The sequence below is a fragment of the Streptomyces bauhiniae genome (assembly GCF_004784475.1).
Classification (GTDB): domain Bacteria; phylum Actinomycetota; class Actinomycetes; order Streptomycetales; family Streptomycetaceae; genus Streptomyces; species Streptomyces seoulensis.
This window is the reverse complement of record NZ_SRRT01000004.1, coordinates 56,232-113,027: the sequence shown is the minus strand read 5'-3', so window position 1 is coordinate 113,027 and position 56,796 is coordinate 56,232. Positions and strand designations below refer to the sequence as shown.

Annotated in this window: 46 protein-coding genes and 2 pseudogenes (2 of these 48 running past the window's edge); 24 read left to right on the top strand and 24 right to left on the bottom strand. The window is 71.8% G+C overall.

Annotated features, from left to right (window positions below; translation table 11 throughout):
* From E5083_RS14480 to E5083_RS14465, 4 genes are all read left to right on the top strand, one after another.
* Positions 1-578: the 3' portion of a carbohydrate ABC transporter permease gene (locus E5083_RS14480; RefSeq protein ID WP_135786518.1), read on the top strand. The gene continues 262 nt to the left of window position 1, outside the view; the window shows 578 of its 840 coding nt (coding positions 263-840); its start codon lies beyond the left edge, outside the window; its stop codon occupies positions 576-578.
* A gap of 29 nt (positions 579-607) precedes the next feature.
* A complete protein-coding gene (locus E5083_RS14475) occupies positions 608-1,972 on the top strand; it encodes a GH1 family beta-glucosidase (RefSeq protein ID WP_135786096.1) in 1,365 nt (454 codons plus the stop codon).
* A gap of 118 nt (positions 1,973-2,090) precedes the next feature.
* The gene (locus E5083_RS14470) at positions 2,091-3,971 is read left to right on the top strand and encodes a discoidin domain-containing protein (protein ID WP_135786095.1); all 1,881 of its coding nucleotides are present in this window, start codon (positions 2,091-2,093) and stop codon (positions 3,969-3,971) included.
* A gap of 63 nt (positions 3,972-4,034) precedes the next feature.
* Positions 4,035-4,799 (top strand): SAM-dependent methyltransferase, encoded by a 765-nt coding sequence (locus tag E5083_RS14465; RefSeq protein WP_135786094.1) that lies wholly within the window; start codon positions 4,035-4,037, stop codon positions 4,797-4,799.
* 3 nt (positions 4,800-4,802) lie between these two features.
* On the opposite strand, the gene E5083_RS14460 is transcribed toward E5083_RS14465, so the two are convergent.
* On the bottom strand, positions 4,803-5,585 hold the full coding sequence (locus E5083_RS14460) for a CDP-alcohol phosphatidyltransferase family protein (RefSeq protein WP_135786093.1): 783 nt from the start codon (positions 5,583-5,585) through the stop codon (positions 4,803-4,805).
* A gap of 107 nt (positions 5,586-5,692) precedes the next feature.
* Between E5083_RS14460 and E5083_RS14455 the strand changes: the two genes are divergently transcribed.
* From E5083_RS14455 to E5083_RS31695, 5 genes and pseudogenes are all read left to right on the top strand, one after another.
* Positions 5,693-6,676, top strand: a complete 984-nt coding sequence (locus tag E5083_RS14455; protein WP_135786092.1) for a zinc-dependent alcohol dehydrogenase — start codon at positions 5,693-5,695, stop codon at positions 6,674-6,676.
* Between the two features lie 115 nt (positions 6,677-6,791).
* Positions 6,792-7,190, top strand: coding sequence for a 6-pyruvoyl trahydropterin synthase family protein (locus E5083_RS14450; RefSeq protein WP_135786091.1), 399 nt, complete (start codon positions 6,792-6,794; stop codon positions 7,188-7,190).
* Positions 7,187-8,392 (top strand): glycosyltransferase family 4 protein, encoded by a 1,206-nt coding sequence (locus tag E5083_RS14445; RefSeq protein ID WP_135786090.1) that lies wholly within the window; start codon positions 7,187-7,189, stop codon positions 8,390-8,392. Before E5083_RS14450 ends, E5083_RS14445 begins: the two co-directional genes overlap by 4 nt.
* On the top strand, positions 8,389-9,363 hold the full coding sequence (locus E5083_RS14440) for a class I SAM-dependent methyltransferase (RefSeq protein WP_135786089.1): 975 nt from the start codon (positions 8,389-8,391) through the stop codon (positions 9,361-9,363). Before E5083_RS14445 ends, E5083_RS14440 begins: the two co-directional genes overlap by 4 nt.
* Positions 9,363-10,277: pseudogene (locus E5083_RS31695) on the top strand (lysylphosphatidylglycerol synthase transmembrane domain-containing protein); the annotation flags it as partial. The gene E5083_RS14440 and the pseudogene E5083_RS31695, both read left to right, overlap by 1 nt.
* A 104-nt stretch (positions 10,278-10,381) precedes the next feature.
* Here E5083_RS31695 and E5083_RS14430 read toward each other — a convergent pair.
* Positions 10,382-11,158 (bottom strand): creatininase family protein, encoded by a 777-nt coding sequence (locus E5083_RS14430; RefSeq protein WP_135786087.1) that lies wholly within the window; start codon positions 11,156-11,158, stop codon positions 10,382-10,384.
* A 39-nt stretch (positions 11,159-11,197) separates the two neighbouring features.
* On the opposite strand from E5083_RS14430, the gene ribA reads away from it, so the two are divergent.
* Positions 11,198-11,857 (top strand): GTP cyclohydrolase II, encoded by a 660-nt coding sequence (gene ribA / locus E5083_RS14425; protein WP_135786086.1) that lies wholly within the window; start codon positions 11,198-11,200, stop codon positions 11,855-11,857.
* 88 nt (positions 11,858-11,945) lie between these two features.
* Here ribA and E5083_RS14420 read toward each other — a convergent pair whose 3' ends face one another.
* Both E5083_RS14420 and E5083_RS14415 read right to left on the bottom strand, forming a co-directional pair.
* Positions 11,946-12,830, bottom strand: coding sequence for a 3-hydroxyacyl-CoA dehydrogenase NAD-binding domain-containing protein (locus E5083_RS14420; protein ID WP_135786085.1), 885 nt, complete (start codon positions 12,828-12,830; stop codon positions 11,946-11,948).
* 74 nt (positions 12,831-12,904) lie between these two features.
* Positions 12,905-14,137, bottom strand: coding sequence for a serine hydrolase domain-containing protein (locus E5083_RS14415; RefSeq protein WP_135786084.1), 1,233 nt, complete (start codon positions 14,135-14,137; stop codon positions 12,905-12,907).
* 217 nt (positions 14,138-14,354) lie between these two features.
* On the opposite strand from E5083_RS14415, the gene E5083_RS14410 reads away from it, so the two are divergent.
* The gene (locus tag E5083_RS14410; RefSeq protein WP_135786083.1) at positions 14,355-14,792 is read left to right on the top strand and encodes a PPOX class F420-dependent oxidoreductase; all 438 of its coding nucleotides are present in this window, start codon (positions 14,355-14,357) and stop codon (positions 14,790-14,792) included.
* On the opposite strand, the gene E5083_RS14405 is transcribed toward E5083_RS14410, so the two are convergent.
* The 8 genes from E5083_RS14405 to tkt all read right to left on the bottom strand — a co-directional run bounded on the left by E5083_RS14405 (position 14,789) and on the right by tkt (position 24,534).
* Positions 14,789-15,439, bottom strand: coding sequence for a TetR/AcrR family transcriptional regulator (locus tag E5083_RS14405; protein ID WP_135786082.1), 651 nt, complete (start codon positions 15,437-15,439; stop codon positions 14,789-14,791). The genes E5083_RS14410 and E5083_RS14405 overlap by 4 nt on opposite strands.
* Before the next feature lie 81 nt (positions 15,440-15,520).
* On the bottom strand, positions 15,521-16,114 hold the full coding sequence (locus tag E5083_RS14400; protein ID WP_135786081.1) for a histidine phosphatase family protein: 594 nt from the start codon (positions 16,112-16,114) through the stop codon (positions 15,521-15,523).
* Positions 16,115-16,120: 6 nt separating this feature from the next.
* Complete coding sequence (gene gnd / locus E5083_RS14395; RefSeq protein ID WP_135786080.1) at positions 16,121-16,999, bottom strand: phosphogluconate dehydrogenase (NAD(+)-dependent, decarboxylating); 879 nt, start codon at positions 16,997-16,999, stop codon at positions 16,121-16,123.
* 1 nt (position 17,000) lies between these two features.
* Positions 17,001-18,656: a glucose-6-phosphate isomerase gene (gene pgi / locus E5083_RS14390; RefSeq protein ID WP_135786079.1), complete on the bottom strand. Its 1,656-nt coding sequence runs from the start codon at positions 18,654-18,656 to the stop codon at positions 17,001-17,003.
* Entirely contained in the window at positions 18,656-19,579 is a 924-nt protein-coding gene (gene opcA, locus E5083_RS14385; protein ID WP_135786078.1) for a glucose-6-phosphate dehydrogenase assembly protein OpcA, read from the bottom strand. The genes pgi and opcA overlap by 1 nt, the downstream gene beginning before the upstream one ends.
* Positions 19,576-21,282, bottom strand: a complete 1,707-nt coding sequence (gene zwf, locus E5083_RS14380; RefSeq protein ID WP_208754051.1) for a glucose-6-phosphate dehydrogenase — start codon at positions 21,280-21,282, stop codon at positions 19,576-19,578. Before zwf ends, opcA begins: the two co-directional genes overlap by 4 nt.
* Positions 21,282-22,424, bottom strand: a complete 1,143-nt coding sequence (gene tal, locus E5083_RS14375) for a transaldolase (RefSeq protein WP_135786077.1) — start codon at positions 22,422-22,424, stop codon at positions 21,282-21,284. The genes zwf and tal overlap by 1 nt, the downstream gene beginning before the upstream one ends.
* Positions 22,425-22,458: 34 nt before the next feature.
* The gene (gene tkt / locus E5083_RS14370; protein ID WP_135786076.1) at positions 22,459-24,534 is read right to left on the bottom strand and encodes a transketolase; all 2,076 of its coding nucleotides are present in this window, start codon (positions 24,532-24,534) and stop codon (positions 22,459-22,461) included.
* Positions 24,535-24,678: 144 nt separating this feature from the next.
* On the opposite strand from tkt, the gene E5083_RS14365 reads away from it, so the two are divergent.
* Entirely contained in the window at positions 24,679-25,584 is a 906-nt protein-coding gene (locus E5083_RS14365) for a helix-turn-helix domain-containing protein (RefSeq protein ID WP_135786075.1), read from the top strand.
* 81 nt (positions 25,585-25,665) lie between these two features.
* On the opposite strand, the gene E5083_RS14360 is transcribed toward E5083_RS14365, so the two are convergent.
* From E5083_RS14360 to E5083_RS14345, 4 genes are all read right to left on the bottom strand, one after another.
* Complete coding sequence (locus E5083_RS14360; protein WP_135786074.1) at positions 25,666-27,078, bottom strand: glycoside hydrolase family 16 protein; 1,413 nt, start codon at positions 27,076-27,078, stop codon at positions 25,666-25,668.
* Between the two features lie 182 nt (positions 27,079-27,260).
* The gene (locus tag E5083_RS14355) at positions 27,261-27,863 is read right to left on the bottom strand and encodes a hypothetical protein (protein ID WP_135786073.1); all 603 of its coding nucleotides are present in this window, start codon (positions 27,861-27,863) and stop codon (positions 27,261-27,263) included.
* The gene (locus E5083_RS14350) at positions 27,860-28,207 is read right to left on the bottom strand and encodes a hypothetical protein (RefSeq protein ID WP_135786072.1); all 348 of its coding nucleotides are present in this window, start codon (positions 28,205-28,207) and stop codon (positions 27,860-27,862) included. Before E5083_RS14350 ends, E5083_RS14355 begins: the two co-directional genes overlap by 4 nt.
* Entirely contained in the window at positions 28,204-33,315 is a 5,112-nt protein-coding gene (locus tag E5083_RS14345; protein ID WP_167513544.1) for a wHTH domain-containing protein, read from the bottom strand. Before E5083_RS14345 ends, E5083_RS14350 begins: the two co-directional genes overlap by 4 nt.
* Positions 33,316-33,406: 91 nt before the next feature.
* Here E5083_RS14345 and E5083_RS14340 point away from each other — a divergent pair, with 91 nt between their 5' ends.
* A complete protein-coding gene (locus E5083_RS14340) occupies positions 33,407-34,744 on the top strand; it encodes a 6-phospho-beta-glucosidase (protein WP_135786070.1) in 1,338 nt (445 codons plus the stop codon).
* 54 nt (positions 34,745-34,798) lie between these two features.
* On the opposite strand, the gene E5083_RS14335 is transcribed toward E5083_RS14340, so the two are convergent.
* On the bottom strand, positions 34,799-36,484 hold the full coding sequence (locus E5083_RS14335; protein ID WP_135786069.1) for a carbohydrate binding domain-containing protein: 1,686 nt from the start codon (positions 36,482-36,484) through the stop codon (positions 34,799-34,801).
* Positions 36,485-36,664: 180 nt separating this feature from the next.
* Entirely contained in the window at positions 36,665-37,810 is a 1,146-nt protein-coding gene (locus E5083_RS14330) for an ATP-grasp domain-containing protein (protein ID WP_135786068.1), read from the bottom strand.
* 269 nt (positions 37,811-38,079) lie between these two features.
* Here E5083_RS14330 and E5083_RS14325 point away from each other — a divergent pair, with 269 nt between their 5' ends.
* Positions 38,080-38,757 (top strand): 4'-phosphopantetheinyl transferase family protein, encoded by a 678-nt coding sequence (locus E5083_RS14325; RefSeq protein ID WP_135786067.1) that lies wholly within the window; start codon positions 38,080-38,082, stop codon positions 38,755-38,757.
* 4 nt (positions 38,758-38,761) lie between these two features.
* Here the strand turns inward: E5083_RS14325 and E5083_RS14320 are convergent, their stop codons facing one another.
* The 3 genes from E5083_RS14320 to E5083_RS14310 form a co-directional block, all read right to left on the bottom strand.
* Positions 38,762-38,980, bottom strand: a complete 219-nt coding sequence (locus tag E5083_RS14320; protein ID WP_135786066.1) for a hypothetical protein — start codon at positions 38,978-38,980, stop codon at positions 38,762-38,764.
* Between the two features lie 148 nt (positions 38,981-39,128).
* Entirely contained in the window at positions 39,129-39,677 is a 549-nt protein-coding gene (locus tag E5083_RS14315) for a toxin-antitoxin system, toxin component (protein ID WP_135786516.1), read from the bottom strand.
* A gap of 32 nt (positions 39,678-39,709) precedes the next feature.
* Positions 39,710-40,366: a helix-turn-helix domain-containing protein gene (locus tag E5083_RS14310; protein WP_135786065.1), complete on the bottom strand. Its 657-nt coding sequence runs from the start codon at positions 40,364-40,366 to the stop codon at positions 39,710-39,712.
* Positions 40,367-40,608: 242 nt separating this feature from the next.
* On the opposite strand from E5083_RS14310, the gene E5083_RS14305 reads away from it, so the two are divergent.
* The 8 genes from E5083_RS14305 (at position 40,609) to E5083_RS14270 (ending at position 50,267) form a co-directional block, all read left to right on the top strand.
* Positions 40,609-41,241 carry an MmyB family transcriptional regulator gene (locus tag E5083_RS14305; protein ID WP_135786064.1) on the top strand — a complete coding sequence of 211 codons (633 nt, stop codon included), beginning with the start codon at positions 40,609-40,611 and terminating at the stop codon, positions 41,239-41,241.
* 107 nt (positions 41,242-41,348) lie between these two features.
* Complete coding sequence (locus tag E5083_RS14300) at positions 41,349-42,347, top strand: LacI family DNA-binding transcriptional regulator (protein ID WP_208754050.1); 999 nt, start codon at positions 41,349-41,351, stop codon at positions 42,345-42,347.
* A 120-nt stretch (positions 42,348-42,467) separates the two neighbouring features.
* Positions 42,468-43,820, top strand: coding sequence for an ABC transporter substrate-binding protein (locus tag E5083_RS14295; RefSeq protein WP_135786063.1), 1,353 nt, complete (start codon positions 42,468-42,470; stop codon positions 43,818-43,820).
* Between the two features lie 5 nt (positions 43,821-43,825).
* Positions 43,826-44,776 (top strand): carbohydrate ABC transporter permease, encoded by a 951-nt coding sequence (locus E5083_RS14290; protein WP_135786062.1) that lies wholly within the window; start codon positions 43,826-43,828, stop codon positions 44,774-44,776.
* A gap of 22 nt (positions 44,777-44,798) precedes the next feature.
* Positions 44,799-45,674, top strand: coding sequence for a carbohydrate ABC transporter permease (locus tag E5083_RS14285; RefSeq protein WP_135786061.1), 876 nt, complete (start codon positions 44,799-44,801; stop codon positions 45,672-45,674).
* Positions 45,675-45,714: 40 nt separating this feature from the next.
* A complete protein-coding gene (locus E5083_RS14280) occupies positions 45,715-47,322 on the top strand; it encodes a glycoside hydrolase family 13 protein (RefSeq protein WP_135786060.1) in 1,608 nt (535 codons plus the stop codon).
* A gap of 56 nt (positions 47,323-47,378) precedes the next feature.
* Complete coding sequence (locus tag E5083_RS14275; RefSeq protein ID WP_135786059.1) at positions 47,379-49,559, top strand: discoidin domain-containing protein; 2,181 nt, start codon at positions 47,379-47,381, stop codon at positions 49,557-49,559.
* Between the two features lie 48 nt (positions 49,560-49,607).
* Positions 49,608-50,267: an LURP-one-related/scramblase family protein gene (locus E5083_RS14270; protein ID WP_135786058.1), complete on the top strand. Its 660-nt coding sequence runs from the start codon at positions 49,608-49,610 to the stop codon at positions 50,265-50,267.
* Between the two features lie 61 nt (positions 50,268-50,328).
* Here the strand turns inward: E5083_RS14270 and E5083_RS14265 are convergent, their stop codons facing one another.
* Both E5083_RS14265 and E5083_RS14260 read right to left on the bottom strand, forming a co-directional pair.
* Complete coding sequence (locus tag E5083_RS14265; protein WP_135786057.1) at positions 50,329-51,297, bottom strand: DMT family protein; 969 nt, start codon at positions 51,295-51,297, stop codon at positions 50,329-50,331.
* Positions 51,294-52,094, bottom strand: a complete 801-nt coding sequence (locus tag E5083_RS14260) for a phosphatase PAP2 family protein (protein WP_135786056.1) — start codon at positions 52,092-52,094, stop codon at positions 51,294-51,296. The genes E5083_RS14265 and E5083_RS14260 overlap by 4 nt, the downstream gene beginning before the upstream one ends.
* Before the next feature lie 187 nt (positions 52,095-52,281).
* Between E5083_RS14260 and E5083_RS14255 the strand changes: the two genes are divergently transcribed.
* Complete coding sequence (locus tag E5083_RS14255) at positions 52,282-52,911, top strand: TetR/AcrR family transcriptional regulator (RefSeq protein WP_135786055.1); 630 nt, start codon at positions 52,282-52,284, stop codon at positions 52,909-52,911.
* A 158-nt stretch (positions 52,912-53,069) separates the two neighbouring features.
* Here the strand turns inward: E5083_RS14255 and E5083_RS14250 are convergent, their stop codons facing one another.
* A complete protein-coding gene (locus E5083_RS14250) occupies positions 53,070-54,044 on the bottom strand; it encodes a DUF2510 domain-containing protein (protein ID WP_135786054.1) in 975 nt (324 codons plus the stop codon).
* A 296-nt stretch (positions 54,045-54,340) separates the two neighbouring features.
* Between E5083_RS14250 and E5083_RS14245 the strand changes: the two are divergent.
* A pseudogene (locus E5083_RS14245) lies at positions 54,341-56,796 on the top strand (ATP-binding protein); it runs 224 nt beyond the window's last position.

Below are 56,796 nucleotides of genomic sequence, written 5' to 3'. Positions count from 1 at the left end.
TCTTCGCGGCCTACGCGGTCAGCCGGTACGACTTCCGGGGCAAGCGCGTCTTCACGGTCACCGTGCTGTCCACCCAGATGTTCCCCGGCATCCTCTTCCTGCTCCCGCTGTTCCTGATCTACATCAACATCGGCAACGCCACCGGGATCGCCCTGTTCGGCTCGCGCGCCGGGCTGATCCTCACCTACCTGACCTTCTCGCTGCCGTTCTCCATCTGGATGCTGATCGGGTACTTCGACTCGGTGCCGCGCGACCTCGACGAGGCGGCGCTGGTGGACGGCTGCGGGCCGCTCGGCGCGCTGTTCCGGGTGGTCGTGCCGGCCGCGGTGCCCGGCATCGTCGCCGTCGCCGTGTACGCCTTCATGACCGCGTGGGGAGAAGTCCTCTTCGCGTCCGTGATGACCAACGACACCACCCGCACCCTCGCCGTCGGGCTCCAGGGCTACTCCACCCTCTACGACGTCTACTGGAACCAGATCATGGCCGCCTCGCTCGTGGTGAGCGTCCCCGTGGTCGCCGGGTTCCTGCTGCTCCAGCGTTATCTCGTCACCGGACTGACGGCGGGCGCCGTCAAGTGACCGACTCCCCGCACCTCGAAGGGACTTCCATGTCCGAGCCCATCGACCTCGCCGCCTTTCCGGACAACTTCCGCTGGGGCACGGCCACTTCGGCGTACCAGATCGAGGGCGCCGTCACCGAGGACGGCCGCTCACCGTCGATCTGGGACACCTTCTCGCACACCCCCGGCAAGATCGACGGCGACGACAACGGGGACACCGCCTGCGACCACTACCACCGCTGGCGCGACGACCTCGCCCTGATGCGCCAACTGGGCGTGGACATGTACCGGTTGTCCGTCGCCTGGCCGCGGGTGATGCCCGGCGGCGACGGCCCGGTCAACCCCAAGGGGCTGGCTTTCTACGACGAGTTGACCGACGCCCTGCTGGAGGCGGGCATCACCCCCTCCGTCACCCTCTACCACTGGGACCTGCCGCAGGTGCTCCAGGACCGGGGCGGCTGGCCGGAGCGGGACACCGCCGAGCACTTCGCCGCGTACGCCTCGGCCGTGGCCGAACGCCTCGGTGACCGGGTCACCCACTGGGCCACCCTCAACGAGCCGCTCTGCTCGGCCTGGATCGGCCACCTCGAAGGCAAGATGGCCCCCGGCTGGACCGACCTCACCGCGGCCGTCCGCGCCTCCTACCACCTGCTTCTCGGACACGGCCTCGCCACGCAGGCGGTCCGCGCCGCCGCGCCCGGCGCCGAGATCGGCATCGTCACCAACCTCTCCACCGTGCACGCCGCCACCGACAGCCCCGAGGACGTGGCCGCCGCGCACCGCCAGGACGGCCACGTCAACCGCTGGTGGCTCGACCCGGTGCACGGCCGGGGCTTCCCCGCCGACATGGTCGAGGTGTACGGGGTGGAACTCCCGGAGAAGCCGGGTGACTTGGAGACCATCGCCACTCCGCTGGACTGGCTGGGCCTGAACTACTACATGCCGGCCCACGTCGCCGACGACCCCAACGGGCCTGCCCCATACGCCCGTTCCGTACGCCGTGAGGGCGTACCGCGTACCGGGATGGACTGGGAGATCGACGCGAGCGGGATCGAGACGCTGCTGCTGCGCCTCACCGAGGAGTACGGCGCGCGCAAGATCTACGTCACCGAGAACGGCTCGTCCTTCCCCGACCGGGTCGGCCCGGACGGCACCGTGGACGACCCCGAGCGCCGGGCGTACCTGGAGAGCCATCTCGCCGCCTGCGCCTCCGCCGTCGCCAAGGGCGCCCCGCTCGCGGGCTACTTCGCCTGGTCCCTGATGGACAACTTCGAGTGGGCGTACGGCTACGACAAGCGCTTCGGCCTCTTCCACGTGGACTACGCGACGCAGGCCCGCACGATCAAGGCCAGCGGGCGCCGGTACGCGGAGATCATCGACACCCACCGCAAGCTCGGGCGCCGCGCCGCCTGAGCCATCCGGGGCGGGCGCGCTGACCTCGCGCCCGCCCCCCACCTTCCATGTGACACGCACCAGGCACCGAACTGTTCCGGCCCCCGCACCGCCGACAGATCCTCCCGAGGAGAGCCGCATGCCGTCACGCACCCCCCGCACCCTGCTCACCGCACTCGCCGCCGTCGCCCTGCTCACCGGGACCACGGCCCTGACCGCCCCCGCCACCGCCGCGCCGGCCGCCGCGGCCGCCACCTGGGACACCGACCGCGCCGCCACCGCCTACGCCGCCGACCCCGCCGCCGTCACCGCCTCCGGCAGCGAGAACGCCGGGACCGCCGCCGCGCTCGCCTTTGACGGCAACGGCGCCACCCGCTGGTCCAGCAACTTCGCCGACGACGCCTGGATTCGCGTCGACCTCGGCAGCACGATCCGCGTCGACCGCGTGGTCCTCGACTGGGAGGCCGCGTACGGCAAGAGATACGTGCTGGAGGTCTCCCGCAACGGCACCGACTGGACGCCGTTCTACACCGAGACCTCGGGCACCGGCGGCTCCGTCACCGCGCACACCTACCCGCAGGAGGTGACCGGCCGCTACGTCCGCCTGCGCGGCCTCGAACGGGCCACGCCGTACGGGTACTCGCTCTACTCCTTCAAGGTCTACGGCGGTGAGCCCGCGGCCGCCTCCACCACCCGAACCAACCTCGCGCTGAACCACCCCGCGTACTCCAACCTCTACCAACACGCGGGCAACTCACCGGCGTTCGTCACCGACGGCGGCTGGCCGGCCAACCTCAAGGGTGACAGCACCCGTTGGTCCAGCGACTGGAATGCCGACCGGTGGGTGTCGGTCGACCTGGGCGCGAAGTCCACGATCTCCTCCGTCGACCTGTACTGGGAGTCGGCGTACGCCGTCGACTACCTGCTCCAGGTCTCCGACGACAACCGCACCTGGCGCACCGTGTACCAGCCGTCCGCCGCCGAGGTCTCCGCCCGCCGAGCCAACGTCCAGGCACCCGGCGACGCGGCCGGACTCCACGACACGGTCAACCTCCCCACCCCCGCCACCGGGCGCTACGTCCGCATGCTCGGCAAGGAGCGCCGCTCCTTCTACAACCCGGCGCCCTACACCGCGCAATTCGGCTACTCCCTCTACGAGTTCCAGGTCTGGGGCACGGGCGGCAGCGCCTCGGCCGCTTACCCGGCGCTGCCCGGTGAGCAGTCCGGCACCTACCAGACCACGTTCTTCGACGACTTCACCGGTACGGCCCTCGACCGCTCCAAGTGGCGTGTGGTGCGCACCGGTTCCGAGATGGGGTCGGTCAACGGGGAATCCCAGGCGTACGTCGACTCCGCCGACAACATCCGTACGGAGAATGGCGAGTTGATCCTCCGGGCCAAGTACTGCAAGGGCTGCACCAAGGCGGGCGGCGGGACCTACGACTTCACCTCCGGCCGGATCGACACCAACACCAAGTTCGACTTCAGCTACGGCAAGGTCAGCGCCCGCATGAAACTGCCGGTCGGCGACGGGTTCTGGCCCGCGTTCTGGCTGCTGGGCAGCAATGTGGACGACCCGTCCGTCTCCTGGCCCGCGTCCGGCGAGACCGACATCATGGAGAACATCGGCTACGGCGACTGGACCAGCTCCGCGCTGCACGGCCCCGGTTACTCGGCCGACGGCAATATCGGCGCCCGCCAGACCTACCCGAACGGCGGCCGCGCCGACCAGTGGCACACGTACGCCGTGGAGTGGACGCCGACCGCGATGCGGTTCTACGTCGACGACCGGCTCGTCCAGGAGACGACCCGCAACAAGCTGGAATCGACGCGCGGGCAGTGGGTGTTCGACCACAACCAGTACGTCATCCTCAACCTCGCCCTCGGTGGCGCCTACCCGGCCGGCTGGAACCAGGTCACCTCGCCGTACTGGGGGCTGCCGCAGTCCAGCGTGGACCGGATCGCCGGCGGGGGAGTGCAGGCGGAGGTGGACTGGGTGCGCGTGGAACAGAAGCGGTAGCCGCTCGGCGGATACTCTTTCGGCGCAGGCCAGTTACGTGTCCCCGCGCCGGAGGAGTGTCCCGTGCAGATCGACACCAGCAAGCCCCATCCCGCCCGCGTCTACGACTGGCTGCTGGGCGGGAAGGACAACTACCCGGTCGACCAGCAGGTGGGCGAGACGCTGCCCGAGCAGTCCCGGCGCAGCGCCGCCCGCAACCGGGAGTTCATGCACCGCGCCTCCGCGTGGCTGGCGGCGCGGGGCATCGACCAGTTCCTCGACATCGGCACCGGCATCCCCACCGAGCCGAACCTGCACCAGATCGTCCAGGCGATCCGCCCCGAGTCCCGCGTCGTCTACGTCGACAACGACCCCATCGTGCTGCGCCACGCGGAGGCGCTCCTGGTCAGCACCCCGGAGGGCGCCACCGACTACATCCACGCCGACGTACGCCACCCGGAAGCGATCCTCGCCCACGCCCGGGAACGCCTCGACTTCGACCGCCCCGTAGCCCTCTCCCTCATCGCCCTCATGCACTTCCTCCCCGACACCGAGCACCCCCACGCCCTGACCCGCACCCTCCTCTCCGCCCTCCCCTCCGGCAGCTACCTCGTCCTCTCGCACGGCACCGCCGACCAGCACCCGGAGCTGAGGCAACAGGTCGAGGATGCCTACAAGAAGGGCACCATCCCCCTCCGCATGCGCACCCGAGCAGAGGTGGAACCGTTCTTCGAGGGCCTCGAACTGGTCGATCCCGGGCTGGTCTTCGCCACGGAGTGGTACCAGGAGGGTCCTGCGCCGGTGCAGGAGCGGAGCGGGTTCTATGTGGGGGTGGCGCGGGTGCCTTGAGGGTCAGCGCACCGCCAGCTCAAGCTCCAGCAGTGTCGGCTGGGCGGACGCTGTCTCCTGGGGACGGGCTTCCGTGGCCCGGGCGTGCCGCCACAGCCACGCCACGTCGCGGCCGAAGGACCACGTCAGGGAACCCAGGGCCAGGAGGACCACCGTGAGTTCCGCCGCGTGGGGGAGCAGGGACGAGCCGGCTATGAGGAGGGCTATGCCCTGGACCGCGGCGACGGTTTTGCGGGCGAAGGACGGGGGGAGGGGGGCGTTGAGCCAGGGGGCGAAATGGGCGGCGGCGACGAAGGCGTAGCGCATCGCGCCGATGAGGAGGACCCAGGGGCCCAGGCGGGTGGCGACGTAGACGCTGAGGACCAGGATGAGGAAGGCGTCCACCTCCATGTCGAAGCGGGCGCCGAGCGCGCTGGAGGTGCCGGTGCGGCGGGCGACCTTGCCGTCGACGCCGTCCAGGAGGAGGGCGACGGCCGTGAGGCCGACCAGGAGGGTGACCGGGGGCGCGCTCTGGAAGGAGTCCGCGACCAGCGCGGTGACCCCGCCGACCAGGGTGGCCCGGCCGAGGGTGACCCGGTTCGCCGGGCCGAAGGAACGCAGCGCGGAGCGGTGCAGGGCGCGCGAGAGCACCGCCCAGGTGGCGAACGCGAAGGCGAGCCCCGACAGCCAGCCGGCCACCCCCAAGCCGATGGCCGTGCCGAGCAGGGCCAGCAGCAGGATCTGTACGCCCGCTCCCACGGCCGTCTCCTGCTGAAGCCTCGCGTCATACGTGTTGTTCAGGGCCACCGCGCATCCTCCGGCCGAGTGACAGAGTCGATCAAGGCCGCGTACTGTGCGCGGCCTGTGCCCTTCTCGGTACGTGAGCAAGTTCCCGATCGTTCAGGAGGATGCCGATGAACCCCGCCGCCCGCGCGTTCTGGCTCAGCTCACCCGGCCACGGCGAGCTGCGCGACGTCACCCTCCCGGAGCCCGGCGCGGACGAGGTCCTGGTGCGTGCCCTGTACTCCGGGGTCAGCCGCGGCACCGAGACCCTGGTGTTCCGCGGCGGCGTCCCGGAGAGCCAACACGACGTGATGCGGGCGCCGTTCCAGGAGGGCGACTTCCCGGCCCCGGTGAAGTACGGCTATCTGAGCGTCGGCGTGGTCGAGCGGGGACCCGATGAGCTGATCGGCCGTACGGTCTTCTGCCTCCACCCGCACCAGAGCCGTTACGTCGTTCCGGTGAGCGCCGTGACCGTCGTACCCGAACAGGTGCCCGCCGCGCGGGCCGTGCTCGCCGGGACCGTGGAGACCGCCGTGAACGCCCTGTGGGACGCGGCGCCGCAGCTCGGGGACCGGATCAGCGTGGTCGGCGGCGGCATGATCGGCTGCTCGGTCGCCGCCCTGCTCGCCCGCTTCCCCGGCATCCGGCTCCAGCTCGTCGACGCCGACCCGGACCGCGCCGAGACCGCCAAGGCCCTCGGCGTCGACTTCGCCACCCCCGAAGAGGCCGCCGCTGAGCGTGACCTCGTCATCCACGCCAGCGCCACCGAGCAGGGCCTCACCCGCGCCCTGGAACTCCTCGCCCCCGAGGGCACCGTCGTGGAGCTGAGCTGGTACGGCGACCGGCGCGTCACCCTGCCGCTGGGCGAAGCCTTCCACTCCCGCCGACTCACCCTCCGCGCCAGCCAGGTCGGCACCGTCTCCCCGGCCGCCCGCCCCGGCCGGGGCTACGCCGAGCGGATGGCCCTCGCCCTGGAGCTGCTCGCCGACCCGGCGCTGGACGCGCTCATCACCGGCGAGAGCGCCTTCGAGGAACTCCCGGAGCTGATGCCCCGCCTGACGAGCGGCGAGATCCCCGCACTGTGCCACCGCATCCGCTACCCCGACCCGGCCTGACCTGAGAAAAGAGTGAGAGAGGGCTGAACACGGGGAAGTCAGGAGCCGTACTAGTCGGCAACCCCGGACGGGAACCTCCGGGGGACCAGACGCGCCGCACCTGGAGGGTCGTCCGTTGTTCAGCATCACCGTCCGCGATCACATCATGATCGCCCACAGCTTCCGCGGCGACGTGTTCGGACCCGCGCAGCGCCTGCACGGCGCCACGTTCCTGGTGGACGCCACCTTCCGCCGTGAGCAGTTGGACGAGGACAACATCGTGGTCGACATCGGCCTCGCCACGCGCGAACTCGGCGCCATCACAGCCGAGTTGAACTACCGCAACCTGGACGAGAACCCCGAGTTCGCCGGGATCAACACCTCCACCGAGTTCCTGGCCAAGGTCGTCGCCGACCGGCTCGCCGAGCGCATCGCCAAGGGTGCGCTCGGCGAGGGCGCGAAGGGCCTGTCCGCGCTCTCGGTGACCCTGCACGAGTCCCACATCGCCTGGGCGAGTTACGAGCGTGACCTGTGAGCGACCTGACCGTGGACCGGGCCCGTCTCGCCTACGTGCCCGCACAGCCCCTCGGCAAGAACACCACGAACACCAAGCACACCGAGAACTTCGGGATCATCCCCATGTCGCTGCGCACCGTGCACTTCGTCATGCCGGGCGGCGTCGACGACCCGGCCGCGCCCAGCGGCGGCAACGCCTACGACCGCCGGGTCTGCCTCGACCTCCCCGGCTTCGGCTGGCAGGTCGTCCGGCACGCCGCCCCCGGCGCCTGGCCGGACCCCGACACCGACGCCCGCGAGTCGCTCGCCCGCACCCTCGCCGGAATGCCCGACGACACCGTGGTCCTGCTGGACGGCCTGGTCGCCTGCGGAGTGCCCGAGATCGTCGTCCCCGAGGCCGAACGGCTGCGGATCGCGGTCCTCGTCCACCTGCCGCTCGGTGACGAGACCGGCCTGGACCCGGCCGTCGCCGCCGACCTGGACGCCCGCGAACGCGCCGTGCTGCGCGCCGTGCCCGCCACCATCGCCACCAGCGACTGGGCCGTACGCCGTCTCGTCTCGCACCACGGCCTCGCCCCCGACCGCGTCCACCTCGCCGCCCCCGGCGCCGACATCGCGCCCCTCGCGCCCGGCACCGACGGCATCTCCCACCTGGTGTGCGTCGCCGCCGTCACCCCGCGCAAGGGCCAGCACCGCCTGGTCGAGGCCCTCGCGGCCGTACGGGACCTGCCCTGGACCTGCTCGCTGGTCGGCGGCCTCGGCACCGACCCCGAGTACGTGGCCACCCTGCGCGCCCAGATCGAGCGGTACGGCCTCGCCGACCGGCTGCGTCTGACCGGCCCCCGTACCGGCGCCGACCTCGACGCCAGCTACGCCGCCGCCGACCTCCTGGTGCTCACCTCCTACGCCGAGACCTACGGCATGGCGGTCACCGAGGCCCTCGCGCGCGGCATCCCGGTCATCGCCACCGACGTGGGCGGCCTGCCCGAAGCGGTCGGCCGCGCCCCCGACGGCGGCGTGCCCGGCATCCTCGTCCCGCCGGAGGACTCCGCCGCCATCGCCGCCGAACTGCGCGGCTGGTTCGGCGAGCCCGACGTCCGCCGCCGCCTCAAGGCCGCCGCGCGCGGCCGGCGCAGCGCGCTCGGCGGCTGGGCCGCCACCGCCCGCAGCCTCGCCGGGGTCCTCGGCAGGCTCCCCGGCGCCCCCAGGAGGGCCGCATGACCGACACCGCCGCCGCACAGGAGGAGCACCGGGTGAACGACGGCACCGAGCCCACCGGCACCTCCGACGTCATCGCCGGCGCCGGCCCCGTCGGCCGCCCCGGCGAGCGGGCCACCGTACGGTTGCGTGAGGGGGAGGCCGAGGAGGCGCCCCGGTACGCGCCCGAGTGGCTCCAGCTCCGGGAACCGGCCGACGCCGACGCACGGGCCCTGGGGCTGCTGGAGCCGCTGGGCAAGCGGCTGGCCGAACTCCCGTCGCAGGAGGGCGGGTTGGTCATCCACGACCTGGGCTGCGGCACCGGCTCGATGGGCCGCTGGCTGGCCGCCCGGCTGGACGGGCCCCAGCACTGGGTGCTGCACGACCGGGACCCGTACCTGCTGCACTTCGCGGCCGTCGCCTCCCCGCGCGTCGCCGCCGACGGCAGCCGGGTCACCGTCGAGACCCGGCGCGGCGACGTCGCCCGGCTCACCCCGGACGCGCTGTCCGGCGCCTCGCTGGTGACGGCGTCCGCGCTGCTGGACGTGCTCACCCGGCCCGAGATCGAGACGCTGGCCGCCGCCTGCGCGGGCGCGGGCAGCCCCGCCCTGCTCACCCTCTCCGTCGCCGGACGCGTCGAGTTCGCGTCCCCCGATCCGCTCGACGCCGACCTGGCCGAGGCGTTCAACGCCCACCAGCGCCGGGGCGGCCTGCTCGGCCCGGACGCGGTCACGGCGGCCGGCGAGGCGTTCGCCGGGCACGGCGCGTCGGTACGGGTGCACCCGAGCCCCTGGCGGCTCGGCCCGGAGCACGCGGCGCTCACCGCGCAGTGGCTGCGCGGCTGGGTCGGCGCGGCCGTCGAGGAACGGCCCGCCCTGCGGGCCCGCGCCGAGGACTACCTGCGCGACCGGCTGGCCGCGTGCGAGGCGGGCGAGCTGGAGGTCGTGGTGCACCACAGCGACCTGCTGGCGCTGCCCCGGCCGGTGGAGGCGTGATGAACGGGCGGACGGGCGAGGCGGTCGCGGAGGCCCGCGACACCGGCCTCCCGGAGCCGGCCCGGCCGCCCGGCACCGCCGAGGGAAACGTCACTGCGCGCCGCCGATGGCGCACCCACGCCGGCACGGTCGCCGGCGTCGCCATCCTCGGTGTGCTGCTGTGGCGGCTCGGCACCGGGCCGCTGGTCGACGGGCTGCGCCGGATCGACACGGCCACCGTGCTCGCCGCCCTCGGGATCGGCGCCGTCACCACCGTGTTCAGCGCCTGGCGCTGGCAGTTGACCGCACGCGGCCTCGGCATCCGGCTGCCGCTCGGGCCCGCCGTCGCCGACTACTACCGGGCGCTGTTCCTCAACGCGGCACTCCCCGGCGGCGTCCTCGGCGACGTGCACCGGGCGGTACGACACGGACAGAGCGCCGGGGACATCCGGCGCGCCGTCAAGGCGGTGGTGCTGGAGCGGGTCGCCGGACAACTGGCGCTCGCCGTCTGCGGTGCCGCGCTGCTGCTGACCCTGCCGTCCCCGGTCCGCGACGACCTGCGGACCGTCGCGGTGCCGGTGGCGCTGGCCACAGCGGGCGCGCTCGCGGTCGTCGTCGCCGTCCGCATGAACCGGGCGCCCGGCCGGCGCACCGGCTCCCTGCCGGGGAGCGGGCTGCTGCGGGACGCCCGGCAGGGACTGCTGTCGCGGGAGAGCGGGCCGGGGGTCGCGCTGTCCTCCGTGGCCGTCCTCGCCGGGCACCTCGGCATGTTCGTCGTCGCGGCCCGGATCGCGGGCAGCGGGGCGTCCGTCGCGGTGCTGCTGCCGCTCGCGGTGCTCGCTCTCGTCGCCATGGGACTGCCGCTCAACGTGGGCGGCTTCGGCCCCCGCGAGGGCGTCACCGCCTGGGCGTTCGCCGCCGCCGGACTCGGCGCGAGCAGCGGCGTCGCCGTCGCCGTGGTGTACGGCGTGCTGAGCTTCGTCGCCGCGCTGCCCGGCGCCGTCGTCCTCGTCGCCCGCTGGGCCGGCGCCCTGCGCGGCTACCCGCGCGGCGCGGTGGGCTCCTCGGGCGAGGTCAGCAGCCGGAAGTACGGCTCGAAGTTCTCCACCAGCCCGGCCAGCAGGCCCTTCCCCTTCTCCACCGAGGCCAGGGACGGGCGGCCGATGACGCCCGATTCGGTATAGGCGGACATTCCCGTGGTGAGCAGATGACGGCGATCGTCGGCGGTGAAATCGGCCGACTCGTGGCCAGGGCGGAGGAATTCGGGATGAGCGTGCAGCAGGATGGACGCCTCGATCTCCCCGGCGTGCATGTCGGTGAGCAGCGAGGTCTCCACGCCCGCCCGCTGCCGCGCCTCTTCCCAGTCCTCGGCCGCCGGGTACAGCGCCATCCGCTCACCGCGTGCCGACGCCTCCTGCACGACGTTGCCCAGCACATAGTTCCCGCCGTGCCCGTTGACCACCACGAGCGACTCCACGCCCGAACGGCGCAGGGAGTCCGCGATGTCACGTACGACCGCGTGCAGGGTAACGGAGGAGATACTGACCGTCCCCGGCCAGGCCGCGTGTTCGTGCGAGCACGCGAGGGTCACCGGGGGAAGGAGGTGCACCGGGTACGCGGCGGCGATCTCCCGCGCCACGGCGCAGGCCACCAGCGTGTCGGTCGCCAACGGGAGGTAAGGACCGTGCTGTTCGTAGCTCCCCACGGGAAGGACGGCGACCTGACGTGACACACCCGCCCCCCGCGCCCGTACGTCCTCGGTGGTGTCCGCGGGCATCACCCCGTAGGCCGCCGGTCGCGTGCCCGAACCACTCATGTTTCCCACGGCCTTTCGTCTCTGCTTAGGAATCAGATCATGACAGAAAACATCGGCGCCTTCGGCGGGAAGAACCCGCGTCGTTCGGGCACGGAACGCGTCGTGAACACCCCGCTGCCCACCGCGTACGGGCAGTTCCAGGCGATCGGCTACCTGGACCACGACCGGGGCGACGAGCAGGTCGCCCTGGTGCACGGTGACATCGGGACCGAGAACGTGCTGGTGCGGCTGCACTCGGAGTGCCTGACCGGGGACGCCTTCGGCTCCCAGCACTGCGAGTGCGGCGAGCAGCTGTCGGCCGCGATGCGCGCGGTGGTCGCCGAAGGCGCCGGTGTCGTCCTGTACTTGAGGGGTCACGAGGGCCGGGGTATCGGTCTGCTGGCCAAGCTGCGGGCGATGGCGCTCCAGGCGGAGGGCCTGGACACGGTCGAGGCGAACCTGGCGCTCGGCCTGCCGGTGGACGCCCGTGACTACCGGGTGGCGGCGGAGATGCTGCACGACCTGAAGGTGCGCTCGGTCCGGCTGATGTCCAACAACCCGCGCAAGCGGGAGGCGTTGACCAAGCACGGCATCGAGGTCGCCGAGCAGGTGCCGCTGCTGATCGAGCCGAGCGAGAACAACATCACGTATCTGCGCACCAAGCGCGAACGCCTGGACCACCATCTGCCCCACCTGGACGCGGTGGCCCACGGCTCCTGAGCCCCACCTTCCCCCATGCGAGACGTCCGGCCGGAGTTTCCGGCCGGACGTCTCGTTTCTACGGAACTTCTTTTTCGAGTACGGCAGTTCAGTGGTCCCGCACCGCAGGCGGCACCGGCCAGCCCAGTGGCTCCAGCACCGCCCGCGTCCGTTCGTCGCGCAGCTCGGCCAGCCGGTCGTAGGCGGCCACACCGGTGCCGTACGCCTCCTCCACCTCGTCCAGCACCTCGCCGATCCGGGCCTGGTCCGGTGTGCCCGTCTCGAAGGTCAGCTGCGAGCCGACGTGCGTCACCAGGTGCCGCATCCCCGCCGGGCCGCCGCCGAGCATCCCGCTCTCGAACGGGCCGACGGTGGCCCAGCGCAGGCCGAGCGAGGCGCGGACCAGGTCGTCCAGGTCGGCCACGTCGATCACGCCCTCCTGGACCAGATGGATGGCCTGGTCGGTGAAGACCTTCTGGAGCCGGTTGCCGACGTAGCCGGGGATCTCCTTCTTCAGCCGGATCGGCAGCTTGCCCAGGCCCCGGTAGACCTCCATCGCCCGCTCGACCGTCCGCGCCGAGGTGTCGGGGCCCGGGACCACCTCCACCAGGGGCATCAGCTCGGGCGGGTTGAAGGGGTGGCCGACCACGATCCGGTCGGCCGCCGGGTTGCCCGCGGCGATCAGAGAGGGCAGCAGGGAGGACGAGGAGGAGGCGAGGACCACGTCGTCGCGGGTGTGCTCGGCCAGCGTGGCGAACACCGTCTCCTTGACCGGCATCCGCTCCGGCCCGGCCTCCTGCACGAAGTCCGCGCCGGAAGCGGCCGCCGCCAGGTCGTCGGTCGCGGTCACCCGCAGCCCGGACAGGTCCCGCAGCACGATCTCCGGCAGGTCCGGGCGCGGGTCGCTCAGCCGCACCTCCCAGCCGGCCGCCCCGAACAGCCGGGCCCAGGACACGCCGATCACTCCGGCACCGACGATCGTCACGACAGCCACGCGGCATCACTCCAGGCAGGCGGGGGCGGGCACTACCCCAGTCATGCCCGGTTCCCCGCGCGCCCGGCGCCCCCTCACCCCACCGGCGCAACGACCGCCTCGTGCACCAGCCGGCGCAGGTCGGGGAAGATCTTCAGGGTGCGGGGGCGTACCTGGGTCATGAACTGCACGGTCAGGTCCAGCGCCGCGGCCACCCAGAATGCGGTGGTCGCCACCCCGGTCCAGCCGAAGGTGCCGGGTGCGGAGGGGGCCAGGGTGCGGGCGGGGTCGGTGACGACCGAGACGTTGAAGCCGAAGCCGAGCCCGTCGTTGGCGCGCTCCTGGTGGGCGGGGGCGCCGAACGCGCGCAGGACGGCGTCGCCGGGGAGCTGGTTGCGGGTCATCAGGGCGAGCGTGGCGGGGGAGAGCAGCCGGACGCCGTCGAGTTCGCCGCCCCGGCGCAGCAGCTCCATGAAGCGGTGGTAGTCGCCCGCGCTGGAGACCAGTCCGCCGCTCGCCGACAGGAACCGGGGCCGCCCCCGCACCGGCAGCCCCGGTACCGGGGTGATGCCGCCGTCCTCGGTCTCGCCGTACAACTCGGCCAGCCGGGGCTCCTGTTCGGGGGTGAGGTGGAAGCCGGTGTCGGTCATGCCGAGCGGGCCCAGAATCCGCTCGGCGAAGAACGCGTCCAGCGGGCGGCCCGAGACGACCTCGATGAGGCGGCCCAGCACATTGGTGGCGACCGAGTAGTTCCACTGGGTGCCCGGCTCGAACTGGAGGGGCAGGGACGCGTACACCGCGATGGTCTCGGCGAGATCCGCGCCGGAGGGCACGGAGGACTCCAGCCCGGCCGCGCGGTAGAGGGCGTCCACCGGGTGATCGTGGTAGAAGGCGAAGGTCAGGCCCGCCGTGTGGGTGAGCAGATGCCGGACGCGGATCGGTCCGGCGGCCGGGCGGGTGCGTACGTCGTCCCCCGAACCGCTCACGTACACACGGGGGTTGGCGAACTCGGGGAGGTACCGGTCGATCGGGTCGTCCAGGGCGAGCAGGCCCTCCTCGACCAGCATCAGCACCGCGACCGCCGTCACCGGCTTGGTCATGGAGTAGATCCGCCACAGAGTGTCGGTCTCCACCGGGAGCCCAGCAGCCAGGTCGCGGTGGCCGTAGGCGGTCAGATGGGCGACCCGGCCGCCACGGGCCACCGACACCAGGAAGCCGGGCAGCCGGCCCTCGTCCACGAGACCGGCCGCGTGCTGGTCGAGACGGTCCAGCGCCTTCGCGTCCAGCCCCACGTCCTGCGGGGCGACTTCCTGTCGTAGCTGTGCCATGGCTCTCCTCCGGTCCTGCCGGACCCCTGTGCCGCTGGGCCGGCCTCAGCGCTCATCGTGGCGCATGATCACCGTCAAGTACCCCGTCCACAGCCGATCTTGTGAGCGACGCGACTCGGCGTGATCTCACACAGGGTGCTCGTCCGGGTGCATTAAGTGGTGGACCCCTGCCGACCTGGCGGGAATGCCGACCAAGCCCCCGCCCGTTGACGTGGATATGACTCAGGACACGACGCAGGACGCACTGCTGGCGCTGCTCTCCGAGGGGCACGGCGGGGTGCTCGTCACGCTCAAGCGCGACGGCCGCCCCCAGATGTCCAACGTCGCCCACGCCTACGACCCGGACGAGCGGATCGTCCGGATCTCGGTCACCGACGACCGCGCCAAGACCCGCAACCTGCGCCGGGACCCGCGCGCCTCGTACTACGTCACCAGCGCCGACCGCTGGGCGTACACCGTCGCCGAGGGCACGGCCGAGCTGAGCCCGGTCGCCGCCGACCCGCACGACGAGACGGTGGAGGAGCTGGTGCGGCTCTACCGCGAGGTGCTGGGCGAACACGACGACTGGGACGACTACCGCGCGTCCATGGTCCGCGACAAGCGCCTGGTGGTCCGCCTGCACGTGGACCGGGCGTACGGCGTGCCGAAGCGCTAGCGCGTCAGGTACGCCAGCACCATGTCGGCGAGCATCGTGCGGTAGTGCTCGCGGCGGGCGGGGGCGGCGAGGTCGCGGTCGAAGAGGGCGCCGAAGGTGTGGCGGCCGGCGACCCGGTAGAAGCAGAACGCGCTGATCATCGCGTGCAGGTCGACCGCGTCCACGTCGGCCTTGAACACCCCCTGCTCCCGTCCGGCGTCCAGGACACGGCGGAGGGTGTCCAGGCCGGGGGAGTCGATGCGGCCGGACCGGCGGGCGGTGGCGAGGTGTCCGCCGCCGTGGATGTTCTCGATGCCGACCAGGCGGACCAGGTCCGGGTGGCGCTCGTGGTGGTCGAAGGTGACCTCGGCCAGGCGGCGGACGGCGGCGGCCGGGTCCAGGTGCTCCAGGTCCAGCAGTTCCTCTACCTCGTGCAGCGCGCCGTAGGCCCGCTCCAGCACGGCCGCGAAGAGCTGCTTCTTGCCGCCGAAGTAGTAGTAGATCATCCGCTTGGTGGTGCGGGTGCGGGCCGCTATCTCCTCCACCCGGGCGCCGTCGTACCCGGCGCGGGCGAACTCGCGGGTCGCCGCGTCGAGGATGTCGGACCGGGTACGGGCGGCGTCCGGTAACCGCCGCGCGGGGTCCACCGGTTCGTCGACGCTGCTCATCCGGTGATTGTAGGAGCCCGGCCCGCCGGGCATGCGAACGGCCCGGAGCAGCCGGCAGGTCGCTCCGGGCCGTGACGCCGCTCAGGGCAGCCGGTTCCACTCCGCGATCACGGGGCGGCCGTGCTCGGTGGAGAGGCGGCTGACCGTGCCGGTGGCCAGCTGGAACAGCCGTCCCTCGCCGGCCGGCAGGCCCAGCCTGCGGGCGGTCAGCACCCGCAGCACATGGCCGTGCGCGACGAGCAGCACATCACCGTTGTCCGCGTCCAGCGCCTTCTCCACGCGGGCCAGCACCCGGTCGACGCGCGCCCCGATCTGCTCGGGCGACTCGCCGGGATGCCCCTCGGGGCCGGGCACCGCGCCGTCGGTCCACAGGTCCCAGCCGGGCCGGGTGCGGTGGATGTCGACGGTGGTGATGCCCTCGTAGCCGCCGTAGTCCCACTCGCGCAGGTCCGGCTCCGGCTCGGCGTCGGTCACGCCCGCCAGTTCGGCGGTGCGCCGGGCCCGGCCCAGCGGGCTGGTCAGGGTGAGGGCGAAGTTCCGGCCGGCGAGGAGCGGGGTCAGCGAACGCGCCTGCTCCTCGCCGTGCTCGGTGAGGGGCAGATCGGTCCAGCTGGTGTGCTGGCCCGACCTGCTCCACTCCGTCTCGCCGTGGCGGACCAGCAGGAGGTCCCCCACGGCGGGTCAGCCCTTCTTCTCGACGGCATGGCCGCCGAACTGGTTGCGCAGCGCGGCGATCATCTTCATCTGCGGCGAGTCGTCCTGACGGGAGGCGAAGCGCGCGAACAGCGAGGCGGTGATGGCCGGGAGCGGCACCGCGTTGTCGATGGCGGCCTCGACGGTCCACCGGCCCTCGCCGGAGTCCTCGGCGTAGCCGCGCAAGCCGTCCAGGTGCTCGTCGTCGTCCAGGGCGTTGACCGCGAGGTCGAGCAGCCAGGAACGGATGACCGTGCCCTCCTGCCAGGAGCGGAAGATCTCGCGGACGTTGTCCACCGAGTTCGCCTTCTCCAGCAGCTCCCAGCCCTCGGCGTACGCCTGCATCATGGCGTACTCGATGCCGTTGTGGACCATCTTGGAGAAGTGCCCGGCGCCGACGCGGCCCGCGTGGACGTAGCCGTAGGGGCCGTCGGGCTTGAGGGCGTCGAAGATGGGCTGGAGGCGGTCGACGTTCTCCTTGTCGCCGCCGACCATCAGGGCGTAGCCGTTCTCCAGGCCCCAGACACCGCCGGAGACGCCCGCGTCCACGAAGCCGATGCCCTTGATGGCCAGCTCGGCGGCGTGCTTCTCGTCGTCCGTCCAGCGGGAGTTGCCGCCGTCCACGACGACGTCGCCGGGGGAGAGGAGGTCCTTCAGCTCGTCGATGACGACCTGGGTGGCGGTGCCGGCCGGGACCATGACCCAGATGGTGCGCGGCGCGTCCAGCTTCTCGACCAGTTCGGCGAGGTCCTTGGCGTCGGTCAGTTCCGGGTTGCGGTCGTAGCCGATGACCTGGTGGCCCGCGCGGCGGATGCGCTCGCGCATGTTGCCGCCCATCTTGCCGAGGCCGATGAGTCCGAGCTGCATGTCAGTTCACTTCCTTGAGGGAGCGGTAGGCGGCGACGAGGGCCGTGGTGGAGGGGTCGAGGCCGGGCACCTGGGCGCCTTCGGTGAGCGCGGGTTCGATGCGCTTGGCCAGGACCTTGCCCAGCTCGACGCCCCACTGGTCGAAGGAGTCGATGTTCCAGACCGCGCCCTGGACGAACACCTTGTGCTCGTAGAGGGCGATGAGCTGGCCGAGCACGGAGGGAGTGAGCTCGGGGGCCAGGATCGTGGTGGTGGGGTGGTTGCCGCGGAAGGTGCGGTGGGCCACCTGCGCCTCGGCGACGCCCTCCTCGCGGACCTCTTCCTCGGTCTTGCCGAAGGCGAGGGCCTGGGTCTGGGCGAAGAAGTTGGCCATCAACAGGTCGTGCTGGGCCTTGAGTTCCTCGCTCAGCTCGTCCACCGGACGCGCGAACCCGATGAAGTCCGCCGGGATCAGCTTCGTCCCCTGATGGATCAACTGGTAGTACGCGTGCTGCCCGTTGGTACCCGGCGTACCCCACACCACCGGCCCCGTCTGCCACTCCACCGGAGTGCCGTCCTTCTGCACGGACTTGCCGTTGGACTCCATGTCCAACTGCTGCAAGTACGCCGTGAACTTGGACAGATAGTGGCTGTACGGCAGCACCGCATGCGACTGCGCGTCGAAGAAGTTCCCGTACCAGATCCCCAGCAGGCCCAGCAGCAGCGGCGCGTTCTCCTCCGCCGGAGCGGTACGGAAGTGCTCGTCCACGGTGTGGAAACCGTCCAGCAGCTCCCGGAACCTGTCCGGACCGATCGCGATCATCAGCGACAGGCCGATCGCCGAGTCGAAGGAGTACCGGCCGCCGACCCAGTCCCAGAACTCGAACATGTTGTCCGCGTCGATACCGAACCCGGTGACCTTCTCCGCGTTCGTCGACAACGCCACGAAATGCTTCGCCACAGCCTTGTCGTCACCGAGCGCGTCCAGCAGCCAGGTACGGGCCGACGTCGCGTTGGTGATCGTCTCGATCGTCGTGAACGTCTTCGACGCCACGATGAACAGCGTCTCCGCCGGGTCCAGATCACGGACCGCCTCGTGGAGGTCCGCGCCGTCCACGTTCGACACGAACCGCACCGTCAGGCCACGGTCGGTGAACGGGCGCAGCGCCTCGAACGCCATCGCCGGACCCAGGTCCGAGCCACCGATACCGACGTTGACGATGTTCCGGATGCGCTTGCCGGTGTGACCCGTCCACTCACCCGAGCGGACCCGGTCGGCGAAACCGGCCATCTTGTCCAGCACCGCGTGCACGGCCGGGACCACGTTCTCCCCGTCGACCTCGACCACCGCGTCCCGAGGGGCACGCAGCGCGGTGTGCAGCACCGCACGGTCCTCGGTCGTGTTGATCCGCTCACCCCGGAACATCGCGTCCCGCTGCCCGAACACATCGGTGGCGACGGCGAGTTCCTGGAGCAGGGCCAGGGTCTCGTCGGAGACCTGGTGCTTGCTGTAGTCGATGTGCAGGTCGCCCACCCGGACGACATAGCGCTCGGCCCGGCCGGGGTCGGCCGCGAACAGCTCGCGCAGGTGCGGCTGACCGCCGGCGCGGTGGTCGGCCAGGGCCGTCCACTCGGGGCGCCGGGTGAGCTTGGGGGTGTCTGACGATACGTCGGACATCAGGCGTTCTCCTTGGGTGCCTCGCCGGTCAGGGCGATGGCGTACATCTCGTCCGCGTCGAGGCGGCGCAGCTCCTCGGCGATCAGCTCCGAGGTCGGGCGGACCTTCAGGGCCAGGGTGCGCGACGGCTGGCCCGGCAGGGTCAGCGTGGCGAGGGGGCCCTCGGGGCGGTCGATGACGATCTCGCCCTCGTCGGTGCCGAGGCGCACGGCGGTGACCACCGGGCCCTCGGAGACGACGCGGTCCACCTTGACGTGCAGCCGGGCCTCCAGCCAGCGCGCGAGCAGCTCGGCGCTGGGGTTGTCCGCCTCCGCCTCCACGGCGGCCGAGGTCACCTTGACCCGCGCCTGGTCCAGCGCGGCCGCGAGCATCGAGCGCCACGGGGTGAGCCGGGTCCAGGCCAGGTCGGTGTCGCCCGGCGCGTAGGTGCGGGCACGGGTGTCCAGCACCTCCAGCGGGTTGTCCACCGCGTACAGGTCGGTGATCCGGCGCTGGGCGAGCGCGCCCAGGGAGTCCTTGGCGGGGGCCTCGGGGGCGTCCACCGGCCACCAGACGACCACGGGGGCGTCGGGCAGCAGCAGCGGCAGCACCACGGAACCCGCGTGGTCGGACACCTCGCCGTAGGTGCGCAGCACGACCGTCTCACCCGCGCCGGCCTCGGAGCCGACCCGGACCTCGGCGTCGAGCCGGGAGGTGGTGCGGTCGCGCAGGCGGGCGTGGCGCTTGATGACGACCAGGGTGCGCGAGGGGTGCTCGTGCGAGGCTTCCTCGGCCGCCTTGATGGCGTCGTAGGCGTTCTCCTCGTCCGTGACGATGACCATCGTCAGGACCATGCCCACAGCCGGGGTGCCGATGGCGCGGCGGCCCTCCACCAACGCCTTGTTGATCTTGCTTGCCGTGGTGTCGGTCAGGTCGATCTTCATGGCCTGCGCCAGCTCCGTCCGTCTCGTGCGAGCATCTCGTCCGCTTCCTCGGGTCCCCAGCTTCCGGACGCGTACTGCGCCGGAGTGCCGTGCTCGTTCCAGTAGCGCTCGATCGGGTCGAGGATCTTCCAGGACTCTTCCACTTCCTGGGTGCGCGGGAACAGGTTGGCGTCGCCGAGCAGCACATCGAGGATGAGCCGCTCGTACGCCTCGGGGCTGGACTCGGTGAAGGACTCGCCGTAGGCGAAGTCCATCGACACGTCCCGGATCTCCATGGAGGTGCCGGGCACCTTGGAGCCGAAGCGGACGGTCATGCCCTCGTCCGGCTGGACGCGGATGACGATCGCGTTCTGGCCCAGCTCCTCCGTGGCGGTGGAGTCGAAGGGAGAGTGCGGGGCGCGCTTGAACACGACCGCGATCTCGGTGACCCGGCGGCCCAGCCGCTTGCCGGTGCGCAGGTAGAACGGCACACCCGCCCAGCGGCGGTTGTCGATCTCCAGCTTCAGGGCCGCGTACGTGTCGGTCTTCGACTTGGGGTCGATGCCGTCCTCGTCGAGGTAGCCGACGACCTTCTCGCCGCCCTGCCAGCCGGTGGCGTACTGGCCGCGCACGGTGTGCTCGCCCAGCTCGTCCGGGAGGCGGACCGACTTCAGGACCTTCAGCTTCTCGGTGAGCAGCGAGTCCGCGTCGAACGCGATCGGCTCCTCCATGGCGGTGAGCGCCATGAGCTGGAGCAGGTGGTTCTGGATCACGTCGCGGGCGGCGCCGATGCCGTCGTAGTAGCCCGCGCGGCCGCCGATGCCGATGTCCTCGGCCATCGTGATCTGCACGTGGTCCACGTAGGAGCGGTTCCAGATGGGCTCGTACATCTGGTTGGCGAAGCGGAGCGCCATGATGTTCTGGACGGTCTCCTTGCCCAGGTAGTGGTCGATCCGGAACACCTGGTCCGGCTCGAACACCTCGTGCACGACCTTGTTCAGCTCGTGCGCGCTCTCCAGGTCGTGGCCGAACGGCTTCTCGATGACCGCGCGGCGCCAGGAGCCCTCGGGGGCGTCCGCCAGACCGTGCTTCTTGAGCTGCCGGACGACCTTCGGGAAGAACTTCGGCGGCACCGAGAGGTAGTACGCGAAGTTGCCGCCGGTGCCGCGGGAGGCGTCCAGCTCGTCGACGGCCTCCTTGAGCTGGTCGAAGGCGGTGTCGTCGTCGAAGTCGCCGGGGATGAAGCGCATGCCCTCGGCGAGCTGCTGCCAGACCTCCTCGCGGAACGGCGTACGGGCGTGCTCCTTGACCGCGTCGTGGACGACCTGCGCGAAGTCCTGGTCCTCCCAGTCGCGGCGGGCGAAGCCCACCAGGGAGAAGCCCGGCGGCAGCAGACCGCGGTTGGCGAGGTCGTAGACGGCCGGCATCAGCTTCTTGCGGGAGAGGTCACCCGTGACGCCGAAGATGACCAGGCCGGACGGGCCCGCGATACGGGGCAGCCGGCGGTCCTGGGGGTCGCGCAGCGGGTTGTCCCACTCGGCGGCCGGCGTGACCGGGACCTGGATGTCCTCGGCCTCGCGGACCGCGGCGGGCTTCGCCTTGGTCCGCGTCCTGCGCGCCTTGGGCTCCGCCTCGGCGGCGGCCGGCTTCGGCTCCGCCTCGGGCTCGGCCTTCGGCTCGGCCTTGGTGGCCGCCGCCTTCGGCTCGCCTGACTTGCTCGTCATTACGCGTCCACTCCCTTGCTCGTCAGGGACTCGGTCACGGCGCCCAGCAGCTCCAGCCAGGCCGCCTCGAACTTGGCGACGGCCTCGTCCTCGAGCTGCTGGACGACCTCGTCGTAGGAGATGCCCAGCTTCTCCACGGCGGCGAGGTCGGCGCGGGCCTGCTCGTAGCGGCCGGTCACCGTGTCGCCGGTGATGTCACCGTGGTCGGCGGTGGCCTTGAGCGTGCCCTCGGGCATGGTGTTGACGGTGCCGGGGGCGACCAGCTCGTCCACGTACAGGGTGTCCTTGTACGCCGGGTCCTTCACCCCGGTGGAGGCCCACAGCGGGCGCTGCTTGTTGGCGGCGGCGGAGGTGAGCGCCTGCCAGCGGGCGGAGGAGAAGACATCCTCGTACGCCTCGTAGGCCAGACGGGCGTTGGCGAGGGCCGCGCGGCCCTTCAGGCCGAGGGCCTCGTCGGTGCCGATCGCGGTCAGGCGCTTGTCGATCTCGGAGTCCACGCGGGACACGAAGAAGGACGCCACCGAGTGGATCGTGGCGAGGTCCAGACCGCGCTCCCTGGCCTTCTCCAGGCCCGCCAGGTAGGCGTCCATGACGGCGCGGTAGCGCTCCAGGGAGAAGATCAGGGTCACGTTGACGCTGATGCCCAGGCCGATGACCTCGGTGATCGCCGGGAGGCCCGCCTCGGTGGCCGGGATCTTGATCATCACGTTGGGGCGGTCGACCAGCCAGAACAGCTGCTTGGCCTCGGCGACCGTGGCGAGGGTGTTGTGGGCCAGACGGGGGTCGACCTCGATGGAGACCCGGCCGTCCCGGCCCTCGGTGGCGTCGTACACCCCGCGCAGCACGTCGGCCGCGTCCCGCACGTCGGCGGTCGTCATCATGCGTACGGCCTCGTCGACCGTGACACCGCGCTCGGCGAGGTCGGTGAGCTGCTCCTCGTAACCCTCGCCGGAGCCGATGGCGGCCTGGAAGATCGACGGGTTGGTGGTGACGCCGACGACGCCGCCGTCCGTCACGAGGGCGGCCAGGTCGCCCGAGGTGATCCGCTTGCGCGACAGGTCGTCCAGCCACACCGACACGCCCTCGTCGGCGAGACGCTTGAGGGCTCCGGGGGTGCTGATTGCTTCGGTCACAGTGCTCATCTTTCTTCGTCGCGTAATTCTGTGTCGCGGGGGATCAGGCGCGCGCGGCGGCCAGCGAGGCGCGGGCGGCGGCGGCGACGTTCTCGGGGGTGAAGCCGTACTCGGCGAACAGGGCGTTCGCGTCGGCGGAGGCGCCGAAGTGCTCCAGGGAGACGATGCGGCCGGCGTCACCCACATAGCGGTACCAGGTCAGGCCGATGCCCGCCTCGACGGAGACGCGGGCCTTCACGGCGGCCGGCAGGACGCTCTCGCGGTAGGCGGCCGGCTGCTGGTCGAACCACTCCACGCACGGCATGGACACCACGCGCGTACCGGTGCCCTCGGCCTCCAGGGCGTCCCGGGCGGCCATGGCGAGCTGGACCTCGGAGCCGGTCGCCATGATGATCACCTCCGGGACCTCGGTCGAGGAGTCGGCGAGCACGTAGCCGCCCTTGGCCGCGTCCTCGTTCGGAGCGTACGTCGGTACGCCCTGACGGGTGAGGGCGAGACCGTGCGGGGCCGGCTCGGTGGCGTGCCGCTTCAGGATCTCGGCCCAGGCGATCGCGGTCTCGTTGGCGTCCGCCGGGCGGACCACGTTCAGGCCCGGGATCGCGCGCAGCGAGGCCAGGTGCTCGACCGGCTGGTGGGTCGGGCCGTCCTCGCCGAGGCCGATGGAGTCGTGGGTCCACACATAGGTGACCGGCAGCTGCATCAGGGCCGACATACGGACGGCGTTGCGCATGTAGTCGGAGAACACCAGGAAGGTGCCGCCGTAGATGCGGGTGTTGCCGTGCAGCGCGATGCCGTTCATCTCCGCGGCCATGGAGAACTCACGGATACCGAAGTGGACGGTACGGCCGTACGGGTTCGCCTCGGGCAGCGGGTTGCCCTTGGGCAGGAAGGAGCTGGTCTTGTCGATCGTGGTGTTGTTGGAGCCGGCGAGGTCGGCCGAGCCGCCCCACAGCTCCGGCAGCACCGGGCCGAGCGCCTGGAGGACCTTGCCGGACGCGGCACGGGTGGCGACGGACTTGCCCTCCTCGAACACCGGGAGCGCGTTCTGCCAGCCCTCGGGCAGCTCGCCCTTGGAGACGCGGTCGAACAGCTCGGCGCGCTCGGGCTGGGCGGTGCGCCACTCGGCGATCCGCTTGTCCCAGGCGGCGTGCGCCTCGGCACCCCGGTCCAGGGCGCGGCGGGCGTGGCGCAGCACCTCGTCGGAGACCTCGAAGGTCTGCTCCGGGTCGAAGCCGAGGACGCGCTTGGTGGCCGCGATCTCCTCGTCGCCCAGGGCCGAGCCGTGGGACGCCTCGGTGTTCTGCGCGGTCGGGGCGGGCCAGGCGATGATCGTGCGCATGGCGATGATGGAGGGGCGGCCGGTCTCGGCCTTGGCGGCCTCCAGCGCGGCGTGCAGCGCGGGGACGTCCACGTCGCCGTCGGCGGTGGGCTCGATGCGCTGGGTGTGCCAGCCGTACGCCTCGTACCGCTTGAGGACGTCCTCGGACAGGGCGGTCGCGGTGTCGCCCTCGATGGAGATGTGGTTGTCGTCGTAGAGGAAGACGAGGTTGCCGAGCTTCTGGTGGCCGGCCAGCGAGGACGCCTCGGCGGAGACGCCCTCCTCCAGGTCGCCGTCGGAGACGATCGCCCAGATGGTGTGGTCGAAGGGGGAGGTGCCCTCGGGGGCCTCCGGGTCGAAGAGACCACGCTCGTAGCGGGCGGCCATCGCCATGCCCACCGCGTTGGCGGCACCCTGGCCGAGCGGGCCGGTGGTGGTCTCCACACCGGCGGTGTGCCCGTACTCGGGGTGGCCGGGGGTCTTGGAGCCCTGGGTGCGGAACGCCTTGAGGTCGTCCAGCTCCAGCTCGTACCCGGCGAGGAAGAGCTGGGTGTAGAGGGTCAGCGAGGTGTGACCGGGGGAGAGGACGAAGCGGTCACGGCCGGTCCACTCCGGGTCGGCCGGGTCGTGCTTCATCACCTTCTGAAAGATCGTGTACGCGGCAGGCGCGAGGCTCATCGCGGTGCCGGGGTGGCCGTTGCCGACCTTCTGCACCGCATCGGCCGCGAGAAGCCGGGCCGTGTCGACGGCGCGGCGGTCGAGATCGGTCCACTCGAAGCTCTCGGGTGTCTGCGTGCTCATCTTCAAGAAGTCCTCTTCAGAAGCAGGGATGCTGATCAAACGCGTTCAAACTTAAAAGTCTGACTTTTTCGCGGAAAGGTCGGGGTGTGTCAGCCTGTGGTGAATCTGGGACACCGATCGCTTGATAGGAACGGCAAATCGAACATGGCGGACAGATCGCCTCTAGGTGTGGGTCGCGGCACGGACGGTGACGGGATCAGGACCTTCCCCTTCCCGACCGAGCTGGCCGTGGGCGGTGTCGGCATGCAGGTCGGCGCCATGGGTGAGGACCGCACCTGGCATGCGGATGCCCCGCTGGACCGGGTCCACCGCATCGACTTCCACGTGGTGATGCTGTTCACCGAGGGCCCGGTCCGGCACATGATCGACTTCGCCGAGTACGAGGCCGGCGCGGGCGACGTGCTCTGGATTCGTCCCGGCCAGGTGCACCGGTTCTCCCGCACCGACCGGTACCGGGGCACCGTGCTGACCATGCAGCCCGGCTTCCTGCCCCGCTCCACCGTCGAGGCGACCGGCCTCTACCGCTACGACCTGCCCCCGCTGCTGCACCCCGGCCCCGCCCAGCGCACCGCGCTACGGGACTCCCTCGCCCAGCTCGGCCGGGAGTACGAGGACACCGCGACCCTGCCGCTCAGCCTGCACACGGCCGTCCTGCGGCACAGCCTCACCGCGTTCCTGCTCCGCCTCGCCCACCTCGCGGCCAGCTCCGCCGAGGCCAACCGGAGCCAGGCGGACACCACCTTCACCCTGTTCCGGGACGCGGTGGAGCGCGGCTTCCACTCCAACCACAGCGTCAACGCCTACGCCGACGCGCTCGGTTACTCCCGCCGCACCCTCGTCCGCGCGGTCCGCGCCGCCACCGGACAGACCCCCAAGGGCTTCATCGACAAACGCGTCATCCTGGAGGCCAAGCGCCTCCTCGCCCACACCGACATGCCCATCGGCCGGGTCGGCGCGGCGATCGGCTTCCCGGACGCGGCCAACTTCTCCAAGTTCTTCCATCTGCACACCGGGGTCACGCCCGTCGGGTTCCGGGCCGAGCTGAGCTGAGCCTCCGGGCACTGTGCCCCGAGATGGACGACGGCGGCGCCGGACCTCATGGCCCGGCGCCGCCGCTGTCGTCGGTTTTCGTCAGTGCGCGAAGCTGAACCAGTTCACGTTCACGAAGTCGGCCGGCTGGCCGCTGCTGAAGGTGAGGTAGACGTCGTGGGTGCCGGTGACGGAGCTGATGTTGGCCGGGATGGTCTGCCAGTTCTGCCAGCCGCCGGTGCCGGAGAGGGCGAAGCTGCCGATGGGGGAGTTGGAGCGGCTGTCGAGCCGTACCTCGACCAGGCCGCCCACCCCGGACGCCGCCCCACTGGCCACCCGGGCCTTGAACTGCTTGGCGGGCGTCGAGCCGAAGTTGACGCCCTTGTACTGCGCCCAGTCCCCGCCTGAGACGTAGCTGAGGTTCTGGCCGCCGCCGGTGTCCGTGGTGGTCTCGGTGTTCAGGCCGGACTGGCTGTCGAAGGACTCGGCCTGGATGGTGCCGTAGGCATCGCGGTTGCCGGTGGGCGGGGGAGTGGTGCCGCCGCCGCTGCCGGACTGGAGCACCTGGACGTAGTCCACGGTCATCGGGTGGCCCGGCTCGGTGTCGGCGTAGGGTCCGCCGCCGAAGGCGCCCGGGAAGCCGCCGCCCATCGCCACGTTGAGGATGAGGAAGTAGCCGTGCTTCGTGGCGTTGTTCCAGGTCGTCGCGTCGAACTGGTTCGCCCGCACGGTGTGCAGGTTGACCCCGTCGACGTAGAAGCGGATCTCCTCGACGGAGGTCGAGCGGTCCCACTCCATCGCGTAGGTGTGGAACGCGGACTGGCAGGTACTGCCGGGGCAGGCCACGGAATTGCCCACGCCCGTGGTCTCGTTGCACGGGCCGCCCGGGTTGGTGCCGCAGTGGAACGTCGACCAGACGGTGTTCAGACCCTGGACGTTCTCCATGATGTCCAGCTCGCCGACGCCCGGCCAGTTCTGGTAGTTGCCCCGGTACGGCGCCCCCAGCGCCCAGAACGCCGGCCAGTAGCCCTTGGCCGCCGCGCCGGTGACGTTCGGCATCTGGATGCGCGCCTCCACCCGCAGCTTGCCGCCGGCCGGGGGCTGGAAGTCGGTGCGGTTGGTCTCGATCCGGCCCGAGGTCCAGCGGCCGGAGGAGTCGCGGCGCGGGGTGATCTGGAGGTTGCCGTTGCCGTCGAGCGCGACGTTGCTGGTGCTGTTCGTCATCGTCTCGACCTCGCCGGTGCCCCAGTTCGCGGCACCGCCCGGATACGAAGTACCGGTGTCGTACTGCCAGTTGGCGGTGTTGACACCGGAGCCCGCCGAGCCGTTGAAGTCGTCAAGGAACACCTGGGTCCAGCCGGACGGCGGCGCCGGGGCCGACGCGTCGGCGGGCGCGACACCGGCCACCGCGGCCGCTGCGGCGAGCCCCAGCGTGCCGAGGGCGGCGACCAGCGCCCGCCGGACAGAACGCCGGCGTCTGCCGCCGGCCGGGGAGGTACCGGAGGTTTCACTCATGGGGGTGCCTTCCGGGGTACGGGATGAGGTGCGGGGCCCCCGCGAGGCTGTTGAGAGCGCTCTCAGGGTGCGCACAATGTGCTCCCCGCGCCTGCGGGCGTCAAGGGTTGAAGCAGGGAAAGTCCGTACCAAGGACGGGAGTTCATTGCCCGAAGGCGTGCGTACCGGTGCGGATCGCGTGCTCAGCAGGACTTGGCCGGGGTGATCTTCCGGACCTCCGCCCCGCGTACGACGACCTGGCGTTCGGTGCCGCCCGTGGTGCGGATCAGCGTGACCTTGTCCCGCTGGTACGACACCAGCTCACCGCAGAGCGGGCCGGCCGGGGTGGTCACCTTGACCAGATCGGCCGCCGGTTCCTCCGTCCTGGTCCAGGAGACGAACAGGGCGCCGACGACCAGGGCCACCCCGAGGGCCAGCGCGACCGCGCTGACGTACACGGCCCGCCGTACCCGGCCGATCTCCTTCAGCGTCCACTCGCGCAGCGCCTGCCCGCCCAGCCTGACCCGCTCGCCGGGCCGGCCGAAGGACGCGCGCACCGCGAACAGCGAACCGGCCAGAAGCAGCAGAAAGGCCCCGACCAGCAGCCATACGGCCACCGTCCGCCAGGGTGCCTCCAGCGCGGACAGATCGTCGCGGCCCTTCAGCGCGGTGACGACCGTGACCAGGGCGGTCAGGCCGAGGAGGCCGTTGCGCCAGCCCTCGGCCTGCTTGCGGAGCACGTCGAGCTGGCTGAACTCCAGCTCGCGGGCCAGCTCCGCCCACCTGCGGTCCGTGCCCGCGCTCATGTCCCGCTCCCCGAGGCGGGCTTGATCCGCCAGTACGCTCCGCAGCCCACGAAGAGGGCACCCTCCGGCAGCTCCGGGTGGCCGAACCCGCACTCGCAGTACAGCACTTCGTCCGCGACCACCGCCGATCGCTTCTCCGGGGTCAGCGGCTTGTCCCGCTTCCACGGCATGCCCTTCGAGCCGACGACACCGAGGGGGAACTCCGTCCTGCTGGTGCCTTGGCAGCGGGGGCAGGGGCCGGTCACGACAACCGTGCTCGACACCGAGGTGAGTCGGAACTCGCTCTCCTCCCTTACGCCGAGGTCGAGTTGGGCGTAGGTCAGGTCGAGGTCGTGCGCGGTCATGGGGCGGGCTCCTCCTCCGGCCGGGGTGCGTCGCCGTCCTTCGGGACGCGCAGGCCGAACATCGGTGCGTACAGGGCGAGTCGGTCCATGACCCAGGTGGTGTCGGTGTCGAGTTCGCGTGCCAGGGCGGCGATCCGCTCCGGTGGCACGGTGCCGGAGACGGCGGGGGCGCGGCCGTTGAGTCCCTCGCTCAGCAGGATCAGGTCCTGCCAGCGGGGGAGTTCGTCGGGGGCCTCGGGGGCGTCGACCACGATGCCGAGCGGTTCGTAGCGGCGGAGGCGGTCGTAGACCTCGCGGACCCGGCGGCCGGCGCGGGCGGCCACGGCGACGATCTCGAAGGGGGTGAGGGTGGGGGACTGGCGGGGCTCCTGGCCGGTCATGCCTTCGGAGAGGGCGAGGATCTCGTACCGGTCCGGCTTGACGTGGTGGACGAGCTGTCGCTCCTCGTCGGTCAACTCCGGTACTGGGGAGCCGAGTACGCGGTAGGGAGCGAGGCGGTCCAGTGCGTCGCCGATGGTCAGGAGGGAGCGGAGCGCGTACTGGGCGATGCGGAGCGGGGACAGCGTGTTCCAGTCGGCCCGGATGGTGTCGGCACTGTCGAGCTGGACGATGTCGGTGAGCAGTTCGGCGTCGGCTTCGGCGGGGGTGAGTGCCAGTGCCTCCGGGGGCAGGGCGGGCGGCTGCTTGCCGAGGCGGGGCGCGTGCCTGGCGAGCCGCTCGTGACTGTCCCGGAGTGACTCCCCAAGGGCACCCGCCGTGTAGACCAGCATCGCCGCCGTCCACGGCACGGTCGGGTCCAGGCTGCCGATGAGCACGGCCATCCGGTCACGTGGGGAGAGATCCACCCAGTACCGCAGCGGCTCCAGGTCCTCGGGCACCTCCATGCCGAACATGGCCAGCCGTCGCACCCGCTCGACGAAGCGGTGCCACGGCTCGAAGTCCTGCTCGGAACCGAGGCCGCGGAAGGCGCCGCCGGGCGCGTAGCACAGCGCCAGCAGGTCCAGCGGTACCGAACGGGTGGGCAGAGTGGCCCCGTTGTCCCCGTCGACGGTGAGTAGCTTCAGGTCGGCACGGGCGAGCGCGGGCAACGCGTCGATCTGCTCAGGGAGTTCGGGCAGCAGCCCGGCGGACGGTCCGGCGAGCCCGCCCACCGAACGCAGCACCTCCTCGACCGTGGTCTCCCGGCTCGCCGCCAGCGCCAGCAGGGACTGGAGGCTCGGGTCGGGCATGCCGTTCTCCGGCTCCCAGAAGGTGCGGAAGAGTCCCCACTGCCTGTCGCTGGGCGCGGCCGGGAGCAACTGGTCCTCGGTGGGCAGCCGGTACCCGTACCGCTCCCACGGCCGCAACTGCTCCAGCACCTCGGCGCTGGTCGTACCGAGCCGGTCGGCGAGGCGGGCGATGTGCACGGGGAGCACCTCGGCGGGCAGCGCCCGGTCGGAGTAGATGTGCCGGTTCTCCGTCCAGCCCCCCAGCAGCTCTGCCTCCCGGACCGTGGCCCGGTGGTGCAGCAGCGAGACGGGAATCCCGGGAACGACGAGACCGAGGGGCCGGTAGCGGGAGGCCCGCTTCAGCAGGGTGTCGATGCGCGCCTCCCTGGCCGCGGAGAGGGAGAGCAGAGCCCCGAGCGCGGGTTGCCGCTCGGCCCGGCCGGGCTCGGCCCAGGCGTTCATCCAGTCGATCAGATCGAGGTCCACCGGCTCGGGGACGAAGTCCAGCGCGGTGGTGCCGTCGGGCGGAACCGCCGGTACGCCCACCTCCGGCGTCAGCAGCGCGAACCGGCGCAGGCCGCGCAGCACATGGGCCACGGTCTGCTTGGTACGCAGAGCGTGCACCACGAGACTGCGGGCCGAGCCGGCCGCGTCGTCCAGCAGCGCGTTGTCGCCGGGACGGGGTACGGGGTGCCCGCCCAGGTCCTTGGGCACGGGGGAGTCGTCCCCCTCCGGATCAGCGGCCGGTACCGCTCCTTGGTCACGCAGTACCGCCCGGCGCCATGCCTTGGCGAACTGGTTCGTGCTGCTCGTGCCGTCCTGGACGCGACGCGGCAGCAGCGCCCGGTCGCCCGGGAACCATCCCACCGCGTCGAGCGCCACCGGAGGCCGCTGATACTCGGCCTCCCGGAACACGGGCAGCGTCAGCCCCCTGCCCGCCAGCCGCTCCGCGACCGCCCTCGCCAGCCCCACGTCCTGGTTCTCCAACTGCCACAGCCACTCCAGGTCGAGCCCCTCCCACCCCGGCAGATCGTCGGCGGCCGCGCGGACCTGTTCGCCGGCCCACTCGCGGTCCCACTCCAGCAGGCTGTTGCGGTTGACGCTGAGCTTGGGGACGTGGGGGCCGGACAGGTTGACGACGTACCCGAAGGGCGTGGCGGAGGTGACGATGCCGTCCGAGAGCACCGCGCCGTTGCCCGACACCCACCAGACCGGCCCGCGCGCGTTCAGCGGCTCGGCCGGGGCGGGCTCGTCCTCCGGGGCGGGGTGGTGGAGCCGGTCGGGCTCACGGACGAGCGGTTCGCGGCCGTCCTCCTCCAGCGTCAACCGGTACTCGCTGAGCCGTACCTGATGGTTCATCACCTTAAGGACGGAGAGCGGCTCGTCGTCCGGCTCGGGCTCGCTGAGCATCAGCCGGACGCGGGTGCCGCCCTCGCGCATGGGGTCGGGGTCGTTGTCGCTGTAGGGGCGGATGCGGAACAGGCCGCTGCTGCTGGAGATGTCGACCACCAGCGCCTGCCCGGCCGTGGTGCCGTTCGCGCGGACCTCGCGGGTCACCAGGGACACCTCGTCGGCGATCATGAAGTAGCTGAGCACCCCGATCCCGAACCGGCTGTACGGGTGGAGCCGCAGCTCCGGGTCCTCCGCCAGCCAGCGGGCCTGCTCCTGGCGGAAGGCGCGGGTCTGGGAGAAGCGGCGCCCGGCCCGGCTGAAGGTGTGCTCCAGCACCGACCGGCTCATCCCGACGCCGTTGTCCCGGCACTCGATGAAGGCGCGGCCGGGCCGTCCGTCCGCCGTGGTCTCCCGGCCCTGGGTGATCCGGATCTCGCCCCGCCACGGATGCGGTTCACGGTCGCGGCGGCCGAGGTACTCCCACCGCATCGCCCGGTACCGGCAGGCGTCGGCGGCGTTCTGGTACAGCTCCCGCACCGCCAGCGAGCGGTCCCCGTACAACTGGTGGCCCATGAGGAGTTCGCGGATCTCGTCCTGGGCCAGGGTGAAGCGGAGCAGCGGGACGCTGTAGACGCGGTCCTCGGAGTTCTGCTGACGTGCGGCCTGGAGATCGCGGGCGGTGACCCGGCCGGGCAGCCCGGCCAGCAGGTCACCGGGCTGCCGGTGCCGTGCGGAGGCCAGGGCCCGCAGCACTTCGTCGGCGCGGTGTGTGACGTCCACCAGGCTTTCGTGCAGAGCGGGGTGGCGGCACACCATGTTGAGGTGCAGCCCGTCGTCCTCACGGGTCCACTCCAGCTCCTGCTGGAGGTCGTGCACCACATCTCCGGGCACGATGGGGTCCGCGACGCCCACATGGTCGGGGAGCACATCGGGGAACAGCCGTACATCGGCGGCCAGCAGTCCGGCGAGGCGCAACTGCCCGAGCAGGCCCCACCAGTGGACGGTACCGGGGCCCTCGCTCGTGGTCAGGGCGGACGGCGAGCTGCCCAGCAGATCGTTGTACGGAGCGGAGTCCAGCGGGTCGTGGGCGAGGAAGCGCACCGCGGCCACCAACTGCCACCGGAGCTGCTCGGCCTTGTGCGCAAGCTCGGGGCCCAGCAGGGCCCTGGCCAGGTGCTCGGCGAGTTCCACCCCGCCCGGATCGGGCTTCTCGACCATCTGCTCGGCCACCCAGCGGTGCGCCAGCCAGGCGGCGAGCGCCCGGTACTCCGCGTCCTCGCCGCGCCGCTGGTGCCCGCGCGCCTTGCGCAGGAGCTGCGGGTGGCTCTCGTGGATGTTGCGCAGCTCGGCGCGCATCATCGGGGTCGGCCCGTCGGTGTCCCGGGGGTCCTGGTCCAGGTCCCAGGGGTCTGTTTCCGCGAGGCGGCTCAGCTTGTGCGCCCACATCGCCTCCCGCAGGAACGGCAGCCCCGCCAGCAGCCCCTTCTCCAGCGGCGACCGGTCCTGGCCGGGCGGGAGGAGCGCGGGCACGACCCGGCGCAGTACGCGCTCGGGGAGCCCGGAGTCCTGCCACGGGTCGGTGAATCGGGCGCGGTCCCTGAGCACGGATGCGGCACACCGGTGCGCGAACTCGGCGATCCGGTCGCGCATCGCGGAGTCCGGCCCCTCCTCGCCCACCAGCGCGGTCCAGATGCCCGCCTTCCGTACGGCCTCGGACCAGCGCAGCGGGATGTCCGTGCCGTCGCACAGCTCGGGGAAACCCCCGAGGCCCTCGTCGTGCGGGGCCGGACTGCTCACCGGCGTCTGCTGGTGGCCGCCGTGCCGGTGGGCCAGGGCGGTGGTGCGGGCCCGGGCGCGGTGGAACACCGCCTCCACGGTGCGTTCCGGGGTGAGCGGGTCCAGCGCCTCGGCCAGCGCCCGCGTGAAGTGGCTGCCCTCCGGGCCGTAGTGGCACCGCTGGCCCTTGGCGCAGCCGACGAGCAGCGCCAGCCGCCGGGAGGGGGCGTGCACGGTGGCCGCGCCGAAGCCGTCCCCGTCCTCCTCGGGCTGGCCGTCCCGGCAGGCGTCCACGACGAGGACGACGGACTCGGCCCGGCACCCGGTCAGATAGCGCGACACGTCCAGCCGCAGCAGCGAATCGCGCTGGCCTTCGGTCCATCGGCCACCCGGCTCGGGCGCGCGGGCACTGGCCGGCACCAGATAGTCCCGGCCGTCCAGATGAACGCCGTGGCCGGTGAAGTACACCAGCAGCAGATCGCAGTCCCGCCGGGCGGCCGCCTCCAGCGCGGAGGTGATGGCGCCCTTGTCCACCGGGCGTTCCCCGCCGGGGCGGAGCGTCGTCACGCCGTACCCGGAGGCGGTCAACTGCTCGGTCAGGGTGTCGAGATCCTTCGTCACCACGTCCGTGAGGGAGGCGAACCTCCGCTGGGCTTCCGGCGTTTCACCGACGCCGATGAGCAGCGCATGTCGTCTGACCGTCATCAGCGGGAGGTTAGCGTTCTTCGCCACGGTGGGGGAGTGTTTGCGTGGATCACGGCAACCGATCGGCCCTGCGGCCCCGCGTGCCATGATCGGAGCAGGCGTGCCGAAAGGGTGAGACATGAGGCTGACGATTCTGGGGGGCGGCGGGTTCCGGGTGCCGCTCGTGTACGGCGCGCTGCTGGGCGACCGGGGCGAGGGGCGGGTGACCGAGGTCGTCCTGCACGATGTGGACGCCGGGCGGCTGGACGCCGTGACGCGGGTGCTGGCCGAGCAGGCGGACGGGGTGCCGGACGCGCCCGCCGTCCGGGCGACCACCGAGCTGGACGACGCGCTGCGCGGGGCCGGGTTCGTGTTCTCCGCGATCCGGGTCGGCGGGCTGCGCGGGCGGGCCGAGGACGAGCGGGTGGCGCTGGCCGAAGGGGTGCTCGGGCAGGAGACCGTGGGCGCGGGGGGCATCGCGTACGGGCTGCGGACCGTGCCCGTCGCCGCCGACATCGCCCGGCGGGTGGCCCGGCTGGCGCCCGGTGCCTGGGTCATCAACTTCACCAACCCGGCCGGACTGGTCACCGAGGCCATGTCCCGGTACCTCGGCGACCGGGTCATCGGCATCTGCGACTCCCCGGTGGGCCTCGGCCGCCGCGTCGCCCGCGCCCTCGGCGCCGACCCGAACGAGGCGTTCGTCGACTACGTCGGCCTCAACCACCTCGGCTGGGTACGCGGTCTGCGCGTCGCCGGCCGTGACGAACTCCCGCGCCTGCTGGCCGACTTGGACCGCCTCGGCTCCTTCGAGGAGGGGCGGCTGTTCGGCCCGGAGTGGCTGCGCTCCCTCGGCGCGATCCCCAACGAGTACCTGCACTACTACTACTTCAACCGCGAGACCGTACGCGCCTACCAGGAGGCCGAGCAGACCCGCGGCGCCTTCCTGCGCGACCAGCAGTCCCGGTTCTACACCGACGCGCTGCGCCCCGGCGGGTCGGCGCTGCGGGCCTGGGAGGACACTCGCGCCGAGCGCGAGGCGACGTACATGGCGGAGAACCGGGAGAGCGCCGGGGCCGGCGAGCGCGAGGAGGAGGATCTGTCGGGCGGCTACGAGCAGGTGGCGCTCGCGCTGATGCGGGCCATCGCCCGCGACGAGCGCACCACGCTGATCCTCAACGTCCGCAACCGTTCCACGCTCGCCGCGCTGGACGCCGATGCGGTGATCGAGGTGCCCTGCCTGGTCGGCGCGGACGGCGCGCATCCGCTGGCCACGGACCCGCTGCCGGGACACGCCACCGGTCTGGTCTGCTCGGTCAAGGCGGTGGAGCGGGAGGTGTTGTCCGCCGCCGAGTCGGGTTCGCGGGAAACAGCCGTGAAGGCGTTCGCGCTGCATCCGCTTGTTGACTCGGTCAACGTGGCCCGCAGGCTGGTCGACGGTTACACCGCCGCACACCCGGAGCTGGCGTATCTGAAGTGAACACAGGTGAGGGGCCGCTCCGCCGAGCGGCCCTTCACGCTGGTCGTACGAGGCTCAGCCGGTGAAGCCGGCCGTGATCGAGGTGAACTGCCAGGTGCTCTGGTTGATCCCGGAGCAGTTGCTCACCACGCCCCCGCCGGCACAGGGCCGGTCCCGGTTGACCGCCCAGTAGGCGAGCCGGGCGATGTGATGCGAGTTGCTCCAGTCGCGGATCTTCGTCCAGATTTCAGGAGTCGTGTTCTCCTGCTGGTCGGAGAGACCGTTCATGCCGGAGATGCCGATGTGCGCGTACGCGGTCGCGTCGTCCCACCCGAAGGTCGACTTCAGCTTGGCCTTCAGGCCCTCGGCCGCGTTCACCGTGTTGCCGTACATGTCCGAGCCGCCGCCGAAGTCGAACGGCATGATCGTGAACACGTCGATGTCGGCGCCGATCGACTTGGCCTGCTCGATGAGCCGGTTGCCGTAGTAGGTCGGGCCGGTGGTCGTGGTGCCGAAGGTGACGATGGTCTTCAGACCGGGGTTGTTCGCCTTGACCGTCTTCAGCGCGGTGAGGATCTTCGCCTGCACGGCCTCGTTCTCGAACTCGTCCGTGTTCTCGATGTCCATGTCGATCGATTTCAGCGAGTAGGCGTCGATCACCTTCTGGATCGCCCCCGCCAGCGCGCTCGCCGAGGAGCAGTTGGCGCCGAGCTTGCTGCCCTGCCAGCCGCCGAACGACGGCACGATGTCACCGCCCGCCGACCGGATCTGGTTGATCGCGGTCTGGTCCACCCCGCCGGTCAGCGGCCTGCTGCCGTCCCAGGAGGGGTTGCAGCCGCCGGAGTCCAGCACGAACGCCATGGTGAACCACTTCACCCCGGTCGCGTTCATCACCGTCGCCGGGTTCGGCGGGTCGCCCCACCCCTCGTACAGATACGGCGCCGCCTGCTTGAAGCCGGTGCCGCCGCCCGAGCCCGCGTTCGTGGTCACCGAGACCGAGTTGGAGGCGCCGGAGGTGTTCCCCGCCGCGTCCCGCGCCTTCACGGTGAAGGTGTACGCGGTGCTCGGCGAGAGCCCGCTGACCGTGGCCGAGGTGCCGGAGACGCTGAGCACCTGGTTGGAGCCGCTGTAGATGTCGTACGCGGTGACACCCACGTTGTCGGTGGCCGCGTTCCACTTCAGCGAGACGCTGTTGGCGGTCTTGCCGGTCGAGGTCAGTCCGCCCGGCGTGCTCGGCGCCTGGGTGTCACCACTGCCCCCGCCGCCCGGCCCGTCCAGGCTGATGTCGTCCGCCTGGTAGGAGCCCTGCGCGTACCAGCCGTGCACGTACACGGTCGCGCTGGTCTGCGAGGCGCCGGTGGTGAAGGAGACGGTGAGCTGGCTGTACGCCGAGGGGGAGGAGGTCCAGGTCGAGGCGCCGCCGTCCACCCCGAGGTAGACGTACGAGCCGCGGACCCAGCCGCTGAGGGTGTACGCGGTGTTCGGCTTCACCGCGACGGTCTGCGCGCACTGCGCGGTGTCGCTCGAACTGACCGCGCCCTGAAGGGCCTTGGAGCCGCCGTGCACGGGGGAGGAGACGACCGAGCCGAGGTTGCCGGCACAGGTCCACGGTGACAGGCCGCCCGACTCGAAGCCGGGGTTGGTGAGCACGTTGGCCGCCTCGGCGGTGCCCGGCAGGGCGACGGCCCCGCCGAGGGCCAGGGCGGCGGTGCCGACCAGGGCGAGAAGCCGGCGTCTGGGACGCCCGAGAAGGTGTCGCACGCGATCTCCCTGATGGTATGGGGACGTTCGGGAGTGCACCGGGGTGCGGGAAGTGCGGAACGAGCCTGCGGAGAGTGCGGGGAGTGCGCCCCCCAAAGTGGTATGGACCAATCCAACTGTCAAGGGACAGCACGGGATTGGTCCATACCGGGATGGTGACGGGGAACAACGGACGGGGCGCTACAGCGGAAGCGCGGCTCCGGCTCCCGCCGCCGCGGCGGCCGGTGCGGCGAGCGGGGCGGCGGGCGCGGGCAGGCACACCGCAGCCCCCTCGGAGTCCTCGGGCTCCTGCTCGGTGAGGGTCGACGGGCCCAGCGGACGCGGCCCGGAGACCACTGCGTAGTCCTGCCCCAGGAACGGCGGCTCCACCCTGCCGGGGTCCTCACCCAACGCCAACTGCACGGCGGCCCAAGGGGCGTTGACCCCGCACAGCGAGAGCTGGTGCAGCCCGCCCGCCGCGCGGGTGTTGACGTCCAGCAGCACCGGCCGGTCGCCCAGCATGCGGAACTGGATGTTGGACAGGTAGTGCAGCCCGAAACCCTCCGCGATCAGCCGGGCCGGCTCCAGCCAGCGCTCGTCCAGGGTGAAGCCACGCCGCCGGCCGTTCTTGGTGCGGCCCACCATCAGCCGGACCCGGTTGTCCGGACCGGTCAGGCAGTCCACCGACACCTCCGGCTGCTCCAGCCTCGGCATCACCATCAGGTCCACCGGCTCCTCGGCCTCCCGCAGCGCCGACACGGCCAGGTCGAGCTGCACGTACGGGCTCGGGAAGCCGCTGAGCTGCGCCAGTGAGAAGGGCGAGCGGGTGATCATCCGGAAGCCGACCCCGCCCGCACCGGAGGCGGGCTTGAAGCACGCCCGGTGTCCGTCCGCCTCCAACTCCTCGACCGCTGCCAGGAGTTCGTCCGCCGTGCGGACCCGGAACCACGGCGGCACCGGCACGCCCACCGAGCGGACCGCCTCGTACGCGGTCACCTTGTCCTCGAACACCGCCACCGCCTGAGGCGTCGGCGCCAGCAGGGCCGTACCCGCCGCGGCGAAGTCGGCTCGGTGCGCCACGATCGCCGACTGGTGCAGCCGGGGCACGAAGACATCGATGCCACGCCGGGCGCACTGGTCGAGCGCGTACTCGACGTACCCGGCCGGGGACAGCCCCTCCGGCTCCAGCGCGGCGGTGTCGGCGGCGGCCAGCACGGGGGAGTCCGGGTCGCCGTGCGTCGCGTGGATCTCCACCGCGCGGTCGCTCGGGTTTCTCCGGAGCTGATCCATGAAGAACACGTTCTCCGCGTACGTGCGGTTGAGCCAGACGCGTACGCGAGAGACCATGCGGGGCCGCCTTTCGGGGGTTTTCGGGCAGGACTGAGCGGTCCGCGCCCGGACAGGAGGAAGGAAGGGTCACCAAACCGCCCTGGGAAAAGGGGCGTTGGGCGGTGAGTGATGGGGCGATCATACGGCCTGCGCCCAGTGGTGCGTGCAACGCGCGTGTTACGGATTCGCCGGGCGCGTCGGCCCCGGAGGAGGGCCGCTCTTGCCCGTGCCCCGGCGATGTGCTGTCGTGGTGCCGCGCCGCACTGTCGTGGGAGGTCGGGTACCCGGTGATCGAGGAGCTGCTGCCGGACACGGTGGTCGCCGTGGAGTCGTACGGCGTCCCCGACGACGACCCGGACACCGCGCTCTTCCCCGAGGAACGGGCGCTGGTGGACCGCGCGGTCGCCAAGCGGCGCCTGGAATTCACCTCGGCGCGGGTCTGCGCCCGGCGCGCGATGGAGAAGCTCGGCCGGGCGCCCGCCGCCGTGCCGGCCGGCGAGCGCGGCGCGCCCGTCTGGCCGGACGGCCTGCTCGGCAGCATGACCCACTGCGACGGCTACCGGTGCGCGGCCCTGGCCCGCACGGGTGACCTGGCCTCGCTTGGCATCGACGCCGAGACGCACGAACCGCTGCCCGAGGGCGTCCTCGACTCCGTCTCCCTGCCCGCCGAACGCGACCGGCAGCGCGCCCTGGCCGCCGCCCACCCCGGTGTGCACTTCGACAGGCTGCTGTTCAGCGCCAAGGAGTCCGTGTACAAGGCGTGGTTCCCGCTGGCCCGCGCCTGGCTGGACTTCTCCGAGGCCGACATCGACCTGGTCCCCACCCACGCCGACCGCGGCACCTTCCACGCCCGGCTCCTCGTACCGGGCCCTCTGGTGGGCGGCGCCCGCCTGACCGGGTTCGACGGCCACTGGCTCACCGGCGACGGACTGGTCCTGACGGCGGTGACCGTACCGGCGCCCTAGGGACCTACGGGCACCAGGCGCGCAGCAGCTCGAAGAACTCGTCCTCGTTCCCCGTCAACCCCGCTCCGGCCAGCGCCCGTTCGGCCTCCGCCAGGACGCCCGGGGGCACCATGACCGGGGCCGCGTCCGGTGGGCCGTCCAGGGTGGCGCGCACGGTGTGCAGCAGCCGGAGATACGCCTGGACGGCGGTGCGCTCACGGTCGGTCAGTACGGCGGTCGGCATCGGTCGGCTCCCCGGTCGGCGGCACGGTTCACGCACGCTGGCGCCGCGCACCGCCCCTCGCGGCACGCAGGGTTCCAGCTTGCCGCCCCCCACTGACAACGCGTCGGCTCCGGGCCGCCCGGGGTCGCCCGTACGGCTCAGGGGCGGGTCAGCCCTGCGGTCCCGGATACCCCAGCGACGTACCGATCCGCCCCGCCACATCGTCCCGGCGGACCGGGCCGCTCAGCGACGAACCCCGCATCCGGGTACGGCACTTGCTGGCCAGCAGCAGGCCGAAGGTCTCCGCCTCCCGCTCCTCGTCCTGGTCGAACCGGGTGCGCGCGGCGACCCGGTGCACGGCCGCCCGCAGCGCGTCCCGGTCGGTGTCGTCCGTCAGCAGCCGGGTGGCCACGCCCAGGCCGAGACCGTCGACCCGGTGGGCGGCGTGGTCGGTCTGCATGTGCCACAGCTCGTGGCCGAGGATCACCAACTGGTGGTCGGGCGCGGTGCGTTCCTCCACCACGACCAGATCCCGGTCGCTCATGTCCAGCCACAGCCCGCTCGCGGTGCCGGGCGGAAAGACCGACGTACGGAAGTGCACCGGGCGGCCGCGTCTGCGGCTCATCGCCGAGCACAGCGAGCGGTACAGCTCCTCGGGCGGCACCGGCGCGGGCCGCCGGTCCAGTTGTCCGACCAGTTCGGCGCAGAGCCGCCGCATGACCTTGGCGATGTTCTTGGACCCCATCCCGTTCACGCCCCCGGCTGCCGGACGCTCTCCAGCAGCATGTCCAGCCACTCCGCGACCTTGTCGCGGTGCTGGTCGGTGGGGAGCTGGGCGGCGCGCCAGGCGATCCCGCGCACCCCGTGGTCCTGGAGCAGCCGCTCCAGTGGGTCCTGTGCCGTCCCGGAGGCGGCCCGCTCGCGGTCCGCGAGCTTCTGCAGCAGCTCCTGCTCGATGTGCTGGAGGACGCCCGCGAGCGCCTCGGGGTCCTCCGCGGTGAGGAACCCGGCGTGCACGTGGAAGAACCGCTGGAGCGCGTCGCAGTGCTCCATCGTGGGGCGCCGGTCCCCGTTGATCAGGGCGCCGGCCTGCTGCCGGGACATGCCCGCGCCGTCCGCGATCTCCTGCTGGGTGTATCTGCGTCCGCCGGGCTTGAGCCGGGTGCGGCGCAGCAGGTCCAGCCGTTGCAGGAAGCGGGCCTGGACGTCCGGTTCCCCGGCCGGGCGGCCGGTCAGCAGCGCCTTGACCACGGGTTCCGGGACCCCGCTGCCGACCGAGAGCCGGGCGGTGTCGAAGACCTCGGAGTGCGGGACGCCGAGCCGGTCGGCGAGCGCGGTGACGCGGGCGACGACGGCCGGAAGCTGAGCGGTCGCCGTGGCGCCCGGATTCTCGTAGCCATCCGTCACCGACAGAACTCCTACGTCTTGGGGCGGCCGCGCGAGATCGGGCGCGCTTGTCACCCCCGGCCGCCGTGAACATCCCGGAGAGTAGCCCGTGGTTCGAACTCGCATCCAGGTCTCGCCACAACTGTGGCGAATTTCAGCCGTCAACAGGCATGAAATGCCACGATAGTTGACACGGCTCTCGTCGGAGCAGCAGGATCGCAGCGCCGCGTGCAGGCGGCCAAGGCAAGAGGGGTGACCACCCGATGGCACATCAGGCGGGAGGGCGGCGGCCGGTGTCCCGGTCCGTCCCCGAGAGCTGTGAGGCGCGGGACTATCTGGACGACTACGCCGCCGTGGTGGAGGCTGCCCCGTTCCCCTCGCTCGTCGTCGACCACCGCTGGAACGTCGTTCTGGCCAACGACGCCTTCGCCGCCCTCTTCGGAGAGGTCCGGCACCACCCCACCGCGATGCCCGGCGACAACTTCCTGCGCTTCGTCCTCTTCCACCCCGACGCGGGCCGGGTCCTCGGCGAGCACGAGCCGGCCTGGTGCCTGCCGATGCTGGCCCAGCTCAAGGCCGCGATGGAGGGCTACGGCCACGACCACGAACTCCAGGCGATACGCCGGGACGTGGCCCACGACCCCATCATGGAGGCCGCGTACCGGCAGGGGCTGCCGTACTGGATACACGCGGTAGGCGAGAGCGCGGCCCGGCTCGACGGCGCCGTACGCCTGCTGCACCACCCCGATCCGCGCCGGGGCACCGCCGAGTGCCGGGTGGTGGACGAGACCCCGCCCCTGCTGCGCGACCTGGGCCACCGGCGCCTGACGATGATCCCCCGGCAGCCGTCCGCCCCCGGCCGGCGCGCCCACCTGATGGTCGTGCCCACCCCATAGACCCGACCCGGCCCCGTCGGTGTTCAGGTCATCGACGGCGCCGGGTCTTCCGCACCCGCGACGCCCTTACGCAAGCTGCTTGCGTAACTTGCGCTACCCTTGCGCGCATGACGCGACGACTTGCGGAAGTGGCGAAGAAGGTCGGGGTCAGCGAGGCCACGGTCAGCCGGGTGCTCAACGGCAAGCCCGGAGTCTCCGACGCCACCCGGCAGTCGGTCCTCACCGCCCTGGACGTACTGGGCTACGAGCGCCCCACCCAGTTGCGCGGGGAGCGCGCCCGCCTGGTCGGCCTGGTCCTGCCGGAACTGCAGAACCCGATCTTCCCCGCGTTCGCCGAGGTCATCGGTGGCGCGCTCGCCCAGCTCGGGCTGACCCCGGTGCTGTGCACCCAGACCAAGGGCGGCGTCTCGGAGGCCGACTACGTCGAACTCCTCCTCCAGCAGCAGGTCTCCGGGGTCGTCTTCGCCGGCGGGCTGTACGCGCAGGCCGACGCCCCGCACGACCACTACCGCCGCCTCGCGGACCGCAGCATCCCGGTCGTGCTGGTGAACGCGGCCATAGAGCACCTCGGCTTCCCCGCCGTCTCCTGCGACGACACGGTCGCCGTCGAGCAGGCGTGGCGCCACCTCGCCTCCCTCGGCCACGAGCGCATCGGCCTGGTCCTCGGCCCCGGCGACCACGTCCCCTCCGCCCGCAAGCTCGCCGCCGCCCGCGCGCTGGCCGGGGAGCTGCCGGACGCCCATGTGGCCCGCGCCATCTTCTCCATCGAGGGCGGCCACGCCGCCGCCTCCCGGCTCATCGACCGGGGCGTCACCGGCATCATCTGCGCCAGCGACCCGCTCGCCCTCGGCGCCGTAAGGGCCGCTCGCCGCAAGGGACTTGACGTGCCAGGGCAGATCTCCGTGGTCGGCTACGACGACTCGGCGTTCATGAACTGCACCGAGCCCCCGCTCACCACCGTCCGCCAGCCCATCGAGGCCATGGGCCGGGCCGCCGTGGAACTGCTGAACGCGCAGATCGGCGGCACCGCCGTCCCCGCCGAGGAGCTGCTGTTCGAGCCCGAGCTGGTGGTCCGGGGCTCCACCGCGCAAGCGCCGCGCGACTGAGCGCTTTGCGGAGCCGGTTGACTGTCAAATAATTACAGATTCTGCGCGACATCTTGCGGCCCGGTGCCGTCGGTGCTTGAGTGTGCGGCGCCCACCGCTCCTGCCTTGAGGGGTCCACCGATGAGAAGCACCGGGTTCCGCCGCACCGTCGCCGCGATCGGCGTCTGTTCCTCGCTCGCCCTCACCGCAGCAGCCTGCGGCTCGGACGACGACAGCTCGGCGGGCGGCAAGACCCGCATCACCGTCAACTGCGAGCCGCCCAAGAGCGCCAAGGTCGACCGCCGGTTCTTCGACGAGGACATCGCCTCCTTCGAGAAGGCCCACCCGGACATCGACGTGGTCGCCCACGACGCGTTCCCCTGCCAGGACCCCAAGACCTTCGACGCGAAGCTCGCCGGCGGCCAGATGGAGGACGTGTTCTACACCTACTTCACCGACGCCCGGCATGTGGTCGACATCCACCAGGCCGCCGACCTCACCCCGTACGTCAAGGAGCTCAAGAGCTACGACACCATCCAGAAGCAGCTCCGGGACATCTACACCGTCGACGGCAAGGTCTACGGCATCCCGCGCACCGGCTACTCGATGGGGCTGATCTACAACCGCGCCCTGTTCAAGAAGGCCGGCCTCGACCCGGACAAGCCCCCGGCCACCTGGGACGAGGTCCGCGCCGCCGCCAAGAAGATCGCCGGACTCGGCAACGGCACCGTCGGCTACGCCGACTACAGCGCCCAGAACCAGGGCGGCTGGCACTTCACCGCCGAGCTGTACTCCCAGGGCGGCGACGTCGTCAGCGCCGACGGCAAGAAGGCCACCGTCGACACCCCCGAGGGCAAGGCGGTGCTGCGGAACCTGCACGACATGCGCTGGGCGGACGACTCCATGGGCAGCAAGCAGCTCCTCGTCATCAACGACGCCCAGCAGATGATGGGTTCGGGCAAGCTCGGCATGTACCTCTCGGCGCCGGACAACATCCCCATCCTGGTCAAGGAGAAGGGCGGCTCGTACAAGGACCTGGCGCTCGCCCCGATGCCCGGCGGCAAGGGCACGCTCATCGGCGGCGACGGCTACATGTTCAACAAGAAGGCCAGCCCCGCCCAGATCCGGGCCGGCCTCAAGTGGCTCGACCACATGTTCCTCACCCCCGGAGACGGCTTCCTCGGCGACTACGCCCGCGCCAAGAAGAACGACGCACCGGTCGGCCTGCCCGAGCCGCGCCTGTTCACCGGCGCCGCCGACGCCAAGGACCAGCAGGTCAAGAAGGCCAACGCCAACGTCCCGGTGGAGAACTACCAGTCCTTCCTGGACGGCAACCAGAGCCTCGACATGAAGATCGAGCCGCCGCACGCCCAGCAGATCTACTCGGTGCTCGACGGGGTCGTCTCCGCCGTCCTCACCAAGAAGGACGCGGACGTCGACCAGCTCCTCAAGGACGCGAACGGCAAGATCGACAGCATCCTGGCGCGGGGCTGACCACCATGACCAAGACGGCCGAGCGGCTCCCCGCGGCCGCCGCCCCCCTGGCCCCGCCCCCGGCCCCGGCGGGCGGCGGCCGGGGCCGCCGGGCCCTCACCGGCCAGGTCCGCGCCTACGGCTTCCTCCTCGGCGGCCTGATCTGCTTCGCCCTGTTCTCCTGGTACCCGGCGATCCGCGCCGTCGTCATCGCCTTCCAGCGCTACACACCGGGCTCCGCGCCCGAGTGGGTCGGCACCGCCAACTTCCGCCGGGTCCTGCACGATCCGGAGTTCGGCGCGGCCTGGCGCAACACCCTCACCTTCACCGTGCTCGCCCTCCTCGTCGGCTTCGCCGTCCCGTTCGTGCTCGCCCTGGTGCTGAACGAACTCCGGCACGCCAAGGCGTTCTTCCGGGTCGTGGTCTACCTCCCGGTGATGATCCCGCCGGTGGTCAGCGCCCTGCTGTGGAAGTGGTTCTACGACCCCGGCGCCGGCCTCGCCAACGAGACGCTGCGCGCCCTGCACCTGCCCACCTCGAACTGGTCCAACGGCACCGACACCGCGCTGATCTCCCTGGTGATCGTGGCCACTTGGGCCAACCTCGGCGGCACCGTCCTCATCTACCTCGCCGCCCTCCAGTCCATCCCCGGCGAGCTGTACGAGGCCGCCGAACTCGACGGCGCCAACCTGCTCCAGCGCATCCGGCACGTCACGATCCCGCAGACCCGGTTCGTGATCCTGATGCTGATGCTCCTTCAGATCATCGCCACCATGCAGGTGTTCACCGAGCCCTTCGTCATCACTGGCGGCGGCCCGGAGAGCGCGACCGTCACCGTGCTCTACCTGATCTACAAGTACGCCTTCCTCTACAACGACTTCGGCGGGGCCTGCGCCCTCAGCGTGATGCTGCTGGTGCTGCTCGGCGCCTTCTCCGCCCTCTACCTCCGGCTCACCCGCAGCGAGGGGGACGCATGAGCACCCGTACCGAGGAGGGCGCATGAGCACCCGTACCCTCATCTCCCCGGCCACCCTCGCCCGGCCGCGCGGAAAGGCCCTGTACTGGACGGTGTTCGGGGCCGTCGTCGTCCTCTTCGCGCTCGCCTTCCTGTTCCCCGTGTACTGGATGGCGTCCGGCGCGATGAAGTCCCCGGACGAGATCGCCCGTACCCCGCCCACCCTGGTCCCCGAGCACTGGCACCTGGACGGCTACACCGACGCCTGGGACCTGATGCAGCTCCCGCAGCACCTGTGGAACACGGTGGTGCAGGCGGCCGGTGCCTGGGCCTTCCAGCTCGTGTTCTGCACGGCCGCCGCGTACGCGCTGTCCAAGCTGAAGCCCGCCTTCGGCAATGTGGTCCTCGGCGGCATCCTCGCCACCCTGATGGTCCCGGCACAGGCGCTCGTCGTACCGAAGTACCTGACCGCGGCCGACCTGCCGCTGATCCACACCAGCCTGCTCAACGACCCGCTCGGCATCTGGCTGCCGGCCGTCGCCAATGCCTTCAACCTGTATCTGCTCAAGCGGTTCTTCGACCAGTTGCCCCGCGATGTGCTCGAGGCCGCCGAGATCGACGGCGCGGGGAAGCTGCGCACCCTGTGGTCGGTCGTGCTGCCCATGTCCCGGCCGGTGCTCGGCGTCGTTTCCATCTTCGCGCTGGTCGCCGTCTGGCAGGACTTCCTCTGGCCGCTGATGGTCTTCTCCGACACCGACAAGCAGCCGATCAGTGTGGCGCTCGTCCAGTTGTCGCAGAACATCCAGCTCACCGTGCTCGTTGCGGCCATGGTGATCGCCAGCATCCCCATGGTGGCGCTCTTCCTCGTGTTCCAGCGGCACATCATCGCCGGGATCAGCGCGGGCAGCACCAAGGGCTGACCCGGCCCCCTCGACAGACTCGACAGAAAGGGCACGCACCGTGGCACAGCCCACCCATGCCCGCAGGCAGGCCGACTGGTGGCGCTCGGCCGTCATCTACCAGGTGTACGTGCGCAGCTTCGCGGACGGCGACGGCGACGGCACCGGAGACCTCGCCGGGGTCCGCGCCCGGCTGCCCTACCTAGCCGACCTCGGCGTGGACGCCCTGTGGTTTAACCCCTGGTACCTGTCCCCGATGAAGGACGGCGGCTACGACGTCGCCGACTACCGCACCGTCGACCCCGCCTTCGGCACCCTCGCCGAGGCCGAGAAGCTCATCGCCGAGGCCCGTGAGCTGGGCATCCGCACCATCGTCGACATCGTGCCCAACCACGTCTCCGACCAGCACCCCTGGTTCCGGGCCGCGCTCGCCGCCGGCCCCGGCAGCCCCGAGCGCGAACTGTTCCACTTCCGCCCCGGTCGCGGCGCGCACGGTGAAGTACCGCCCAACGACTGGCCGTCGCAGTTCGTCGGCTCGACCGAGCCGGTGTGGACCCGGCTGCCCGACGGCGACTGGTACCTGCATCTGTTCACCCCCGAGCAGCCCGACCTCAACTGGGCCCACCCGGCCGTCCACCGCGAGCACGAGGACATCCTGCGCTTCTGGTTCGAGCGCGGTGTCGCGGGCGTCCGCATCGACTCCGCCGCCCTGCTCGCCAAGGACCCCGGCCTGCCCGACCTCGCCGGCGCCCCCGACCCGCACCCCTTCGTCGACCGCGACGAACTCCACGACGTCTACCGCTCCTGGCGCGCGGTCGCCGACGAGTACGGCGGGGTGTTCGTCGGCGAGGTCTGGCTCCCCGACGCCGAGCGCTTCGCCCGCTATCTCCGCCCCGACGAACTGCACACCGCCTTCAACTTCGCCTTTCTGTCCTGCCCCTGGGGCGCGGACCGGCTGCGCGCGGCCATCGACTCCACCCTCGCCGAGCACGCCCCCGTGGGCGCCCCCGCCACCTGGGTGCTGTGCAACCACGACATCACCCGCACCGTCACCCGCTACGGCCGTACCGACACCGGCTTCGACTTCGCCGCCAAGGCGTTCGGCACCCCCACCGACCTCGCGCTCGGCACCCGCCGCGCCCGCGCCGCCGCCCTGCTCTCCCTCGCCCTGCCCGGCTCGGTCTACCTGTACCAGGGGGAGGAGCTGGGCCTGCCCGAGGCGGACATCCCGGTGGACCGGATCGAGGACCCGATGCACCACCGCTCCGGCGGCACCGACCCCGGCCGCGACGGCTGCCGGGTCCCGCTGCCCTGGTCCGCGAACGCCCCGTACGCGGGCTTCGGCTCGCGCGAGGAGCCCTGGCTGCCGCAGCCGGCGGACTGGGCGGACTACGCGGCCGACCGGCAGGAGCGCGACCCGCACTCCATGCTCACCCTGTACCGCGAGGCCATCGCCGCCCGGCCCGCGTTCGGCGAGGGCCCGCTGACCTGGCTCCCCGCCCCCGAGGGCGTCCTCGCCTTCGCCCGTGCCGACGGCGCCCTGTGCGTGGTGAACCTCGCCGCCGACGCCGCCGATCTGCCCGCGCACGCCGAACTCCTGCTCAGCAGCGGCCCCTTGGACGAGTCGGGCCGGCTGCCGCAGGACACGGCGGTCTGGCTCCGCGCCTGAACCGCCCCACCCCGCACCTGCTATCCCCGGCACCCCCACCCTGAAGGGATCAGCACATGCACAGCAACAGCACCGCAAGACACCTGAGGAGCCTGCCCGCCCTGGGCGCCGTCGTCGCCCTCGCCGCGGGCATGACGGTCGCCCTGGCCCCGGCCGCGCAGGCCGCCTCCGGCGCCACCCTCCCGTTCACCTCCGTCGAGGCCGAGTCCGCCACCACCACCGGCACCAAGGTGGGCCCCGACTACACCCAGGGCAGCCTCGCCTCCGAGGCGTCCGGACGGCAGGCCGTACGCCTCAACTCCGGTCAGCGCGTGGAGTTCACCGTGCCGCGCGCGGCCAACGCCGTGAACGTCTCCTACAGCGTCCCGGACGGCCAGTCCGGCTCGCTCGCGGTGTACGTCAACGGCACCCGGATCGCCAAGACGCTTCCCGTCACCTCCAAGTACAGCTACATCGACACAAGTTGGATACCGGGCTCCAAGAACCACCACTTCTTCGACAACGCCCGCCTGTTGCTCGGCCAGAACGTCCAGGCGGGCGACAAGGTCGCCTTCGAGTCCACCGGCACCCAAGTCACCGTCGACGTGGCCGACTTCGAGCAGGCCGCGGCCGCCGTCACCCAGCCCGCCGGTTCGGTGTCCGTCGTCTCCAAGGGCGCCGACCCCAGCGGCGGCGGCGACTCCACCCAGGCGTTCCGCGACGCGATCGCGGCCGCGCAGGGCGGCACGGTGTGGATTCCGCCGGGCGACTACCGGATCACGTCCTCGCTCAGCGGGGTGCAGAACGTGACGCTGCGCGGCGCCGGGCACTGGTACTCGGTCGTGCACACCTCCCGCTTCATCGACCAGTCCAGCTCCTCCGGCAACGTCCATCTGCGGGACTTCGCGGTCATCGGCGAGGTCACCGAGCGCGTCGACTCCAGCCCGGACAACTTCGTCAACGGCTCGCTCGGCCCCAACTCGTCCGTGTCCGGCATGTGGGTCCAGCACCTGAAGGTCGGCCTGTGGCTGACGGGCAACAACGACAACCTGGTGGTCGAGAACAACCGCATCCTCGACACCACCGCCGACGGCCTCAACCTCAACGGCAACGCCCGCGGGGTGCGCGTCAGCAACAACTTCCTGCGCAACCAGGGCGACGACTCCCTCGCCATGTGGTCCCTCTACGCCCCCGACAGCAACTCCAGCTTCGAGAACAACACCATCTCGCAGCCAAACCTCGCCAACGGCATCGCCATCTACGGCGGCACCGACATCTCGGTCAAGAACAACCTGGTCTCCGACACCAACGCCCTCGGCAGCGGGATCGCCATCTCCAACCAGAAGTTCCTCGACCCCTTCTCCCCGCTGGCCGGCACCATCACGGTCTCGGGCAACACCCTGGTCCGCACGGGCGCGCTGAACCCCAACTGGAACCACCCGATGGGCGCGCTGCGCGTCGACTCCTACGACAGCGCCATCAACGCCACGGTCAACATCACTGACACCACGATCACCGACAGCCCGTACTCCGCCTTCGAGTTCGTGTCCGGCGGCGGACAGGGCTACCCGGTGCGCAACGTCAACGTGACCGGCGCGACGGTGAAGAACACCGGGACCGTGGTCGTGCAGGCCGAGGCGCAGGGCGCGGCCACCTTCAAGAACGTCACCGCCACCCAGGTGGGCGTCGCCGGGATCTACAACTGCCCCTACCCGGCGAACTCCGGCGCCTTCGCGCTCACCGACGGCGGCGGCAACTCCGGCTGGAACAGCACCTGGGCCGACTGCTCCACCTGGCCCCAGCCCGGCCAGGGCAACCCCGAGCCGGACCCGAACCGCAACCTGGTCAAGGGCCGCCCGGCCACCGCGACCGGCTCCCAGGACGTCTACACCCCCGGCAAGGCGGCCGACGGCGACGCCAACACGTACTGGGAATCGGCCAACAACGCCTTCCCGCAGTCCTGGACCTCCGACCTCGGCTCCGCCTACCCGGTCCGCCGCGTGGTCCTCAAGCTGCCCCCGTCCTCGGCCTGGGGCGCCCGCACCCAGACCATCGCCGTCCAGGGCAGCACGGACGGCTCGAACTTCACCACCGTGGCCGCGGCCAAGGACTACCGCTTCGACCCGGCGAGCGGCAACACCGTCACCGTCTCCCTCCCCAGCGGCACCAGCCTCCGCCACCTCCGCCTGACCGTCACCGGCAACACCGGCTGGCCGGCAGGCCAGTTCAGCGAGGTGGAGGCGTACCAGACCCCCTGACGAAAAAATATTCGTCAGGTACGGATCAAGCCACGATAGGGTGCCCCGGTGACCACGCAATCGAACATTCCCGCAGGCTCGATCCCCGACGCGAACGGGACCCCCGGCGGCACCCTCTTCACCGAGCCCGTGCTCGTGGTGAACCAGAAGGCCAAGCTCATCGAGCTGACCAACGAGTACAAGGTCATGGACCAGAACGGCCGTGACCTCGGTGCGGTGGTCGAGGTCGGGCAGGGCGTGCTCCGCAAGATCCTGCGCTTCGTGTCGAGCTGGGACCAGTTCCTCACGCACCGGCTGGAGATCCGGGACACCCAGGGGCAGCCGCAGTTGCTGCTCACCCGGCCCGCGAAGATCTTCAAGTCGCGCGTCCTGGTGGCCCGTCCGGACGGTTCGCAGGTCGGTGAGATCGTCCAGCAGAACATGATCGGCAAGATCAACTTCGCCATGAACGTGGACGGCCACCAGGTCGGCGCGATCAAGGCGGAGAACTGGCGGGCCTGGAACTTCGCCATCGTGGACCACGAGGGCACCGAGATCGCCCGTATCACCAAGACCTGGGAAGGTCTGGCCAAGACGCTGTTCACCACGGCGGACAACTACGTCCTCCAGATCCACCGCCCGCTGTCCGAGCCGCTGCGGAGCCTCGTCGTGGCGACCGCGCTCACCGTGGACACCGCGCTGAAGCAGGACTCGCGCGGCCTGGGCTGACAGGGCCGTACATGAGTAAAAGGGGCGGCCGGCGCATCACGCGCCGGCCGCCCCTTCCTGTCTACAGCCGCGCCGGCCGTCGTGGCCTCGACCGCCGCCGGGTCAGCCGCGGCTCCCGTGTCGCCGTGCCCGGCTCCAGCGCCAGTACCGCCGCCACCGGGTGCTCGTCGTCGTCCGGTCCCGGCGCGGGCGGGGGTACGGGCGCGCCGGCCGGGGTCGCGCGGGTCAGCAGGACCACGCCCCAGGCCGCCAGGCCCGCCCCGGCGAGGGCCAGCAGGATGCCGACGGCGCCGCCGTTGAGGCCCTGGCCGAGCAGGGTCAGGCCGATGACCGAGGCGGCCAGCGGGTTGGCCAGGGTGACCACCGCGAGCGGGGCGCCGAGCCCGCCCCGGTAGGCCGTCTGCGACAGCAGCAGGCCACCCGTGGCGAACGCGGCCACCAGCACCGCGACCACGATCACCAGCGGGCTCAGCGCCGGGCCGGTGCCCTGGGTGGCCGCCACCGTCGCGGTCTGGGTGAGCGCGGAGGCGACACCCGAGGCGAACCCGGACGCGGTCGCGTGCCTCAGGCCCGGCCGGGCGCCGGGGCGGCTCAGGGTGCCGATCACCGCGATGGTCGTCGCGGCGACCGCCAGCGCCGAGGGCAGGCTGAGTGCCCGCTCGGGCGCCGGACCCGAGGCCGCCATCAGCAGCGCGCCGAGACCGAGCAGCGTCAGCGCCGTACCCCGCCACTCCAGGGCGGTGACCCGGCGGCCGGCCGCCCGCGCGCCGAGCGGCACCGCCGCGACCAGGGTGAGGGCGCCGAGCGGCTGGACCACGGTGAGCGGGCCGTACCGCAGGGCGACGACGTGCAGCAGGGCGGCGCCCGCGTTCAGGCCGACCGCCGACCACCAGGCGCCGGTGCTCAGCATCCGCAGCAGGCCCGCGCCGAGGTTCCGGGAGGCGAGGCGCTCCTGCGCGACGGCCGCCGAGGCGTAGGCGACGGCCGATATCAGGGACAGGCCGATGGCGACCAGCAGTGCGGCGCTCATCGGGCCGGTCCCGCGAGCGCGGTGTCCTGCGGGAGGAGCCGGAGCCGGGCGGTGCCCGCGTTCCCCGGTCCCGCCGTGCGGTGCGGGGAGGGGATCAGGGTGAGCGCGGTGACCAGCAGGGCCGTCGCCACGATCGAGTCCAGCCAGTAGTGGTTGGCGGTGCCCACGATGACCGCCAGGGTGACCAGCGGGTGCAGCAGCCACAGCCAGCGCCAGCGGGACCGGGTGGCGGCGATCAGGCCGACGGCCACCATCAGCGCCCAGCCGAAGTGCAGCGAGGGCATCGCGGCGAACTGGTTGGAGAGGTGGTCGCTGGAGGGCGGCCCGTACACCGAAGGCCCGTATATCCGGGCCGTGTCCAGCAGGCCGGTGCCGCTCAGCATCCTGGGCGGGGCCAGCGGGAAGGTGAAGGTCAGCACCAGCGCCGCGCTGGTCACCAGGGCCAGGACCCGGCGGGCCCAGACGTAGTGGGCGGGGCGGCGCAGATACAGCCAGACCAGGAAGGCGACGGTGGCCGGGAAGTGCACGGTGGCGTAGTAGGTGTTCGCCAGGTGGACCAGGGTGTCGCCGTGCAGCAGCGCCGACTGGACGTCCGTCTCGGCGGGCAGATGGACGGCGCGCTCCAGGTGCCAGACCCGGTGGGCGTCGCGGAAGGCGTCCGAGGTGTGGCCGCTCGCGATCTGCCGCCCGAGCTTGTAGACCAAGAAGAGCCCCGCGACGAGCAGGAACTCCCGCAGAAGCGGTGGCCGGAGCGTTGAGTCCGGTTCCGTTCCGGCAGGCTCGGATCGGGCGTTCATCCCCCGGCCCCCTTCACTGACGGTGGTGCGTGCTGGGTCCGGACGGCTTCCGAACTCAGCGATACGTTTCCGTACCGATACGCCAGTGTACCGATACGGTCGAGTACCGGTACACTGGCGTATCGGTACAGTGCGACACACTGGGATCGGGCAGCACACGCCGGGGACGAGTGAGGGGAAGCCAGGTATGACGTCGCAGGCCGCGGACGAACCGGAGACGGTCGTCGCCTCGCGCCGCTCCAAGCTCACGCCCGAGCGTGAGCAGGAGTTCTTCGACGCCGTGCTCGACCAGATCCGCCACTGCGGCTACGAGTCCGTCACCATGGAGGGCATCGCCGCCAGCACCCGGTGCAGCAAGTCCACGCTCTACCGGCAGTGGAAGACCAAGCCCCAGTTCGTCGCCGCAGCGCTGCGCGCCAGCCGCAAGGTGCGGTTCGCCGGCATCGACACCGGCTCGCTCACCGAGGACCTGCGGCAGGCCGCGCGGGCCGCGGGGGACTGGTCGGGCAAGGACACCCGGCTGCTCCAGTCGCTCGGGCACGCCGTCACCGACGACCGGGAACTGGCCGAGGCGCTGCGCGAGGCGCTGGTCCACCCGGAGATCGCCGCGCTCCAGGAGATGCTGGAGCGGGGCGTGGCGCGGGGCGAGGTCCCGGCGGGCCACCCCGCGCTGGAGTACGTACCGGCGATGATGTTCGGCGTGCTGCGCGTGCGGCCTGTGCTGTGCGGGCAGTATGCCGACGCCGACTACCTGGCCGGGTTCGTGGAGGCCGTCGTGCTTCCCGCGCTCGGCCTGACGAGGAAACCGGCCGAGTAGGCCGTTGCAGACCCCAGGCCGCCGTTCACGGGATGACTGAACGGTGACCTGGACGCGCCGCACCGTGGGGACGGGGGCGGCGCACGCCCAGGCCGGGCGGGGTCCCCCTTGAGCGGAGGGGGATTCCGCCCGGCCCGGACTTTTTCGGGCGGCCCGGCTCAGACGTCCTGGCCGTTCCCCCCGCCGGACGACACCTTGATCCCCTTGAGGATCTCGTCCATCACCCCCGTGGACTGCCCCACGTCCAGCCCGAAGCGCACCACCAGCATCCGGCTCGGATCGGCGGGCGAGGGGAACGCGGCCGACTCCACATACCCGTCGGCGCCCTTGCTGGTGACCGCCTTCCAGCGCACCAGGTAGCCCTTCTGTCCGGCCACCGTCACCGCCCGCGACGCCAGCACCTGGTGCGAGGTGATGCCGCCGTAGGAGTTCCCGCCGTACGACTCCTCGGCGTTGGCCGCGACATCGGCCCTGGCGACCGCCTCGGCCGTCTCGCCGCGCGTGCCCAGCACCTGGGCCGGCGCCGAGTACGCGCCGCCCGCCGTGCAGTTCTTGGAGGTGTCGCCGGGACACTTGTAGGACTTGTCCGAGGTCACCTGGGCGCCGATGGCGAACGCCTGGCCGGTCCAGCCCTCGGGTACCGGCATGCTGATCCCGTTGACCGGGTCCGGCAGGGTGCCGCCACCGCGCACCTTGGGCGCGGCCGACCGGTCGGGGGACGGCGACTCCTGCGGGTCGCCCGGCCCTCCCTGCGGGCCGCCGGGCCCTCCCTGCGAATCGCCCGGCCCCTCCTGGCGGCGCTCCTGCCCCTGCCCGGGCCGAGAGTCGGCGCGGTCGCCGCCGCCGGAGTCCTTGGCCAGCGCGTACACGCCGACCCCGATGCACGCCAGCACCGCGGCCGCCGCCGCGACGGCTATGCCGGTGCGCAGTCCGCGCCGGTTCCCGGCCGGGGGCTGTGCGGGATACCCGCCGTACGCGTACGGCGGGTAGGCGGGCGGGGGAGCGGCCTGGGCCGACCCGGCCGGACGGACCTCGGCCGTCCAGGCGTTGCCGTCCCACCAGCGCTCGGTGGGCGGAGTGTCGTGCGTCTGTCCGGGGTCGGGATACCAGCCGGGAGGAGTCACCTGCGTCATGGGCATACCGTATGAGGAGTCGGTGAAAGCCGGATGAGAGCACCCGCCGTCAGGGCGCCCGGGCGTCCCCTACCGAATCACAGGTTTATCCGATTCCTGGTCAATAAGTCTGACTCTGAACAGAGTTGACGTAGACAGGGGCACAAACCGGCCGGTCGGGAGGGGTGTTCGTCAGCCGCGCCGGAACCCGGCTCACCCCGCGGGGCACCACCTGCCCGGAGCAGGCGCCAATGGCCCGTTCGGGCGGCTACGCTCGTTCTTCGTACGCCGTTCGGACTACCTGTGGAGGTAACGGGATGACGGAGGAGCGGCCACAGGCGGTCGCCTCGGGCTACCTGTGGGAGCGGGAAGCGGAGATCGCCACCGTCACCGAGGCGATCGAGCTGCTGTGCGCCGACCGGTCGTCCGCCGGCAGCCTCCTCCTCTTCCGCGGCGAGGCCGGACTCGGCAAGACCGCCCTGCTCGCCGAGATACGCCGCATCGCCGAACGCCGGGGCTGCGTGGTCTGGTCGGCCCGCGCGGGCGAGACCCTCAAGTCCGTCCCGTTCCACGTCCTGCGCCAGCTCCTCCAGCCCGCGCTCGCCGCCCTCACCCCGGACGAGGCCCGCGACCACCTCGGCTCCTGGTACCGACATCTCCGGCCCCGCCCTCGGCATCGTGGAGCCCGGCGAGGGCAGCCCCGACCCGAGCTATGTGTGCGACGGACTCGTGTACGCGGTGAGCCGCCTCGCCGACGACACGTATCCGCTGGTCCTCCTGATCGACGACGCCCACTGGGCCGACCTGGAGACGCTGCGCTGGCTCGCCGCCTTCGCCCAGCGCCTCGCCGACCTGCCCGTGCTCGTGGTGGTCGCCCGCAGGCCCGGCGAGGCCCACGGCGAGAGCGCCCGGCTGCTGGACGACATCGCCGCCGCGGGCCGCCCGATCAGCAACCTCAGCGCGCTCACCCCCGAGGCCACCGCCGGGCTCACCCGCGCCACCGTCGGCCCGCAGGCCGACGACCCGTTCTGCCGCGAGGTCTGGGCCGTCACCGGCGGCAACGCCTACGACACCGTGGAACTCCTCGCCAAGGTCCGCGACCGCGAACTCCAGCCCAGCGAGGACCGCGCCGCCGAACTGCGCGACCTCAACCGCTCGGCGCGCGGCGGCGGACTCGTCAGCCGGCTCCAGGAACTCGGCGTCGAGCCCACCAAGTTCGCCTGGGCGGCCGCCATCCTCGGCACCGGCAGCCCGGTCGGCCTGGTCGCCCGGCTCGCCATGATGGACGCCGGCACCGCCGCCCACTGCGCCGAGCTGCTCTGCGGCGCCCGTATCCTCGCCGAGGTCGCCCCCGACCCGGCCGCGCCCCAACCCCAGGACATCACCCTGGAGTTCGTGCACCCGCTGATCGCCTCCGCCGTCTACGACTCCATCACGGACGCGATGCGCACCGCCATGCACGGCATCGCCGCCAACATCGTCACCGAGACCGGCCGCAGCGCCGCCGAGGCCGCCCGGCACCTGCTCAAGGTGCACCCCGAGGGCGACGAGGCACTGGTCGAGCAACTGCGCGAGGCCGCCCGCGAACACCTCGCCGTCGGCGCCCCCGACGCCGCCTGCGCCTGCCTCGAACGCGCCCTGAAGGAACCCCCGTTGCCCGAGGTACGGGCCCAGGTGCTCTACGAACTCGGCCGCGCCCGGCTGCTGTCGGCGCCCGCGCTCACCATCGAGCACCTCCGCGACGCCCTCGCCGCCCCCGGACTCGACAGCGCCCAGCGGGTGGACGCCTCCATCCGGCTCTCCCAGGCCCTGCTCCACAACGACCAGTTGGAGGAGGCCGTCCGTACCGTGGAGGCCGAGGCCAACCGGCACGAACCGGGCCCGGTACGGATGCGGCTGCAGGCCGTGCAGTTCACCTGGGAGGCCGTGCACGGCGAGACCGTCTCCCCGGAACGCTCCCGGCGCCTGGCCGAACTCGCCGCCACCTGCACCGGACGCGACAACTCCGAGCGCGCCCTGCTGATCCTGCGCGGCTTCGACGCCATGACCCACGGCGAGAACGCCGAGCAGGTGGTCGAGCTGTGCGACCGCGCCCTGGTCAACGGCCGCCTCGCCCCCGGCCTCGGCTGGACCGACGACGAGTGGGGCGTCGAGCTGCTGATGATGCTCGGCAGCGCCTACGCCCACACCGACCGGCTCGACCGCGCCGAGAGCCTCTTCTCCGAGGCCCTGCGCGCCTACACCCGCGCCGGCTGGCACGGCGGCCACCTCTCGCTGGCCAACGCCTACCTCGGCCTCGCCTACCGCAGGCAGGGCAAGCTCCAGGACGCCGAGGGCGCGCTGCGCGAGGCGCTCCGGCTGGCCGAGCGGGTCGGCCGGGGCCTGCCGCTGTACTGGTCGGCGACCTGCGGCCTGGTCGACACCCTGCTCGCCCGCGGCCATGTCGCCCAGGCGTGGACCGTCGCCGAGAGCTACGGCTTCGCCCCGCCCTACCCCTCCACCATCGTGCTGCCCGACATCCGCTCCGTACGCGGACGGCTGCTGCTCGCCGTGGGCCGCACCGAGGAGGGCATCAACGAACTGGAGGCCGCCGAGAAGACCGCCGCCTCCCGAGGCGGCCACAACCCGGTGCTCGCGCCCTGGGCCGTCGACCTGGCCCGCGCCCTCGCCCCGCACGACCCGGAACGGGCCCGCGCGCTCCTCACCGACGCCCGCCGCCAGGCCGAGCGGTTCGGCACCGACACCGCCATAGGAGAGGCCCTGCGCTGCGCCG

What these genes read in the sequence shown, in the direction of transcription:
- E5083_RS14315 (WP_135786516.1), bottom strand. Translation starts at nt 39,677, where the DNA reads ATGCGGCGGCTCTGCGCCGAACTGGTCGGACAACTGGACCGGCGGCCC.
- E5083_RS14405 (WP_135786082.1), bottom strand. Translation starts at nt 15,439, where the DNA reads ATGAGCAGCGTCGACGAACCGGTGGACCCCGCGCGGCGGTTACCGGAC.
- E5083_RS14250 (WP_135786054.1), bottom strand. Translation starts at nt 54,044, where the DNA reads ATGACGCAGGTGACTCCTCCCGGCTGGTATCCCGACCCCGGACAGACG.
- E5083_RS14440 (WP_135786089.1), top strand. Translation starts at nt 8,389, where the DNA reads ATGACCGACACCGCCGCCGCACAGGAGGAGCACCGGGTGAACGACGGC.
- E5083_RS14365 (WP_135786075.1), top strand. Translation starts at nt 24,679, where the DNA reads ATGGCGGACAGATCGCCTCTAGGTGTGGGTCGCGGCACGGACGGTGAC.
- E5083_RS14350 (WP_135786072.1), bottom strand. Translation starts at nt 28,207, where the DNA reads ATGACCGCGCACGACCTCGACCTGACCTACGCCCAACTCGACCTCGGC.
- E5083_RS14355 (WP_135786073.1), bottom strand. Translation starts at nt 27,863, where the DNA reads ATGAGCGCGGGCACGGACCGCAGGTGGGCGGAGCTGGCCCGCGAGCTG.
- E5083_RS14260 (WP_135786056.1), bottom strand. Translation starts at nt 52,094, where the DNA reads ATGAACGCCCGATCCGAGCCTGCCGGAACGGAACCGGACTCAACGCTC.
- E5083_RS14360 (WP_135786074.1), bottom strand. Translation starts at nt 27,078, where the DNA reads ATGAGTGAAACCTCCGGTACCTCCCCGGCCGGCGGCAGACGCCGGCGT.
- E5083_RS14255 (WP_135786055.1), top strand. Translation starts at nt 52,282, where the DNA reads ATGACGTCGCAGGCCGCGGACGAACCGGAGACGGTCGTCGCCTCGCGC.
- E5083_RS14430 (WP_135786087.1), bottom strand. Translation starts at nt 11,158, where the DNA reads ATGAGTGGTTCGGGCACGCGACCGGCGGCCTACGGGGTGATGCCCGCG.
- E5083_RS14300 (WP_208754050.1), top strand. Translation starts at nt 41,349, where the DNA reads ATGACGCGACGACTTGCGGAAGTGGCGAAGAAGGTCGGGGTCAGCGAG.
- ribA (WP_135786086.1), top strand. Translation starts at nt 11,198, where the DNA reads ATGACAGAAAACATCGGCGCCTTCGGCGGGAAGAACCCGCGTCGTTCG.
- tkt (WP_135786076.1), bottom strand. Translation starts at nt 24,534, where the DNA reads ATGAGCACGCAGACACCCGAGAGCTTCGAGTGGACCGATCTCGACCGC.
- zwf (WP_208754051.1), bottom strand. Translation starts at nt 21,282, where the DNA reads ATGACGAGCAAGTCAGGCGAGCCGAAGGCGGCGGCCACCAAGGCCGAG.
- E5083_RS14285 (WP_135786061.1), top strand. Translation starts at nt 44,799, where the DNA reads ATGAGCACCCGTACCCTCATCTCCCCGGCCACCCTCGCCCGGCCGCGC.
- E5083_RS14265 (WP_135786057.1), bottom strand. Translation starts at nt 51,297, where the DNA reads ATGAGCGCCGCACTGCTGGTCGCCATCGGCCTGTCCCTGATATCGGCC.
- E5083_RS14275 (WP_135786059.1), top strand. Translation starts at nt 47,379, where the DNA reads ATGCACAGCAACAGCACCGCAAGACACCTGAGGAGCCTGCCCGCCCTG.
- E5083_RS14290 (WP_135786062.1), top strand. Translation starts at nt 43,826, where the DNA reads ATGACCAAGACGGCCGAGCGGCTCCCCGCGGCCGCCGCCCCCCTGGCC.
- E5083_RS14470 (WP_135786095.1), top strand. Translation starts at nt 2,091, where the DNA reads ATGCCGTCACGCACCCCCCGCACCCTGCTCACCGCACTCGCCGCCGTC.
- opcA (WP_135786078.1), bottom strand. Translation starts at nt 19,579, where the DNA reads ATGAAGATCGACCTGACCGACACCACGGCAAGCAAGATCAACAAGGCG.
- pgi (WP_135786079.1), bottom strand. Translation starts at nt 18,656, where the DNA reads ATGTCCGACGTATCGTCAGACACCCCCAAGCTCACCCGGCGCCCCGAG.
- E5083_RS14415 (WP_135786084.1), bottom strand. Translation starts at nt 14,137, where the DNA reads ATGGCACAGCTACGACAGGAAGTCGCCCCGCAGGACGTGGGGCTGGAC.
- E5083_RS14410 (WP_135786083.1), top strand. Translation starts at nt 14,355, where the DNA reads ATGACTCAGGACACGACGCAGGACGCACTGCTGGCGCTGCTCTCCGAG.
- E5083_RS14330 (WP_135786068.1), bottom strand. Translation starts at nt 37,810, where the DNA reads ATGGTCTCTCGCGTACGCGTCTGGCTCAACCGCACGTACGCGGAGAAC.
- E5083_RS14340 (WP_135786070.1), top strand. Translation starts at nt 33,407, where the DNA reads ATGAGGCTGACGATTCTGGGGGGCGGCGGGTTCCGGGTGCCGCTCGTG.
- E5083_RS14295 (WP_135786063.1), top strand. Translation starts at nt 42,468, where the DNA reads ATGAGAAGCACCGGGTTCCGCCGCACCGTCGCCGCGATCGGCGTCTGT.
- E5083_RS14305 (WP_135786064.1), top strand. Translation starts at nt 40,609, where the DNA reads ATGGCACATCAGGCGGGAGGGCGGCGGCCGGTGTCCCGGTCCGTCCCC.
- tal (WP_135786077.1), bottom strand. Translation starts at nt 22,424, where the DNA reads ATGAGCACTGTGACCGAAGCAATCAGCACCCCCGGAGCCCTCAAGCGT.
- gnd (WP_135786080.1), bottom strand. Translation starts at nt 16,999, where the DNA reads ATGCAGCTCGGACTCATCGGCCTCGGCAAGATGGGCGGCAACATGCGC.
- E5083_RS14320 (WP_135786066.1), bottom strand. Translation starts at nt 38,980, where the DNA reads ATGCCGACCGCCGTACTGACCGACCGTGAGCGCACCGCCGTCCAGGCG.
- E5083_RS14455 (WP_135786092.1), top strand. Translation starts at nt 5,693, where the DNA reads ATGAACCCCGCCGCCCGCGCGTTCTGGCTCAGCTCACCCGGCCACGGC.
- E5083_RS14475 (WP_135786096.1), top strand. Translation starts at nt 608, where the DNA reads ATGTCCGAGCCCATCGACCTCGCCGCCTTTCCGGACAACTTCCGCTGG.